The sequence below is a fragment of the Litorilituus lipolyticus genome (assembly GCF_006439335.1).
Lineage (GTDB): Bacteria > Pseudomonadota > Gammaproteobacteria > Enterobacterales > Alteromonadaceae > Colwellia > Colwellia lipolytica.
Genome location: NZ_SAWY01000010.1, coordinates 1 through 43,761, shown reverse-complemented (window position 1 = coordinate 43,761; position 43,761 = coordinate 1). Strand labels below are relative to the sequence as shown.

Here is a 43,761-nt window from a genome sequence, read left to right as displayed (position 1 = left end):
AGGCCTCATATGGCCTTAAAATACAAAACGCCTGATGAAATTCATCAGGCGTTTTAGAAAAAAGTGTCAACCTATATCAGGACAACACAGTCAAAACACTCTGAATTAATTAAGCAAACATGCTCTTCATTATCCAGAAGAAGATGATTGATAAGCCTGCACCAACAGGTAAAGTAATGACCCACGAAACCACAATGTTACGTACAACACCTAAGTTTATCGCCGCAATACCTCTTGCCATACCAACACCTAACACAGCACCTACAAGCGTTTGTGTTGTGGAAATTGGTAAACCAGCGCCTGAAGCTATAACAACGGTACAGGCAGCAGCCAGCTCAGCAGCAAAACCACGACTTGGCGTTAAATGAGTAATACCTTTACCTATGGTAGCAATAACTTTGTGACCGAAAATTGCAAGACCCGCGACAATACCAAAACCACCTAATGGCAATATCCACCAAGCTAACGAAGCTTTTGCTGCAATTTGACCTTCGTTACCCACGATACTTACCACAGCAGCTAGTGGACCGATAGCGTTAGCAACATCATTTGAGCCATGTGCGAAGGCCATACAACACGCGGTAACAACCATTAAAATAGCAAACACTTTCTCAACATTGACATAATGAGCTTCTTTAGCCACATTCTCATCAAACTTAAGCTTGGCAATAAATACCTTACCTATCGCAGCAACAACAATAGCTGTTAAAACTGCGTATACGTATGCTTCAGTGCCTTCGATATGTAAATCAAGATGTTTTAAACCTTTCTTAATGGTAACTAGCGCCAAGACAAAGCCAGCAAGGAACATATATAGCGGCACCCAGCGTTTAGCTTGCTGTAATGGTTTTTCGGTATCAAAGATTAATTTTTGCGCACTGTTAAATATGATAAATGCGATTACACCTGAAATAAGCGGTGTGATAATCCAACTACCAACAATACCACCTACTTTACTCCATGTAACAGCATCAACACTGACACCCATAGCAGCAAAACCAACAATAGCACCAACAATTGAGTGCGTTGTTGATACAGGCCAACCTAAAGCCGAAGCAATCAATAACCAAGTAGCAGCAGCGAATAAAGCTGAAATCATACCAAAAACAAGTAACTCAGGCGTATCAACAAAATAGCTTGCATCAATGATACCTTTACGAATTGTCGATGTTACCTCACCACCAGCTAAATATGCCCCTGCAAATTCAAATACCATTGCAATAATGATGGCTTGTTTAATAGTTAATGCTTTAGAGCCAACTGAAGTTCCCATTGCATTAGCAACATCGTTAGCACCAATGCCCCATGCCATAAAGAAGCCAACAACAGCAGCCATAATGACCAAGGTCGAACCATAGTTAAGTAAAATTTCCATCAGTTAAACCTTATTTTCGAGCTAAAAGAATTTCTAAACGTGCACCAACACGTTCAGCAAGGTCGGCTAAATCACCAACCCAATCAATTATTTGATATAAAAACATTACATCAACTGGATTTAAATCCTTTTCAATCGCTAATAAGTTTTTGCGTAAACTAATTTGTAATACATCCGTGTCATCTTCAATGGCGTCTAATTGGGCAATCATTTTCGCAACTAATTCCACTTCACGACCTTTAAAGCCTGTTTCTAACAAATCATCCAATTCATTAATCGCTTCAGCTGCCTTTTCAGTCGCATCAATACAACGTTTAAGGTAAGTTGAAAATTCTTCTTGTAATGCTGAAGGTACTTGTAACTTTCTTCCAAGAACGCGGCCAGCAATATCTTTTGCTTTATTAGCAATTTTGTCTTGCTGAGTTAGTAACTCTAACAAATCTGCTCTGTCCACAGGCATAAATAAGCCACCAGGTAACTCTAAACGTAATTGACGTTTGAGTGCATCAGCATCTTGCTCTAATTTTGATAGCTTACGACGGATTTTCGTCGCCTCACTCCAGTTTTCTTCAACACAGGCATCAAAGAAAGGGATTAATTGTTTAGAACACTTAACAACAATTTGTATGTGTTTTTCTAATGGTTTTATAGGGGATTTAGCAAAAACCCCTAAGATTGTATTTCTGGCCATAATTATGTTTCCAGGAGAAAAGAACTCTCGTTATTGTTATTCGACGCGGATAGTAACTCATTTAACTATCAAAGTTAAATGCTAATATTAGCTTAATTTTACTAGAATTCAGCTTAACGCGCGCGCTTAGAAAATATATTAATCAACACCTTGGTAAGCTGCTGATTAATAAGTTGAAATTTATCTGTTTTATTATGATGTTAACTTTTTAACCGCTTCTGCAGTTGTATGCCTGACCACTTTGCCTTTTACAAAGTAGATGATGTATTCACACATATTTTGACATCGATCACCAATTCGCTCTAATGCCCTTGCGGACCAAATAACGGTCATCACTTGAGGAATAGCTCGTGGATCTTCCATCATGTAAGTCATCAGTTGGCGCATTAGTGCTTCATATTCACGATTAATTTTATCATCCATCTGATGAATCTTTACTGCCGCATCTAAATCCATACGCGTAAAAGCATCTAAGGTTAAGTGTAAAAATTCAACAACACTACGACCTAAGTTTTCTAGGTTCACTAATAAATCTTGCTGTTGTGAAGAAAAACTTTCTAGCGCAACTTTTGCTATTTTTTCAGCTTCATCCCCAATTCTTTCAAGATCTGCAATGGTTTTAACAATTGCCATAATTAAGCGTAAATCACCTGCCGCGGGTTGTCGCTTAGCAATAATACGAGTACATTCATCATCAATACTTACTTCATAGGCATTGATTTGATAATCATTATTCAGAACTTCTTGCGCTAATACTTCATCAAAATCATGTACGGCCGTTAATGCATCAGTTAATTGTTTCTCAACCAATCCTCCCATATGCATTACATTATTAATAACACGCTCTAAATCTTCATTAAATTGGCCTGAAATATGACGACCAACCTGTAAATTATCCATGTAAAACCCCTTAAATAATTAGCCGTATCGACCAGTAATATAATCTTCTGTTTGCTTTTTCATTGGTGTAGTAAATAGTGTATTAGTATCACTATATTCTATTAAGTCACCCATATACATGAAAGCAGTTTGATCTGATACCCTAGCAGCCTGCTGCATATTGTGCGTTACAATTACAACAGTGAACTGTTTCTTTAAATCATTAATTAATTCTTCAATTGTTAACGTTGATATTGGGTCAAGCGCTGATGTAGGTTCATCTAACAATAATACTTCCGGTTCAATGGCTACGGCTCTTGCAATAACTAGACGCTGTTGTTGACCACCAGATAAACCTAGCGCGCTTTCATGTAATCTATCTTTAACTTCATTCCAAAGCGCTGCGCTACGTAATGATTTCTCAACGGCATCATCTAATACTCGACGATTATTTTCACCAGCAATTCGTAGCCCGTAAACAACATTTTCATATATAGACTTAGGAAATGGGTTAGGTCTCTGAAAAACCATACCGACTTTGCGTCTAAGTGATGCGACATCTACATGTTTACCGTAAATATTCTTGCCATGTAAATTGATCTCACCACTAATATGACAACCGTCTACTAAATCGTTCATTCGGTTGATACAGCGTAGTAAGGTTGATTTACCACAACCACTAGGACCAATAAAAGCAGTAACTTGGCCTTTAGGGATCGACATAGTGATATCTTGTAATGCCTGCTTTTTACCATAGTGAAGATTTAGCCCTTTGATATCTAAAGCAGTTTGTTCACTAGTTAACTTGGTTAAGTCTAGCTTGCTGGCATCCGCAGATAACGCCTTTGGGGTAACAGAAATCATATTTTACTCTTATAACTATTTACTAATTAATTATTTTCGATTGAAATGTTGTATAGAACTAATGTTCTAACATCTTATATCTTTCACGTAACTTGTTTCGAATTGATACAGCAGTCATATTCAAGGCAACGATAATCGTAACAAGTAGCAAGGCTGTTGCATAAACAAGTGGTCTTGCTGCTTCTACGTTCGGGCTTTGAAAACCTACATCATAAATATGGAAGCCTAAGTGCATAAACTTACGATCTAAATGTAAGAAAGGAAAATTACCATCAAGCGGTAAGTTCGGAGCCATTTTAACAACTCCAACTAACATTAATGGTGCGACTTCACCGGCAGCGCGTGCTATGGCTAATATAATCCCCGTCATTATAGCAGGACTAGCAATCGGTAAAATAATGCGCCATAAGGTTTCAGCTTTTGTTGCGCCAAGCGCTAAACTACCATGACGCATAGCTGACGGGATACGAGATAAACCTTCTTCTGTTGAAACGATAACAACTGGTAGCGTTAAAATAGCTAAGGTTATTGCTGACCATAATACACCTGGTGTACCAAATGTTGGGCTTGGTAAGGCTTCAGGATAAAACAACTGATCTAATGAGCCACCCACCATATAAACAAAAAAGCCAAGACCAAATACGCCGTAAACAATAGAGGGTACACCCGCTAAATTTATTACCGCTATTCGTAATAATCTAGTCAATGCATTTTTTCCGGCATATTCATGTAAATAAATTGCGGCAACTACACCAAATGGTGAAACGATTACAGTCATGAGTAATACCATCAGTACCGTACCAAAAATAGCGGGAAAAACACCGCCTTCAGTGTTCGCTTCTCTTGGGTCATCAATAATGAATGCAGCTATTTGACTTAAAAACAAAGTGAACTTATCAAAAAAGCCCAGTTGATTATTAAAATTAACTTGCAGGATATGCTCAAAATTAATAGTAACTAACTGACCATCCATTGCACGCATAATAAGGTGATCACGCGAAATTTTATCTCGCAATGCCATCAGTTGTTGCTCTAATGTTTGATATTCATCTTTTAAAGCTTGAGTCTCAGTATCAATCTCTTGCTGCTTATCTACAGTCAATTCACCTTTAAGCGTTAAACTTTTAGACTGCAAGCGTAGGCTCTCAAGCTGGTAATTAATCGCACCTATATCAACCTTTTGTAAATCTTCAATTTCTGCTTGAAATTGCTCAACTCGCTCAAGTAGTTCTGGCAGCTTAGCAATATCTACAGGTTGACCATCTAAAACTAAACTATCAATAAAGCCATAAAAATTACCATTCGTTCTTCGTTCTACAACAGCTAAATCTTTTGGTGTTGTGGTTTTGGTGATGTTCGTACTTAAAATCCAACGAAAATCTAAACTCACCAATTCACGGTTACCGGTTTTTACCAGTAAACGTTCAAGTACTTCTTGGTCTTTCGCTAACTTTAAATCTAAATGAGCAAGTTGGCTTACTGGTATTTGTTCTCTATCATAAATTTCACCTATAACCACTGAGTTATTACCTTGCTCATCTATCATATCGAACTGATATAACTCACTAGGCCAGAAATAAGATAACCCCTTAGACGCGATAAGCCATAAAAGACCTAACACTGAAATTAAGCTGATGCTAACACCACCCGCTGATAGCCATATCCAAGGAGATCCCGACTTAAACCATGTATTCATAACAAAACTCTTTAATTCTTTAATTTATTCGTGCAATAAACTATTGCTTCATTTATTAACTTAACGGGTTAAGCCTACATTGAGCTATATTTCTCACGTAAACGCTGTCTAACAAATTCAGCCATAGTGTTGAAAATAAACGTGAAAACAAATAATACAAAGGCTGCCAAAAATAGTATTCGATAGTGAGAGCTACCCACTTCTGATTCAGGCATTTCTACAGCAATATTTGCAGCAAGTGTTCTCATACCTTGGAAAATACTCCAATCTAAAATAGGTGTATTACCAGTTGCCATTAATACGATCATGGTTTCACCAACTGCACGACCTAACCCCATCATCACAGCAGAAAAAATACCTGGGCTTGCTGTCAATAACACCACCTTGACTAATGTTTGCCACTGCGTAGCACCTAGAGCTAAAGAGCCGCTGGTTAAATGACTTGGTACACTAAAAATTGCATCTTCAGCCATAGAGAAAATAGTAGGTATCACGGCAAATCCCATCGCTATACCCACAACTAAGGCATTACGTTGGTCAAAATTAATACCTAAATCATTGGTAATATATTGACGCATATCACCACCAAAAAAGGCTGTTTCAAATAATGGTGAGAAAGTGAAAGCTAAATATGCAGCAGCAATTAATACCGGAATTAAAATAACAGGCGCTAATGTTTCAGGAATTTTTTCTTTTAAATCTCGTGATAAGTTATGCCATACAAATGCCGTTAGAATTGTTGCTAACGGTAAAAATATAAATAATAAAAAGATAGCCGGTAAGTACTTTTCCATGATGGGCGCTAGCCATAGACCTGCTAAGAAGCCTAGAATAACGGTTGGTAATGCTTCCATTAGCTCAATAGTCGGTTTTACCTTCTTTCTCAGCACAGGTGTCATAAAGTAAGCGGTATAAATTGCTGCCGTAAGAGCAATAGGTACCGCGAAAAGCATTGCATATAATGCAGCTTTAATGGTGCCAAATGATATAGGAACTAGAGAAAATTTTGCTTCAAAGTCATCAGAGCCCGAAGTTGATTGCCAAATATAATCAGGCTCTGGGTAACCTTCGTACCACACTTCTTGCCAAAGTGCTTGCCAAGTCACCTCAGGGTGCTCATTGTGCACTTTAAATAACTCTAAAGAAGTCACAGATTTTTGTTCGTCATACATCGCGACTGCAATTGCATCAGAACGAGGAGAAATAGCAAAAGCTGTCGGATGCTGCTTTGCAATATTACCCTGCCAAAGCTCAGCTTCACTGGTGGTAAAGAAAACCCCCATATTGCCAGTAGCCGTTAACGTATAGAAACTCTTGCGAAATTGTTCAGTATTTATACTTGCAATAGCTTCATCGCCTGAATCAAATGTTCTAATTTGCTGAAATTGACGACCTTGCTCTGTGGCAACTTCAAACCATTGACTGATTTGTCCTTGGTTATCACCTAATAGTACAGAACTACCACCTGATAAAAGTGCCATCGCCGTTAATTTTGCATCAGGTCTATTTGAAAAATCTGCATTAATTTGAGCTTTTTCTTCTACAACGTCATCATCGTCTAATGAAAATACCGATACTTGTGATTCATTACGAACAAAGACCATGGTGAGATCTGGAGATATTTCAATATCATCAATATGATGTGCAAGATAATCAATTTCTTGATAGATAGTTTCAAACTCACCATCTTCTTCCCCAAACTCGTCATCACTAATTAAGCTGGTTTTAATTAATCGCTTATCTTGAGTAAAACCTACAAAAACTGCCTTCTCTTCATTCATGGCAAACGCTAACTGAATAAAGCTTTGCTCTTGCTCGTCTACTGAGATTGGAGAATCGACAATAGGGTAAGAGATACTTGGGATAATTTGGCGAGAATCATTATTATACTGAGCCGTAAATTGCGGTGAAACTACAAAAACCTGCCCGTGCTCCGTAACTAACAGCTTTTTATCATGACCGGCATCTTCAACCAGAACTAAACGATCATCATCAGCAATGAGTTGCTCAGATAGTATTAAATCACCTGCAGGTAAATTATTATTTTTTAATAATGAAAAAAACTCAATTTTACCTGATTCAGTAATTTGGAATGCAACTTCCTTAAGCTCATCAACTCCTGTACTAAGCACTTTACTATCAGCACTGAGCGCAATTGACATCTCAGGTTCTATACTGACTGATTCAAAAATAGGCTTTATCACGTACAGTAAGTACATGAAAATAAGTACTAATGTGAATAACACACTAATACCACCTAGCGTAATTAGCCATTTCGCTAATGAGTTTTTTATTTTTCTAGTATTTGAAGAAAGAGCAACACTTGCCACTGAGTCAACCTCGTTAATTTAAATAACGAGGCAATTATAAGACAGTAATATGACACTTTTGTGACATACCAGCATCATAGTTAAAATACTTAAGACATGCTAAATAATTTAAAGTATTTCATCAACTATTTGAGTAGGTTTTATAAGGCTTTACAGCATTATTCTGAATTAACTACATATAAATAATTTATTGCATAAAACTGGCAAAATCTCGCTAGCTTATTATTGAATATTTAATTTGTAGCATAATAAAATGAAGCTTTTATGACAGAAATATTTTATCCATCATCCTATGAATCCACTTTCCATAAGGAGGGTATGCCATTTTAGCAGTATTAAATTTACCTTTTTCAAACACTGGCTTAGCCTTAGAGAAAGTTAGGAAACCTTCATGACCATGATATTGCCCCATACCTGATGGACCAATACCACCAAAAGGTAAGTCATCTTGAGCCACATGTACGGCAGCATCATTAATACATACTCCTCCTGCATGAGTACCATCAAGAACTTGCTGTTTCTTACCTTCATCAAAGCTACATAAATAGAGCGCTAAGGGCCTAGGCCTATCATTTACATAACTGAGTGCCTGTTCAAATGTTTTATAGCTTACTATAGGTAATACTGGGCCAAAAATTTCTTCTTGCATCAGCAACATATCATCGTTGACTTGGGTAACTACAGTTAACGGCATCTTTCTAGTGCCAGAGAATGCGTCGGTGTCGGTTACTAGAGCAGTCACATCAGCCCCCTTATCTACCGCATCTATTACACCTTGCTGTAACCTGTCAAACTGCGCCTGATTTATGATCGAAGTATAATCATCATTTTCAGCAAAACTTGGGTACATGCTATTAAATTGTAACTTTAGTTCACTTAACAATTCTGTCACTTTACCCTCAGGACATAGTACATAATCAGGGGCAACACAGGTTTGCCCTGCATTAAGTGTTTTACCTAGCAGTATACGAGATACTGCCAATTTAATATCAATTTCATCATCGATGATAACAGGAGATTTCCCACCAAGTTCTAGTGTAACAGGGGTTAAATTCTTAGCCGCACTCGCCATGACTTTTTTACCGACTTGAGTTGAGCCAGTAAATAATAAATGATCAAAAGCTTGCTCAGAAAAGTAACTTGCACTCTCAACACCGCCAGTAATTACTGCAACCTTATTTTGTGAAAATACCGTTAATAACATTGATTTAATGACTTCATTGGTAGCAGGAGTAAACTCAGACATTTTTATCATAGCGCGATTACCGGCAGCCAAAGCTGTTGTTAACGGTCCAAGAGATAAAAACACCGGGTAATTCCATGGTGTGATAATACCAACAACTCCTAAAGGTTGATAAACAACAAAGGCTTTTGCTGGTTGAAATAACGCACTTACGTGACGCTTTTCTGGCTTCATCCATTTTTTTAAATGCTTGATAGTATAATCAATACCCATGATGGTTGGCATTATGTCAGCCATTTTACTATCACCAGCACTTCTACCTGAAAAATCCTGAGATAGAGCTGTAATTAATGGCTCTTTATGCTGCTTAATTGCTGATTTAAGTAGCTGAAGATCTTCAATTCGCTCTGACAAAGATAAATAACTCTGCTTTTTAAAAGCTAATCGCTGGCTAGCAAAAAAATCATTAATATTTGATATTTGTTGATTTTCATCAGCTGGTGTATAGCTATTATCTGCCATAATTTTCCTCATAGACTTTGATATTTTAGTGATTAAACACAGTAAGAATACAAGATAACATTAAGTAAAAGCTAAATCATCTGATCCGATGAGATAGAAAAAACAACACAATCACTCTTGTCGCTAACTGTTTTCGCACTATACTAACTATAAATTACCTAATAACTCCTTAATCGTTTGAAAAGTAGAGAAATTACTAAAATGAAAATTGAAACTTTGATGACTAAATCTCTAATAACATTGCAACTAGATGATGATTTGAACAAAGCAAAGGATATCTTCGCTACGCATAATATTCATCACATATTGATTAATGATGATGAAGGCGCCTTAGCCGGCGTTATAACCGACAGAGATTTATTTAAACAATTAAGCCCCACAATAGGTACTAGCAAAGAAACCCCAAGAGACATTACCTTTGCCCAACAAAAAGTACATCAAATCATGTCTAGAGACTTAATCAGTGCCCAAAAAGAACAGTCGATAAATGAAGCTGTTTTACTTTTTCATGATAACCATATTTCGTGCCTGCCCGTTATTGACGAAAAAAGCAGAGCCATTGGGATTATAACGTGGCGGGATATTTTAAAAGTGATTGCCTTGCAATACCGTAGAAAGTTAAGTAATCAAAATTAACTTACCGGCCTAATTTGCGGTAACTCATGATCTACACACATAAAAAAAGGCTAATTAATTAGCCTTTTATCACATAAAACTAAGTTGAATGATGATTTTCTACATCAGCTCATCTTTATCTTCAAGACCATCTAAGGTAACACCCGATAACCCGCCTGTACCGCCTTGTTCATTACTACGTAATTTTATCATTAGGCGTAAATCATTAGGTGAGTCTGCATGATGTAGTGCATCAGCATAGGTGATCAAACCTTGTTGGTAATGATTAAACAATGCCTGATCGAAAGTTTGCATACCAAGTTCATTTGATTTTTCCATGACCTCTTTTATACCACCGATCTCACCTTTTTTAATCAACTCACTTACATAAGGTGAGTTAAGCAAAATTTCAATCGCTGCAACTCGGCTATTGCCATCTTTAGTTGGTACAAGTTGCTGAGCAATAACCCCTCTAAGATTTAAAGCTAAATCAAATAATAACTTGCCATGCTGATCTGCTGGTACTAAATGCATAATCCGGTCAATGGCTTGGTTAGCATTATTCGCATGCAGTGTCGCGATACATAAATGGCCTGTTTCAGCAAAACTTAACGCGTGCTCCATAATTTCTTTACTTCGAATCTCACCAATTAGAATTACATCTGGTGCTTGACGTAATGAACTTTGTAAAGCCGCATCAAATGATTCAGTATCTAAACCAACTTCACGTTGCGTTATCATACTTTTACCATGCTCATGGACAAATTCCACCGGATCTTCAATTGTGAGAATATGACCTCGTGAATTTCTATTTCGATAGCCAATCAATGCAGCCATAGAGGTTGACTTACCAGTACCGGTACCACCAACAAACAGTACTAAGCCACGTTTAGTCATAACCACATCTTTCAAAACAGATGGCAAACCTAAATCATCAACATCAGGAATATCAGTAACAATTCGACGAATGACCATGCCAGCCATATCACGTTGCCAGAAAGCAGAAACACGAAAACGCCCTATACCTTCAATTTCAATAGCGAAGTTACATTCTTTTTCTTCATCAAACTGCTTCTTTTGTTTTTCGTTCATGGCATCGTGAACTAAAGATAAAGATTCTTCTGGTGTTAATGGTTCATCATCAATAGGTCGTAATTCACCATTGATTTTTGCGCTCACTTGCAACTTAGCCGTTACAAACATATCAGATGCGTCTTCTTGCACCATTTTCATTAATAATTGATGAAACTTCATTCGATTACCTTTTACATAGTGTCACGTTGTAAAACTCGTTAAATTAATAATCCTATACAACAAGACATTTTTAACACAACATTTTAAACAAGCGTACAAACTAGCTCGATTTTATCGAGCTAGTTATGGGTTCTAATAACCAGAAAATTGGTTCTTATCTACCGCTTTTTCCATCGCATCTTGTCGAGTAATCATGCCTCGATTAACTAAATTTTGTAAACATTGATCCATCGTTTGCATCCCGTGAGACATACCTGTTTGAATTGCTGAATACATTTGCGCTATTTTATCTTCACGTATTAAATTACGAATAGCGGGAACACCAATCATAATCTCATGAGCTGCAACTCGCCCGCCGCCTACTTTCTTGATTAATGTTTGAGAAATTACTGCACGAAGTGATTCTGATAACATAGAGCGTACCATTGACTTTTCTTCCCCTGGGAATACATCAATAATACGGTCAATAGTTTTTGGAGCAGATGTGGTATGTAATGTACCAAAAACCAAGTGACCTGTTTCTGCCGCGGTCATGGCTAATCGAATCGTCTCTAAATCACGCATCTCACCAACTAAGATAACATCAGGATCTTCACGCAATGCTGAACGTAATGCTGCCTCAAAACTTAAGGTATCGCGGTGTACTTCACGTTGGTTAAGTAAACATTTCTTATTTTCATGAACAAATTCAATTGGATCTTCAATGGTTAAAATGTGATCATGTTTATGGTCATTAATATAATCAACCATAGCTGCTAAGGTAGTCGATTTACCCGAGCCAGTAGGGCCCGTAACTAATACTAAGCCACGTGGCGTATCTGCAATATCTCGAAAAATGTCAGGACAACCTAAGTCTTCAAGGGTCAATATTTTACTTGGGATAGTACGAAATACTGCTGCTGGGCCTCTATTTTGGTTAAAAGCATTTACCCTGAAACGTGCAAGGTTTGGCACTTCAAAAGAGAAATCGACCTCTAAATTTTCTTCATACTCTTTGCGTTGTCTGTCATTCATAATATCATAGACCAACGCATTAACATCTTTTGCATCAAAAGCTGGGATATTGAGCTTACGTACATCACCATCTACACGAATAGATGGCGGGGTGCCAGTTGATAGATGTAAATCAGAAGCGTCATGCTGCACACTAAATGCAAGTAATTCGGTAATATCCATAAAAACCTCAGTAATTTTATAAGTGGAAAGGTTAACAACTAAACATGATAAACATTAAAGATAATCTTGATAAAATTAAAGCGCAAATTGCTCAAGCTTGCCAACAAAATAACCGATTAGTTGACTCTGTACTGCTTTTAGCTGTCTCAAAAACCAAACCCATCGAAGATATTGAACAAGCATATGTAGCTGGACAACATCATTTTGGTGAAAACTATCTACAAGAAGCACTACAAAAAATAGAACAGCTTTCCCATTTACCTGAAATATACTGGCACTATATTGGCCCGATTCAATCAAATAAAACCAAGCAAATCGCCAATAATTTCTCATGGGTACATAGTGTAGATAGAGAAAAAATTGCTTTACGTCTTAATGACCATCTCAAAGAATCTATCAATGAAAAGCAAAGTCACCTTACCCCGCTAAACATTTGTTTACAAGTGAATATTAGCGAAGAAAAAACAAAATCTGGTATATCACCCGAACAAATATTCGCCTTAGCAGATGTTGTAAACCAATGTGAAAATTTAACGCTACGAGGCTTGATGGCAATTCCAGAAAAAAATGCCAGACCAGAGATATATCAGAAAATGGCAAAGCTATTTATTGAATTAAGATCTCGATATGAAAGTATTGATACTTTATCTCTGGGCATGTCAAATGACCTATCACTCGCCGTTAAACATGGTTCCACTATGGTGAGAATTGGTACGGCGATATTTGGTCAACGTAACAACAAATAATTTAAAATATAGATCAAGTTAAATAGGTAATTAATTCATGGAAAAACAATCTTTAAATAAAATAGCCTTTATTGGTGCAGGCAATATGGCTAAATCAATTACCATAGGATTAGTCAATTCAGGTGTACCCGCTAAAAATATTATTGTGGCCAACCCTTCACCAGAAAAACGATTAGCCTTAGCTAAAGAGTTTGGTATTGAACAAACCGCTAATAATATTGATGCCGTTGAGTTTGCCGATATTATTGTATTATCAGTTAAGCCTCACTTTATAGAGCAGGTATGTCAAGACATCAGTGAAAAGATAAATATCAAAAATAAGCTTTTCTTATCGGTGGCTGCTGGCACAACAATAGCGCAAATCCAATCAGCCTTAAACGCTAAAGCAAGTGTTGTTCGCACTATGCCAAATACGCCTTCTCAATTAGGTTTAGGCATGAGTGGCCTTTTTGCTTCGAAAGAAGTCAATCAAGCAGAAAAAGCCGCCGCCAATAAACTAATGTCAGCTGTAGGTGAAGTAATTTGGGTTACTAGTGAAGATAAAATTAATGAAATAACCGCTGTTGCCGGTTCAGGCCCTGCTTATTTCTTTCTATTTATGGAAGCAATGCAAAAACAAGCGCAAGAATTTGGCTTTACCGAGCAAGAAAGCCGACTGCTAGTACAACAAACCGCACTTGGTGCTGCCCAAATGGTTGAACATAACCCTATCCCTATCAGCCAGCTTCGCGAAAATGTCACCTCAAAAGGCGGAACAACCTTTGCAGCTTTAGAAACGTTTAGACAGCAAGGATTAGAGCAAATTGTAGCTAATTCCATGCAAGCGGCTTTAACCAGAGCACAAGAAATGGCAAAAAGCACTAATTAACTGTTTTTTATTTAAATGTTACAAAGTTAGCCATGGTTATCTGTACGCTTTTTATTTATGCTTACAGTGAGAAATGAAAAAAATGTTTTATTCGGAGACTATATTCCTATGGAAGCAATAATTTATTTGCTTAGATTCGCTTTTGACGCCCTATTAATGATTTTAATTATTCGTGTGTGGTTGCAATGGGTGAAAGCTGATTTTTACAACCCATTAAGCCAATTTATTGTTAAAGTGAGTAACCCTCTTGTGGTACCACTACGCCGTATTATTCCTGGTTTTGGCGGCCTTGACCTTGCAACTCTATTACTTGCCTACGCCATTGCAACACTTAAGTTTGTAACGCTTGCAGCACTTGCTGGCGAAAGCCTAGGCCTATTAGCCTTTTACATTGGCTTACTGGTTTTAATTAAACAAGCAGGTTTCTTACTATTTGTTATCATGATTGTTATGGCGCTGATGAGTTGGGTAGTACAAGGTTACAATGCCACCTTAATGATTTTACACCAATTAACAGAACCTTTTTTAAGACCCATTCGTGCCATAGTGCCTAATATTGGTGGTTTAGATTTATCATTATTAGTCGCTTTTTTAGCGATGAATGTCATTAATATTTTATTATCAGGTTCACTTCCTTACTGGGCTTCTATTTAATTTCTGTCTAGATTAGTTCAGATTGAAAAGCACTAAATTAACCCGCTAAATTTTATAGGCTGTTCTATACTTAGGTTACGTATTTAACAGCCTGTAGGTAATTATTTCTGGAGCACATCATGAAAGTATTAATATCGGCAATATTACTCATCATTACATTTATAAGTTCCCCTGCCGTTCAAGCTGAAAACATGAAAAAGCTTGGCAGCATGAATGTCCATTATATGGCTATAGGTTCAACGTTTTTTACGCCTGAAATTGCTAAGGTTTATGGTATTACTCGAAGCCGATTTAATGGTTTAGTCAATATATCAGTGCTTGATAACACCAAAAAAGGTACGCCAGCAAAATCCGTAAGTATCTCTGGTAAGGCAAAAAACAATTTAGGCCAATTTAAAACCCTTGAGTTTACCGAAGTTAAAGAAGGCAGTGCTATCTATTATTTAGCACAGGTCAGTTATAACAATGAAGAAACTATTCATTTTGATTTAACCATTACTGACGGTAATGAAGAGCAACAATTAAAGTTCTCTCAAAAGTTTTACGCTGATTAATATTGGCGAAAAGAACAGAAAACATGTCACATGGGTGAATAAATAAGGGCTGATACAGCCCTTTTTTTTGTTCAATGTTTTAACCTACCAAAGAATTACGTTAAAATATTATATTCACTCTATTATCAAAGCAAAAGATCATGTCTAAAGTAGTACTCGCCACAGGTAATCAAGGCAAAGTCAAAGAACTCGCCGCATTATTATCAAAGCACAACATTACGGTTTTACCGCAAAGTGAATTTAACGTTCCTGATATAGCTGAAACGGGAACTACCTTCGTAGAAAATGCCATAATTAAAGCTCGTCATGCGGCTAAAATAACTGGGCTACCGGCCATTGCTGATGATTCTGGTTTAGAAGTAGATGCACTAAACGGAGCACCAGGTGTTTACTCTGCCCGCTATGCCAGCGATATATGTGGTGATGAGGTAACAGACAATGATAATACCAATAAGCTGCTCGCGGAACTTTTGAATATAAAAGAGCAAGATCGTACTGCACGCTTTCACTGTATCCTCGTTTATATGAAACATGAGCATGACCCAACGCCAATTATCTGCCATGGTGTATGGCAAGGTAGTATCGCAACAGAAAAGCACGGCGAGCAAGGCTTTGGATATGATCCTGTTTTTTGGCAAGAGTCATTAAATATGACCTCAGCACAGTTACCTCGTGAGGTAAAAAATAAACTGAGTCATCGTGGTCAAGCTCTTAAGCAACTGGTTGACCAACTTAGCTTTGCCAAAGTTAACAATTAATCAGGCACTTGCGACAAAATGACACTTATTGCTCCTAAACTCTCTCTTTACATACACATTCCATGGTGTGTGCAAAAATGTCCTTACTGTGATTTTAATTCGCATGCCTTGAAACATGATATTGATGAAACAGCTTATATAGAAGAGTTAATTAAAGATCTCGATAGTGATATTGAACGCTTTGACTTAACAGAGCGTGCACTGCACTCTATTTTCATTGGTGGCGGTACACCAAGTTTATTTTCACCACAAGCAATAGCATCTTTGCTAGAGCAAGTTTTAGCACGATTTAGTTATACGGATGATATAGAAGTTACCCTTGAAGCCAATCCAGGTACGGTTGAAAGCGAAAAGTTCGCAGGTTTTGTGAAAGCAGGCGTCACTCGACTATCAATTGGTGTACAATCTTTTGAGTCTGAAAAGCTAATTAAACTAGGCCGTATTCATGATTCGCAACAAGCACTTAACGCCGCTAAATATGCAAGAGAAGCTGGCATCACTAGCTTTAATCTTGATTTAATGCATGGATTACCGAATCAGTCACTTGAGAATGCATTAGATGATTTAAAAACCGCTATTAAGCTTAAACCTGATCATTTATCTTGGTACCAACTTACCATAGAGCCTAATACTGCTTTTCACTCTAAACCACCTAAACTACCGCAAGATGAAGTATTATGGGAAATCCAAGATCAAGGGTTTAAGTTACTGGCAGAAGCTGGCTACAAGCAATATGAAATTTCAGCGTTTAGCCAAAAAGATAAACAGTGTCAGCATAACTTAAATTACTGGCAGTTTGGTGATTACCTTGGCATAGGTTGTGGGGCTCATGGCAAAATTACTGACACTAAAAATCAGCAAATAATCCGTACCATTAAAATAAAGCACCCTAAAGGTTATATGGATAAAAGCAGAAACCATTTAGATCATTGCCACCTTGTTGAATCATCAGAATTACCATTTGAATACATGATGAATCGATTACGATTATTCTCTTCGTTTTCTCTAGATGATTATCAACAAAATACAGGGCTAACAAGTGACACAGTATTACCTCATCTGCACTTAGCTGAGCAAAAAGGCTTAATGGAGCACAACAATCAACAATGGCAAATTACTACATTAGGCCATCGTTACTTAAATGATTTATTAGAATTATTTCTATAAAGATAACTATTATTGTGAGCTCATTAATTTATATGAACATATCAACCTTAAATTCCCAAGACATTTCATCTGATGAAAAGTTTATGAAAAGAGCTTTTGAACTAGCGCAACAAGCAGAGCAGCACGATGAAATTCCTGTTGGTGCAGTTGTCGTTTATCAAGATGAAATTATTGGTGAAGGCTTTAATCAGTCAATTATGCTCAACGATCCCTCTGCTCACGCCGAAATGATGGCTATAAGAGCTGCGGGCAAAAGAATAAATAATTACCGATTACTTGATTGTACACTATACGTAACATTAGAGCCTTGCGCTATGTGCGCAGGATTATTAGTGCACAGTAGAATCAAGCGCGTTGTATTTGCAAGTCTAGATTTAAAAACGGGTGCCGCTGGGAGTGTTTTTAATTTGCTAAACACGCCTAAATTAAATCACCAAGTTGATGTCCATTCTGGTGTAATGGCGCAAGAATGTAGTCAGTTACTTTCAGCGTTTTTTAAGCGACGCCGACAAGAGAAAAAAACCGCTAAACAACAAGCTAAAAAGTTGAAAAATAACCTTTAATTATCGTTAATTGACCAACCAGCATTTCTTCATTAATTAGCGTAACCAATGAAAATTATTCAACTTAAACTTAATGAAAAGGCATGGTTAGTTATCAAGTATGTACACATTTTCAAGAAGCATTATGTTAATAAAAACATTTACATAACTTCGCTCAATTTAAACGAAAATATTACTAAATTGTAACCACTTAACTTTGAACTACTTGCACAAATAAGCTTTGGTTAAAGTAGCACTGACGACGATTAATCATCTTTTGTTGTTGTCTAATGAGTTGTTTTCTACGCTGGCTTGTTTGTAATTGTCTTTTTAGTCTCATGGTGAGCTCCGTAAATAGTCGTTCATGTAACTTTGACTATTATTTACCATGAAAATGACAGTTTTATGACAAGTACAAACTGTCATCTATTATTCACAATGTTTAACAAATAAGCGATTAAACTTGAGAAGTAAGGCTTATTGCTCGGCAGTTTTTTCTTGTTTGGAGTTTTCTAATTCGGGTGGTTCATTGGTTATTTCATTTGTCTGCTCAGTAACATTAGCGTCATCGTCAGCCAATATAGCTGCTTCAGTTTGCACAAGTTCAGCTTTAGCAAGCTCTGTTGCCTTATTATCTAACCATGTCAAGGTATCATAATAACGACGAATATTCTCAACATAGCGTACAGGCTCCTCGCCTCTAGCATAACCATACTTAGTTTTTTTATAAAATTTCTTTTGTTGAAGTAAAGGCAGGCGCTTTTTCACTTCAACCCAGCGATCAGGATCACCACCTTGTCGTTGAGTAATAATACGCGCATCATTTAAATGACCAAAGCCAACATTATATGAGGCGAGCGCAAACCAGATACGATCTGGTGCTGGAATACGATCAGGCATTTTATCTATCATACGTTTGAAATATTTTGCACCACCTTTAATGCTTTGCTCTGCATCCAGTCGACTTTTTATCCCCATTTGTTTAGCTGTAGCTAAAGTCAACATCATCATTCCCCTTACACCGGTATGAGAACGGGCATGGGGTCGCCAGTGCGACTCTTGATAACTTATTGCTGCAAGTAAGCGCCAATCAATATCTTGGGCATATTTTTCAAATAATGGCTGATACGTAGGTAGTTTCTTCTCTACGGCTTTGATATATGTTCTGGTATCGACATAGTCAAAGGTTTCAATGTGACCATAGTACTTATCATCTAGGGCTAATAAAGTACCGTCATGGTGTACCTTGCCAAAAAACTCAATTAAACTCGCTAAGATATCATCAGCACTATTTTTACTAACCATCCAAGCTAACTCTTCTGGCTTATTGATACTAAAACCAATACTGATTTCAGGGTAGTAGCGACGATTCACCGCTAAGCTGTTGCTATCAATAATGGTATAATCAATTTCTCCATTAAGTACTTTTTCCAGCAACTCTTCACTATCGTATTCAGCCGTTTCTTGCCAAGAAAGCTCACTGTATTCCAGCTTTAATTTATCAAGATTTTCAACATAACTTGAACCAGAGGTCACCATCAGGCTACCTGTTAAATCAGCGACTTTCCTCGGTCTAGTCTTTCCTTGTTTAAAAACAAGTTTTTGACTAACAGTTTCGTAAGTAGGGGCAAAACGAAAACGCTTTAAACGTTTATCAGTAATGGCAAGGCCTGCTGCAAGCAAATCTACTTCGCCAGTATTTAGCTTAATAAATAATTCATCTAAGCTATAACTTGGAATAATTCGAAGTTCTACCTGAAGTGTATCTGCATATTTCTTCGCCAACTCATATTCAAAACCTGCGAAGCCATCTGCCTTTACGTAATAATTTGTTGGCCCAAAAAGGGTGCCAACATTGATATATCCACGTTGTAAAATTCGAGAGAGGCTTGGGCTTTCAGTTTTATCTTTGCAGCTTACCAACGTAAGGCAAAGTAAAGGAATAAGTGCAGTAGCACGTGTTTTTCCTTTAACATTATTATCAGGATTCCCTGATAGAAATGTCGTAAAAAAACGTAAAATATTCCCAAATAATAAATAGCTAACAGATTTTTTCATAGTCTTAATTGTGTCGCGTATTTAGTTAATAGCCAAGTACTTTTTTACTTAGACCTTTGGCTAATTTTTCTCATTAACAAAACCGCATTTTTCAACTATAATACGCGCGAAATTTTCAGTTAGTACAAATAATAGTCTGTGCTAATTAAAACCCCACATAAAACTTGGTAAATATCCTATGACGATGTTGATTAAAAACCTTCGTGGTGCTCCGGCACTTTCAGAGTTTAGAGTAAAGAAATTGTTGGCTCAATGTGAAGCTCAGCAATTACCAGTAACGGACATTTATGCTGAATATGCTCACTTTGCTCAACTTAACGATGAGTTAACAACAGATGAAGATAATGTTCTAAAACAGTTATTAACCTATGGCCCAACAATTGAGGAACATCAACCTCAAGGACTTTTATTACTTGTAACACCTCGCCCTGGCACTATTTCACCTTGGTCTTCAAAATCTACTGACATCGCTCATAACTGTGGGTTAGATAAAATAGTTCGATTAGAAAGAGGTTTAGCGTATTACGTTGAAGTTACAGCAGGTACGCAATTATCTGCTGAGCAACAAGCACAATTAACAACATTGCTTCATGATCGCATGATGGAAAGTGTCTTTAATGATTTTTCACAAGCTAGCGACTTATTTGCTAGTAGCGAGCCAGGTGAATTTACTTCGATTGATATTCAACAAGGTGGTAAAGAAGCACTCGTTAAAGCCAACGTTGAGCTTGGTCTAGCACTTGCTGATGATGAAGTGAATTACTTATTTGAAAATTTCACCAAATTAGGCCGTAACCCACACGACATAGAACTTTATATGTTTGCTCAAGCAAACTCAGAGCATTGTCGTCATAAAATATTTAATGCTGATTGGACTATTGATGGCGTTAAACAAGAAAAATCATTATTTAAAATGATCCGTAATACTCACGAAGTTAATTCTGACTTTGTGTTAAGTGCTTATAAAGATAATGCGGCTGTAATGGTAGGTAATAAAGGCGGGCGTTTCTTCCCAAATCCTGAAACTAATGTCTATGATTACCACCATGAAGATATCCAAGTTTTAATGAAAGTTGAAACACATAACCACCCTACTGCAATTTCACCATACCCTGGGGCTGCAACAGGTAGTGGTGGTGAAATCCGTGATGAAGGGGCAACTGGTGTAGGTTCAAAACCTAAAGCAGGTCTTGTAGGTTTTAGCGTATCAAACTTACGCATTCCAGATTATGTACAACCATGGGAAAGTGACTTTGGCAAGCCAGATCGCATCGTATCAGCCTTTGATATTATGATGGAAGGCCCATTAGGCGGTGCAGCTTTTAATAACGAATTTGGTCGCCCAGCAATTTTAGGTTACTTCAGAACCTATGAAGAAGAAGTTAACTCATTCAATGGCAAAGAAGTACGTGGTTACCACAAACCCATTATGATTGCGGGTGGTTTAGGTAATATTCGTGATGAGCATGTGCAAAAAGGCGACATTGTTGTGGGAGCTAACCTCATTGCATTAGGTGGCCCAGCAATGAACATTGGTTTAGGTGGTGGTGCTGCATCAAGTATGGCCTCAGGTCAATCGGCAGAAAATTTAGATTTTGCCTCAGTTCAGCGTGAAAACCCTGAAATGGAACGTCGCTGTCAAGAAGTTATCGATAAGTGTTGGCAGTTAGGCGATAAAAACCCTATCTTATTTATTCACGATGTAGGCGCAGGCGGCTTATCAAATGCATTCCCTGAGCTTGTTTCAGATGGCGGCCGCGGAGGTGTATTTGAATTACGTAACGTGCCTAATGACGAACGTAGTATGACGCCTCATGAAATCTGGTGTAACGAATCTCAAGAGCGTTATGTTCTTGCCGTATCTGACGAGCAATTAGCCCTATTCACTGACATTTGTCAGCGTGAAAGAGCACCTTTTGCTGTTGTGGGTAGAGCAACTGAAGAAGAGCATTTAACTGTTACTGATTCACATTTTGCCGATGATGAAAAATTAAAGACTCCAATAGATTTACCGCTCGATGTACTTTTAGGTAAAACACCAAAAATAATTAAAAATGTTGAATCGACTACCGCTGCTGGTGATTCATTAGATTTAACTACTGCTTCTGTTAGCGATGCAGCTGATAGAATCTTAAGCTTACCTACTGTTGCCGAAAAAACTTTCTTAATTACCATTGGTGATCGCTCTGTTACCGGTATGGTTAATCGTGATCAAATGGTTGGTCCATGGCAAGTGCCTGTTGCCGACTGTGGTGTAACAGCTAATGCCCTTGATAGTTATCACGGTGAAGCTATGTCAATGGGTGAACGTACCCCAGTGGCATTATTAAACTATGGCGCATCAGCACGATTAGCTGTTGCTGAGTCAATAATGAATATCGCAGGTGCCGATATTGGCACATTGAATCGTATTAAGTTATCTGCAAACTGGATGTCTCCAGCAGGTCACCCTGGTGAAGATGCTGGTTTATACGAGGCCGTGAAAGCTATTGGTGAAGAGTTATGTCCTGAATTAGGTTTAACTATTCCCGTTGGTAAAGACTCAATGTCAATGAAAACCCAATGGCAAGAAAACGGTGAAGATAAGTGCGTAACCTCACCTCTTTCATTAGTTATCACAGCTTTTGGTGCTGTTGATGATATTCGTAAAACTGTAACGCCACAATTAAGAACAGATAAAGGTAACACTCGCCTTGTTGCTATAGATTTATCACAAGGTAAATATCGATTAGGTGGCTCTTGTTTAGCGCAAGTATATAAACAACTCGGTAGCGAAACTCCTGATGTTGATGATGCACAAGCATTAAAAGGCTTCTTCAATGCGATGCAAGAATTAGTTGATAAGAAGAAACTTATCGCTTATCACGATATTTCTGATGGCGGTTTATTCACCACTGTCGCTGAAATGGCATTCGCTGGCCATACTGGTGTCGATATTGATATTAGTAACTTCACGTCACATTTAGGTAATGATTTAGATGTTTTGTTTAGTGAAGAGTTAGGTGCTGTCATTCAAATCCATGAGGACGATGTTGATACTATTCATGAAATTCTCACTGAGCACGGCATATTAGGTTTATGTACTGATATTGGTCGCATCAATAATGAAGATGTTATTCGCTTTAGCCGAGATGGCAACGAAGTACTTGCTAACTCTCGTACTTACTACCGTACATTATGGGCACAAACAACGTTCAAAATGCAATCATTACGCGACAACCCAGAATGTGCACAGCAAGAACACGATGTTAAATTTGATACTGAAGATCCAGGATTAAATACTGAGCTAACATTTGATATCAGCGAAGATATTGTTGCAGACCTTATTGCCAAAGACGCAAAAAATAACAGTCACCCTAAAATTGCTATATTGCGTGAGCAAGGGGTTAACTCACATGTTGAAATGGCGGCAGCATTTGACCGAGCTGGTTTCATTGCAATTGACGTTCATATGTCTGATATCTTATCAGGCCGAGCTGATCTTGCAGATTTCAATGGTTTAGTCGCTTGTGGTGGTTTCTCATACGGTGACGTACTTGGTGCAGGTGAAGGTTGGGCAAAATCAATCTTATTTAATGCTAATGCTAGAGCCATGTTCAAAGCATTCTTTGAACGTAGCGATACCTTCAGCTTAGGTGTATGTAACGGTTGTCAAATGCTGTCAAACTTAAAAGAAATCATTCCTGGTTCTGACGCTTGGCCTCGCTTTGTTCAAAACAAATCAGAACGTTTTGAAGCTCGATTCTCATTAGTTGAAATTCAAGAAAGTCCTTCTGTATTATTTACTGATATGGCCGGTTCTCGTATGCCAATTGCCGTATCGCACGGTGAAGGTAGAACTGAATTCAGCTCTGAAGAAGCTATTGGCTCAGCAAATGATTCTGGTACCGTATCAATGCGCTACGTTGATAACTATGGTCAAGTAACTGAAACTTACCCTGCTAACCCGAATGGCTCACCAGATGGTATCACTGCGTTAACAACAACTGACGGTCGTGTCACCATCATGATGCCACATCCTGAACGTGTCTTTAGAACTGTTGCTAACTCTTGGCATCCAGATAGCTGGGGAGAAGATTCTCCGTGGGTACGCATGTTCCGTAACGCTCGTAAGTTTATCGGCTAAGTATCTTACCTTGAGTGTTAAGTAACCCGTAGAACGATTTAACGTGTTTGAAAAACCGACATTTTATATGTCGGTTTTTTTATGTCTCAAAACTTGTTAAGCTATTTTTCATTGAATAATAAGAGAAATAATAGGTTAACTATGCAAGATCATAACTGCTCTCCTTTAACGGATTATATCGAATACCCTGAAACTGAAATGCTTGAACGTTCTGAGAACTTCTATCAAGATATTAAACGACGCCACTCTATTCGAAAATTTAGTGATCGCCCTGTTGATAAAACCATTATTGAAAACTGTTTAAAAGCCGCTGGTACTGCACCAAGCGGCGCTAACCACCAACCATGGCATTTTGTCGCAGTAAATAGTGCTGACGTTAAAAAACAAATTAGAGAGCAAGCTGAGCACCATGAACGAGGTTTTTATGAAGGAAGAGCTGGTGAAGAGTGGTTAAATGCTTTGAAGGATTTAGGAACCGATGCCAATAAACCCTATTTAGAACATGCCCCTTGGTTGATCGCAATTTTTAGCCAAAAAAAAGGGGGAATTAAAGAAGAAGATAAAAACACTAATTATTATGTTCATGAGTCGGTTGGCATTGCCACGGGTATCTTAATAACGGCTTTACATAATGCAGGTTTGGTAACACTTACTCACACACCAAAACCCATGTCATTTTTAAGTAAGGTATGTAACCGAGGAGAAAATGAACGAGCTTATATGCTACTTATTGCAGGTTACCCTGCTGATGATGCAACAATACCTGCACATGCACAGGTAAAAAAATCATTAGAAGATATAGCGACTTTCTTATAAGCCCATAATAAGAAGCGCTTTTAAAAACAGCGCTTAACAAAAATCTAGAGCAACATCAGTACAGCCTTTATCACAACGTATACCTGAGTTTTCACTTTGCTCTGGGGTATATAAAGTTAAAGGTTGTTGACACTGAACACAGTACACTGTTTTGCCTGCCATTACTTGTTTAACTATTCTTTTCTGATCATTAAACGATGCTTTACTCTGTTTTTGTAATGTCGCAAACTGATTTAAATCAATCGTCATTAATTACTCACTTTTAAGGCTTAACAAAATAAACGCCGTCAAATTTTCCATGTAAAGGCGCAGAGCTTGTTTCTAACAATTCTTGATAGCCATTTATACTAAAATAGTTTGCAGGCATTTGAGGGTAAGCAGTGATTTCCCACGGGAAATCTGGATTTGCTTCAAAAGGGCAAAATGAAAGCTTTTGATTATTCTCTAATAATAACTGACCAAACTTTAACGCCAACTCTTGTGATGGAAATAACACTGAAAACTCTATTTCACGTTCACGTGATAAATCTTCACCAGCCTGCTGCATTTCCCATAGTACATTACCTATTTCATCCTCAGGAAAGAGGTTAAGATCACGAGACATAGTCTATTTACCTTTTTTTTAATCTATTGTTTATTTTAGCTTTGCTATCAAAATAAACCTAGTAAAATAGTAAAATCAGATCAATTAACTGTCATCAACTATGCATAAAGCAGACGCGTTACACACTGAAAATAAACTCTTGAGCCCATTTGAGTGCCATATTGATATTTTTGAAGATAATCCTGCGACTATCGTCGACTTACTTGTTGAGCAATGTAAATTGCAAGATAAACAGCTTTCAAAAACTGAGATTAAACAAGCAATTACAAAAGGGGCCTTGTGGTTAAGACGAGGAAAACATACTCAACGCCTTAGGCGCTTAAAAAAACAGTTAATTTCAGGCGATAAGCTTCACTTCTACCATAACGCTAAGGTTCTGGCTGCCACAGTTCCTAATGCAAAACTGATTGCCGATCTGAAAGACTACAGTGTATGGTACAAGCCCTATGGCATGCTGAGTCAAGGTTCTAAATGGAGTGATCATTGCACAATTACACGTTATGCTCAGCAGTATTTCTCTGAAGAAAGAGCTGTATTTATTGTCCATCGCTTAGACAGAGCCGCAACAGGTTTAATTTTAGTAGCGCACAGTAAAAAGGCAGCCAAATTATTAAGTGCTTTATTTGAAAAACATAATTTAGAAAAACATTACAATATCATTGTCCACGGAGATTTTAGCGCGCAAAAAAGCCCTATAGTAATTGAAACTCCCATTGACGGGAAAAGCGCTAAGAGTACTTTTTCACTCATTCAATACCATCAAGAATTACAGCAATCATTATTGCAAGTACTAATTGATACAGGTAGAAAACATCAAATTAGAAAACATGCAGCAAGCATAGGGTTTCCAGTAGTTGGTGATCGATTACACGGTGATAAACACTTAGATGAGAAACGCTTACAAGAAGGACGATTAGTTGACTTACAACTTTGCGCGGTAAGTCTATCTTTTACTTGCCCATTCTCAGGGCAAGTAAAAGTATTTAAGGTAGCTGATGAAGATAAACCTAGCTTTGCAAAGCCATAATATTTAATTACTTACAATGCTAGTTAACCTCAACTCGTGATAAGAAATTAGCTAGCTATTTGATATGTATGTAAGCTTAGACTTATCATTATTCTAGCTTGGCGATTTTTCTTAATACAAGGCAAGTTAGTGCGCCAATAGCTAGTGTATTGCAAACTAATTTAACGCTGTAGTAAGGAAAATAGACTACTAGAAAACAAGTTGTTATCCCGAGCTGAGGTTAGTTAAAGCTTAAGCGCAATAATTAAAGTCATTATCAGCCAATACAGTAACGGTATCACCAACCAAATCTTTTTGGTCTATTGCTTGTAAAAGCTTAGCACCCTCTTCCCTTTGCGCTTGTGTTAATGCTTTGTACGGTAAGCGGAAATTTTTAGCTACAGCACCAGTCATCATTAATGCAGTATTGATTGCAATAGGATTTGGTTCACAGAATAACCATTTCATTAATGATTGTAAGCGATCATTCACTTCAGGAACATTACTATCCATTAATTGACGCATTAAGCCTGGCACAATGTTAGAGGTTACAGAGATAACACCGTGCGAGCCAAATTTATGTTTGCCATCAAAGCACTCGTCATCATTACCAGACCAGCATGGGATCCCTTGCTGCTCATAGTAAGCAATGCGATCATTACCTGCACATTCCTTTACACCAATAAAGTTTTTATGTTTAGCTAATGGCTCAATAATTTCAGGAGTTAAATCTTGCCCTGTTCTGCCAGGAACATTATAGATAAAAGCTGGTCCAATGGTTAAAACACGTTGAAAGTGTTCAGCAACACCGGCAAATGAAGTTCTACCATAATAAGGATTGATTTGTAGTGAAGCATCCATACCAACAGCAAAACCATTCTCGGTTGCTTTAATCGCTTCTCTAGTATTATTACTACCGGTATTACCTACAATAATTAATCTGTCAGAAAAGCGATGAACACAATGAGCAATAAGTATTATATGTTCTTCCCAGCTTAACAGCTGCCCTTCTCCGGTAGTGCCACCAACAATAATTCCATCAACGCCCGCAGCGATCTGCTGTTCAATTAAGGCATCATAAGTAGTTAAACAAATATCACCATTGGCATCATAAGGAGTTTTAATTGCGGTGATTAAACTTGCGGCTTGTAATCGTTTCATTACGTTCTCTAACTTTTTTATTAATTCAGACCTAGCGGTCAAATAGCTAAATATTTATGACTAACAGTGACCAATGTTATCAGTCACCCGATGCATAGTAAAAATATCATTCGTAACTATATGTTGGTACTGGAATGTTTGATGTGAAAGTTGCAGTACTTTATATGCATGGTAGTTATCAGCATTATTCAGGTCGGTTGCATACACTTCTTGATCAATCACTTCATTCTTTGTTGTTGTGAAATGGATGTCTCCAACAAGGCCCCAGTCACCAAGCTCAATAACTTGACTAGTAATTTCTCCCTGCTCGTTGAAGAAAACAAAGGTAAATTCGAAACTACCATCAGCAGCGAGTTCGGCGTATTCAACTAACTGAGTACCTTGCTCATCTTTATCCTTTCTATACCAACGACCAATAAGTAATTCTCTTGAATAATTCATCATAAAATTCCTATATAGCAGTAGTACAACAAGTCATAGTTTTCTTAGAAACAAAAATGCGACTTTGTTTCTACAAAGTCGCATTATTTTATAGGCTATTGGCTATAAAGCCAATGTATAACCTTAAAGTATCTTATAAAACTAAAGAAAATTAATTTGAAAGCACTTTAATACTACCATTAACACTTTCAAGACTTATTTTTGCGCCACCTTGACCAATGTTTCCTTTTAAATTTTTACCAACAAAAGAATTCTTTTCTGCACGTAAACCAAAGTCTGTTTTGATACTGCCATGCATGGTATCAATATCTAATTTAGCATTTGCATTATCAGGTAAATAAAGTTTAATACTGCCATTAACCGTTTCAATTTCTACATCATCAACCATAGATGAGTCAAACGTTTGATAATACGCTTTAATACTGCCATTCACTGAGCTTAATTCGCTATCTTTTTGTAGCCCTGTCGCTTTAATTGAGCCATTTACTAATTGAGCTTCTACTTCACCATGAACATCTTCAATAGTTAAGCTACCATTAACTAACTCAATATCTTCAAGGTTTGTTTTAGCAGGCACCCAAACTTTATAACTTACTTCACCTGAGCTGTGACGATTGCTTCGATGACTTTTTTCATATTCCGTTATCACACTAACTCTTTTGCCGTTTTGGTTCATATTGACTTTAATGCGATCTCTATCTTCTTGATTATCTGCTTCAATTGTTGCAACCACTTTAATATTATTTTCACTCCAACTAACAATATCTACAGAACCGTTGATGTTAGAAAGGCTAAAAGTACTATTATCTTCAACACTAAATGAATTCTCGATTGTTTCATTAATGTCTGCAAATGCTGATAAGCTAACCGAGCTCACTAATACGACTGCTGCAACACTTTTTTTAATTGAATAGTTCATGTAATTTCCTTTTGTTTTATAGTGACTACGAAGAGTCTTTCGCTTTATTTTAATTATTAGATGTAAGGCTGTTTAAAAAGGTTTAAATTAACTTAATAAATTTTTTAACTTTCTAATATGATGAATAAAACATTGAACATTCAATTATTACTCACTGGCGACGAATTAATGTCAGGTGATATTCTTGATAGCAATTCAGCGATGATAGCTCAAGAGCTGAAAAACTTAGGATTAGAGCTGACAAAAAAAACTACCGTTGGTGACAACCTTGAATTACTTACAGCTGAAATTAATGCTATTTCACAACAAGCTGATATTCTTATTATCAATGGCGGTCTAGGTCCAACCATTGACGATTTAACCGCCCTTGCCTTAGGTAAAGCAACATCACAAGCATTAGAACAGCATCCTCAGGCTGTTGAACAAATAAAAGCATGGTGTGAAAAGCGAAATAGCCCACTTAATGAACCAAACTTAAAGCAAGCATACTTACCTAAGGGATGCACTATCATACCGAATAAAAACGGCAGTGCACCTGGCTTTATTGTGTCACACCAGCAATGTGATATTTATTGCACTCCAGGAGTCCCTCATGAATTAAAATCTATGTTACTTGAACATATGATTCCTGCCATCGCAAAATTAGTTCCAAGTAACACAGTTTCTGACACAATTCGTTTACAAGTATTTGGTTTAGGTGAATCATCTTTACAAAAAACTATTAATGAGCAACTCCCTGACTGGCCTGATGATATTGAAATTGGTTTTCGTGCTGGAATTCCGCTACTTGAGGTAAAATTAACATGTCGCAGTAAACAAGCATTGCAGCAAAAAGAGCTGTGGCTAGTGAAATTAAAAAGTTTATTAGGTGATCATTATATTGAAACGGTGCAAGGCTCTCCAAAAGCATTGGCTGAACACACACTATTTTTACTGCAACAAAGCAACTACCAAATAAGCTGTGCTGAATCTTGCACGGGTGGCTTGATTGCAAGCTTGCTAACTAATATAAGCGGCTCTTCGAAAAGCTTTGAAGCGGGTTATGTTACTTATAGCAACGCAATGAAAATAGATATGCTTTCAGTCAAACCTGAGCTAATTGAACAACACGGTGCAGTTAGCCAACAAGTCGTACTTGCAATGGCAAAAGGCGCACTAGTTAGGTCAAAGTCTGATTTGGCCATTGCTGTATCAGGTATAGCTGGGCCTGATGGTGGCAGCGAAGAAAAGCCTGTTGGAACAGTTTGGATAGCATGGGGATCTAAAGAGCACTTACAAAGTCAGTGCTTGCTTTTACCCTTATCTAGAAAATACTTTCAACAGTATGTAGCACATATAGCGCTAGATCTCATACGACGTCGATTACTAAATTCAACAGAGACTCCAAATTATGTAATAGAGCGAGGAGTTTAGTTATTGAACTAAGCCCTTTATTAGACATGATTATCAGTTTAAAACATCACATTTAGCACTAAAAAGATGATAAATACTAAGAGTCACACTTTAGCCTATGATATATATTGCGTAGTCCGTAAAAAATTTATATATTGAAACTAAATAAACAAAGGTGTTCATCAAGTTAGGGGCATATTTTGATAGAGAAAAATTTTATTACCAGTGGCCGGAATACGATTATTCATAAAATTAAGAAATTCGACTTAATTATTATTAATGGTGACAAGCCTGTGGTCATAGTAAGTCACCGAGGTATTGGGATTTACAAAGGAGAAATTCCAAGTAAACGTTCAATAGCTAAAAAAGCCTACCAAGATATTGTCGATGTGACGGCCGTCGAAGTTTTTGGAGAAGAAAAAACCTTACTGTTTGTTCAAGCACTAGACGGTGTTGAATACAAAATTGATTATAGTAAGGAAGGCACAGGTAACTTTATAAAGATTCATCAAACACATTATATTTAATGAATAAATGCAGTTAAAATCTTTAAAGATTTTATAATATTTATTAATACCTAACACTAGATTAAAAATTTACCTACTGTTAGGTGGAGCATATCCTTCATGACTAAAGCTAGTTTAATAAACAACGATAAAAATAATGTTGACTTGCTATTAGAGCCGATTAAAGACGGAGAAACAATTTCTGCTTTAACAATTAAAGAACTAATCGGCGCATCAGATTTTAAAGATTTATATGTCAATGAGAACAATATTAAAAATGCGATAGCTGAGCTCAATGACGTTTTAAAGCCCCTTCAAGAAAAACAAGTAGGCCGAGAGATTCGTTATCAAGTACTTGAACGAATTGATGCGACTATAAATATCTCCATTGAAAGCGATGAAATGGAAGCTTCAGCTGAAATTACCACAGCACAGGGTGGTCAACACTTAACAGCGAAAGCCATATTAACCGCTGCACAAGAGGCAGGAGTTAAAAAGGGCTTTAGTAAAGAGCATTTAGTCAAACTTGCCCAGTTGGCCGCTAAAGAAGCGCCAAATAACCAAGTTGTGATGCAAATAGCCTCAGGCAAAGTAGCAATAAATGGTAAAGATGCGGTTATCAAGCCACTTGTTGAAAGCGCTCAAACACGCATTTTAAAGCCTAAAAAAAGAGAAGATGGCAGTGTTGACATGCGTGATTTGGGTGACATTATTTGCGTAAAAGTTGGTGATCCTCTTGCTAAAAAAATCCCGTTAACCCAAGGAAAACAAGGCTATACGGTTACGGCAACACCACTTGAACCTGAGCCAGGAAATGATATAGAGCTTATTTCAGGCGAAGGTACATGTATTAGTGCTAAAAATGAAAACATTCTCGTTTCAGAAAAAGTTGGTTTACCAAAATTGATTGATAATGGAATGGAAGTAGATGAAATCTACAAAATAAAAGATGTTACCGTTGCTACAGGCAACATCAACTTTACTGGTAGTGTCATGATTGAAGGGGATGTTACCGAAGGTATGACTGTTATTGCCAGTGGTGATATCACTGTGGGTGGATTTGTTGAGTCAGCAACACTTGAAGCTGGTGGCGATATAACTATTTCAGGTGGCATAATCGGTCGAAAATATGATGTTGAAAAAACAGAAGTTACTGATGTCGCGATGAGCGTCAACATTAGCGCAAAAGGCAGTATTTTTGCCAAGTATGGCCAATATGCTCAAATAAATTGTGGGCAGGATGTCCGTATTGAAAATCAATTACTCCATAGTATATTAAATATTAACGGCCGCCTTTGGTTAGGTAAAGAAGAGACTGCTGACGGTAAATTAATTGGTGGCTATATTAAAGCAGGTACATCAGTACAAGCAGGTATGGTAGGTGCAACCGCAGGCAGTAACACCATTATTAATTTTGAGCATAAAATTTTAAAATTTAAAGAGCAGATACATGATGTTGAGGAAAAATTAAAAGCTACCTCAGAGAGTACGACTGAATTAAAGAATGCTGTTAACAAATTAAAAAAACTCCCAAAAGATAAAGCAAAACCTGAACTATTAACCAAAGTTGTTGCTAGTTATCAAGTACACGCTAAAGAAATGGGCATCATTTTAGAAGAGAAAGCTTCACTAGAAACAAACCTTCAAGATTATATGTGTAGTGTTTATATCCTCGCTAACGAAAAACTATATCATGGTGTTGAGATGATAGTTGGTGATTTTCATGATAGATCTCGTCGTGAGTACGGACCGAGTAAAATGCGATATTATGAACGAAAAATACACATTGAAGCACTTGTGCATAGTGAATAATTTAAATTTATGAAAAAATCATCCAGTTTCTTGTTAGGTATTGTCTTTATAGTGACTTCATTGACTTCACCTATGTCATTAGCTTTTAGCCAGCAATGTTCAATCAACCTTAACTATGGTGTGATCATTAACCCTACTCATATTAGGATTGTTGAACGTGGTCAAACTCAAGTGCAAATCAATAATGATGACCAATTATTTATACAAGGACGAGAACATCAACTCAATGACGAGCAAAAGTTATTGTTTAAACAATTTTCAACCGGTATCCGAGAACAATTCCCCGAAATCATCGCTATAGCAATTGAAGGGGTAGACATCGGTCTAAAAGCTGTCAATGAAGTTATTGGGGGATTAACAGGTGAAAACAGTGCGTCCCAGCAAAATGTTCAGGCTAAGTTCGAAGAACTTAAATGGCGTATACGAACTCGCTTTAACCAAAGTGCAAATAATTATTATATTGCGCCGCAAGATTTAAATGATTTTGAGGAGTTATTTGCTGGAGAGTTTGAACAAGAAATTGAAGAAGTAATCCAAGAATCTATTGGCACTATTTTGAAAGCCGTAGGTCAATCACTCATTAAAGATGATAATCGCTATGAAGGTGGAAATGGAGAAGAACGCATTACCACATTTGACGAACGTATGGCTGGCATGAGTAAAGGGCTAGAATTAGCTGTCAGTGAGCGAGCGAAGGCATTAGAAGATAAAGCAAAAGAGTATTGTGAACAACTTACGGAGTTAGATAATATTGAATCTAAACTGCAACAAACAATTCCTGCTTTGCAGCCATTTAACCTTATTGAAACTAACTTATAATAGCCAACACTCCTTTATAAATTAATCTTTAATAAATGCTCATAAAAAAACGCTACATTTGCATGTAGCGTTTTTAAGTTATATATCATGAATGTGCACTTAACTTAGCACTTTCAGAAAATAACAATTACATATTTGGATAGTTTGGCCCACCAGTTCCCTCTGGAGCAACCCAAGTAATATTCTGTGTTGGATCTTTAATATCACAGGTCTTACAGTGAATACAGTTCTGCGCATTTATTACTAATTCATCACCAGACTCTGCTATTTCGTATACACCTGCAGGGCAGTATCGTTGAGCTGGCTCATCGTATTTCGCTAAATTAACTGTAATTGGTATGTTGCTATCTTTTAATTTTAAGTGACAGGGTTGCTCTTCTTCATGGTTAGTATTTGATAAAAATACCGATGAAAGCTTATCGAACGACAGTGTATTATCTGGCTTAGGGTAATTTATTACCGGTGCTTCACTCGCTAACTTTAATTGCTCATGATCTAATGAATCATCTTTAAAGTTGAACGGTAACTTTCCACCAAAGAAATTTTGATCGATGGTGTTATAAGCACCACCTAAGAAGGTACCAAACTTATGCATAGCCGGACCAAAATTGCGAGTGTTGTATAATTCATCGTATAACCAAGAGTTCTGATATTTCTCTGTGAATAGAGTTATATCTTGCTTGCCTTCTTCTGCAATACCGTCTGCAGTAAGTAGTGTTTCTGCAATGGCTTCTGCGGCTAACATACCCGATTTCATTGCAGTGTGATTACCTTTAATTTTCGCAAAGTTAATCGTTCCTGCATCACAACCTACAAGCAAAGCCCCTGGCATAGTCATTTTTGGCAGTGAGTTAAACCCGCCTTTTGCCATCGCTCTTGCGCCATAAGAAACACGCTTACCACCTTTTAGGTATTGGCTAATCTTAGGATGATGTTTATAACGCTGAAACTCATCAAAAGGACTTAAGTGTGGATTGCTGTAATTTAAGTCAACGATTAAGCCAACAAATACTTGGTTATTTTCTGCGTGGTATAAATAACCACCACCATTGGTATCACTGTCTAATGGCCAACCTGCAGTATGTACCACCAATCCTTCTTGATGATTTTCTGGATCGATATCCCAAATCTCTTTAAAACCTATGCCATAGTGTTGCGGTGAAGAATTTTCATCTAGGCTAAACTTCGAGATTAATTCTTTACCTAGGTGACCGCGACAACCTTCGGCAAAAACCGTATATTTCGCTCGAAGTTCCATACCTGGCATAAAAGAATCTTTCTGATTTCCTTCTGTATCTAATCCCATATCTCCAGTAATAATGCCGCCGACACTGCCATCTTCATTATAAATGACTTCTTGAGCAGGAAAACCTGGAAATATTTCGACACCTAATTGCTCTGCTTGTTCTGCTAACCAACGACAAACGTTACCCATGCTCACAATATAGTTATTATCATTATGCATAGTCTTTGGTACTGCAAAACCTGGTAACTTTGTTCCTTTACTTTCATTATTCAGTAAATAAATATCATCGCCAGTCACTTTTGTTGAAAGCGGCGCATTCTTTTCTTGCCAGTCAGGAAATAATTCATTTAATGATCTTGGTTCAAACACCGCACCTGAAAGAATATGAGCGCCAACTTCAGAGCCTTTCTCAACAACACAAACCATTAACTCTTGCTCTTTCTCTTGAGCTAATTGCATAAGACGACAGGCTGTAGATAGACCAGCAGGACCTGCACCAACAATTACTACGTCAAAATCCATCGATTCGCGTTCCATAAAATCTCCCACTAATATTCTATTTATCAAGTTTAATTCTTTAAAATTCAAACAGGCGTTTGATATTCAAACAGGTGTTTGATAGTATCTTATTACAGATAGCCAAGCAAGCGGTTAATAAGCTGCCTTAATAAGCTTTTCTCTTGATTGTATCTTAGTTTAAAAGTTTTCACCAAGATTACGTTGACGTTTACGTAAACCAAGAGTATCTTTTATCTATAATTTATAGCAAAACGTATTTACTTATTTACAAACCTGATCAGAGGCAATAATGAAAGTATTAGTTCCGATAAAGCGTGTGATTGACTATAACGTCAAAGTACGTGTGAAGCCCGACAATTCAAATGTTGATCTTGCCAATGTAAAAATGGCAATCAACCCGTTCTGTGAAATCGCTGTAGAAGAAGCAGTTCGATTAAAAGAAGCAGGTAATGCAACAGAAGTTATCGCTGTTTCGATTGGTGATAAATCATGCCAAGAACAGTTGCGTACAGCCCTAGCTTTAGGTGCAGATCGCGCGATTCAAATTGAAGCTGAAGGTGAACTTGATTCACTTAATATTGCTAAGTTATTACAAAAAGTTGTTGAAGAAGAGCAACCTCAGTTGGTTATTCTCGGTAAGCAATCTATTGATAGTGACAACAACCAAACTGGCCAAATGCTTGCTGCCTTAACAGGATTAGCTCAAGGTACATTCGCTTCTGAAGTTAAAATTGATGGTGATAAAGTGAATGTTACTCGTGAAGTTGATGGGGGACTTCAAACTGTCGCTCTTAACCTACCTGCAATTGTTACTACTGATTTACGTCTTAATGAACCACGTTATGCTTCATTACCTAATATTATGAAAGCCAAGCGTAAACCTTTAGACGTTAAGTCAGCAGCTGATTTTGGCATAGACTTATCACTGCGAACAAAAGTATTAAAAGTTACCCCTCCTGCAGAGCGTGAAGCTGGTATTGTAGTGGAAACTGTTGATGAATTAGTAGAAAAATTAAAGAACGAAGCTAAGGTGATCTCATGAGTATTTTAGTTATTGCTGAACACGATAACAGCACATTAAAAGCTGAAACATTAAAAACTGTTGCAGCAGCCCAAGCCATGGGTGGTGATATCACATTATTAGTGGCTGGTTCAAACTGCCAAGCAGTTGCCGATGCAGCAAGTAAAGTTAACGGTGTATCTAAGGTACTCCTGTGTGACAACGCTGCTTATGAACATCAACTTGCAGAGAACATGAGTTTATTAGTTACTGAACTTGCTGCTGACTATGATCACATTGTCGCAACAGCGCTAACAACAGGTAAAAACTTTATGCCTCGCGTTGCCGCTTTATTAGATGTTGCACAGGTTTCAGACATTATTGCTGTAGAAAGTGCTGACACTTTCGTTAGACCTATTTACGCTGGTAATGCAATAGCTACGGTTCAAAGCTTAGATGCTAAAAAAGTTATTACGGTGCGAGCCACAGGTTTTGATGCTGTTGCCACCGACGACAATGCAAGTATAGAAACTATTGATACGGTTTGCGATGCAGGTACTTCAAGTCATGTTAGTGATGAACTAACAGAATCAGAGCGTCCAGATCTTGGTGCAGCGAGTATCGTTATCTCTGGTGGTCGAGGTATGCAAAACGGTGAGAATTTCAGTTTACTTGAAGGTATCGCAGATAAACTTGGTGCCGCAATTGGTGCATCACGTGCTGCAGTAGATGCTGGCTTTGTACCAAACGATATGCAAGTGGGTCAAACTGGTAAAATTGTAGCACCTGATTTATATATCGCTGTTGGTATTAGTGGTGCGATTCAACACCTTGCAGGCATGAAAGATTCTAAAGTGATCGTTGCAATCAATAAAGATCCAGAAGCTCCTATCTTCCAAGTAGCTGATTACGGTATTGTTGCAGATCTATTTGATGCATTACCAGAATTAGAAAGTAAGTTATAAATTTTAACCGCTTTAATCAGTTAAAATTTTGATATAATAAAACCACTCTAGTAGTGGTTTTATTTTGTCTAAAATAAAGCTAACCATGTTAAAGCGACATATACAATGAAAGAAAAATTAACGAGTTTAAGTGATTTAGCCTCAGCTTTTGGTAAAGACACACCTTCATCACCGGAAAAACAAAATGATAGCTCTAATAAAGACAACCTAGTCTATTCAACAAGCAGTGGTCGAATTAAGCCTAATACAACTAATGAAACGATTTCAGAAAGTGATGGCTATGCCAAAGTAAGACGAGAAACAAAAGGTAGAAAAGGTAAAGGTGTAGTGACTATCACGGGTTTAGGTTTAGATAATAATGCACTTAAAGCTTTAGCTAAAAAATTAAAGAAAACTTGCGGCACAGGCGGCACTGTAATTGATGAAGTTATTGAAATTCAAGGAGATAAACGAGAAGCTATTAAGGCTGTTCTTGAAAAGGAAGGCTTTAAAGTCAAATTTATTGGTGGCTAGGTTAAACTGACCGTTGTCAAAAGAGAGCGGCTAAAGCTCTTCTCTGAGGTAATACAACTAGTTAATCTGTAGTTAACAACCTAAAAAAACCAGCAGTTCTATAATGAATATTGTTTACGTCCAGATAAAGCATGAGATAAAGTATTACCATCAACATACTCTAACTCTCCACCAACAGGCACACCATGAGCAATACGCGACATACTTATACTATATTCATTAGCTAGCTCGGCAATATAGTGAGCAGTCGCTTCCCCTTCTACGGTGGGGTTAGTTGCTAATATGACTTCTTCAAACTGACCGCTAGCAAATTGCTTTGCTAATATATCCAAACCTAAATCATTAGGGCCAATACCATCAATTGGAGATAAATGCCCCATCAAGACAAAATATTTACCAGTAAACTCTCCTGTTTGTTCAATAGCGATAACATCTCCAGGACTTTCAACAATACATAAATTCGTTGATAATTTTCGCTTAGGGCTTTGGCATATTTCACATAAATCAAACTCTGTAAAATTTCTACATTCTTGGCAATGTCCGATTTCTGTCATCGCCTTTTCTAACGAGTGAGCTAATTTAGCTCCACCTTTCCTATTTCGCTCTAAAAGATGAAAAGCCATACGTTGAGCTGATTTAGCCCCTACCCCTGGCAAGCATTTAAGTGCGTCTATTAATTCTTGAACTACAGGGCTGAACTTCATGGCAATCTCGCAATCGATATATTTAATTAGCAATAAGTGTTTTGTGTTTTTAACTTAAAAAAAACAGGTATGAGAAAACTCCAATACCTGTTTATACATAAATAATGTGGTGTTTTTAAAACGGCATTTTCATACCTGGCGGTAATTGCATACCACCAGTAAGTGCACCCATTTTTTCTTTATTTTGCTCTTCTACACGACGTACTGCATCATTAACAGCTGCGGCTAATAAATCTTCAATCATATCCTTATCATCTTCCATCAAGCTTTCATCAAGCTCAACACGGCGAACGCTATGACTACCCGTCATAGTAACTTTAACCATTCCTGCACCCGCTTCACCAATAACTTCCATATTAGCTAATTCTTCTTGAGCTTTAGCCATTTTTGCTTGCATTTGTTGGGCTTGCTTCATCAAATTGCCCATACCGCCTTTCATCATTTATCTCTCCAAAATCTTAAAACTAAATTCTATAAATTTATTATAACCTGATGCCGTGTTTACAGCATCAATTAATCAATTAACTTTTCGATAACATGTATTACCATATTCTACCATTAATGAGCTTGAATAGTTTCTTCATCAAGCTCAGCCTGAAAAACTTGCTGAAGCGCTTTTATTGTTACATCCTCAAAAAGTAACGCTTTAGCGTAATCATATCGCTTATCATTAATATGAGATTGTATTTGATATGGATCGGCAACCGTTTTATCAACTAACTCTATTGTTACTGTAATTGATTTTGCCAAAAATTGGCAGATGTAATCTTGCAATTGTTGTTGAGCTAACTCAGTGTTTAAGTGTTTTGTCGCCTGATCTAACTGTAGGATTAAATGCTCATCAGTTGAGTTTTCACCGATCGTCGCATGTATAGCCAATTGTCTTATTCTGGCAGTGAGTTCCATAGCGTCAATCATATGAGCCCATTTATCAACTTGATTGGCTTTTTTAATGACTGCTGGATCAATATGCTCTTCACTATATGGAACAGTCGGCTCTGGCAGTATGTTTTTTATTACTTCCTGCTCTTGAGCTTCTTCTGGTGTACCTTGCGCCTCAGAGTCTACTGGTTCATGATTATGACGCTGACTAGCGCCATCAGACTTTTTTGTTTGCTGCTCCAATTGCTTTTTACGACTTCGAAGCATATTTCGAGTGGCTAAAACTGCGCTTACCGGACTGACAATTTCTACATGGTCACTTTCTTTGACAACTTGTTCGGCATCAATTGCCTGTTCAGAACTTTGTTGCTCACTTTTAACCAAATGGACTTCATCAAAGCTCTTTTCATCAACAATATTTTGAGTTGTTGACATTGAAAGTGCTTGAGCATTTTCCTCTATAGCGACCATCTGTTCATTAAGTGAAGATGTTTCTTCTGCTGTAGAGGCATTATTAACAGGTATATGGCTCGCAATTAGCTCTGCATCACCATCTGCTTCAATTAATTCCTTATGCTCAACATTTTGAACATTTTCTTTTTGCTTCTCACTTGGCAAACTAAAGTGATTATCATTGCTCGTCTCGCTAGATACATTCACAACACCAGCTTCACTTTCAAAGGCTTTAGGCTTAACCAAATTTGTTTCAGGCAGAGATTCAACACATAGGTCGACTGATACTGATTGCTCTGTAACAGCTTTTGCGCTACCTCTTTTCATTGGCTTAAAGGCATACAAACGTAACAACGTCATATCAAAAGCGGCTTGTTCATCCGCAGCATAAGGCAAATCTTTACGGCCATTTAACGCTATTTGATAATACAATTGAACATCTTCAGCAGACATAGCGTTGGCAAAGTTTTTCAACAAACTCACTTGCTCTGCTGGTAGATCGAAATGCTGTTCCACAATTTGCATCAATGCCACTTGGTGAAAAAGCTGAATTAATTCTGCAAATAAACGATTATAACTTGGGGCGTAAGAAGCGATTTCTTGAGATAGTGACATTAACCCTTCACCATCTTGCTTTAATAATACAATAAGGATTTTATAAACCCAATTATGGTCAATCCCTCCAAGCATTTGCTGAATATTATCGAGGGTTATGTTTCCTTGTCCTTGAGCTATGGCTTGATCAGTTAAACTTAACGAATCTCGCATACTGCCACGTGCAGCTTTAGCAATTAAAGTGAGACAACCTGACTGATGAGCAACCGCCTCTTGGGTTAGTATTTCTTCTAACTTAGCTTCTATTTGTTTTACCGTTAAGGCTTTTAAATGAAATTGCAAACAGCGTGATAAAACAGTAACTGGCAGTTTTTGCGGATCAGTCGTCGCTAAAATAAATTTCACATGAGTTGGTGGCTCTTCAAGCGTTTTCAATAAAGCATTAAAACTATGCCTAGATAGCATGTGCACTTCATCAATAAGGTAGACCTTATAGCGACCTCTCGTAGGAGCATATTGCACGTTATCAAGGATTTCCCTGGTATCATCAACTTTGGTTTTGGAAGCAGCATCAACTTCTAACAAGTCAATAAAATGACCGCTATCAATATCTAAACAAGTCTGACATTGACCACATGGTGTATCCGTTATCCCTTGCTCACAATTTAAGCTTTTAGCAAAAATTCTTGCAATCGTTGTTTTACCTACACCTCGAGTGCCAGTAAATAGATAAGCATGGTGAATACGCTGCTGAGATAAAGCATTAGCTAGAACACTAACAACATGTTCTTGCCCCATAAGCTGTTGAAAGTTTTTAGGACGCCACTTTCTTGCTAAGACTTGGTAACTCATAAAACATTTTACTCAACTTACAATTGGATACAGAAAATAAAGAGCCTAATACCGTAATATAATAACTAAGCGTATATGACATAGCACTTTTACGGTATTAACCGTGTTAATAATCATAATGTCAATCGAAAAGGTTAATCAATAACTCTGATCAATTCACATACAAGCTATAGTACTTTATCGTTACATAGAAAGGAATTCTATTAAGGAGGATTTACCACGAAACGTGTCAATTAAAATGCTAGTAAACTATGCTTCTGAATGCATAGAAAATTTCTCTTGAGGGCTATAAAACCCCATACTTACTAATTTTTCAATAAGCATTTCGGCATTTACAGGCTTACATAGCACATCAGAAAAGAGAGCAAACTCTTCTAACTGGCTAACAACATCAAGCCCTTGCGTTGTCATAAATAGGATAGGTACTTCTGCACACGACTCAGTTTGTTTTAAATTTTTACTAAGCTGAACACCATTCATTAATGGCATTAAATGATCAATTATATAGAGTTCAAAATCAGCACTCTGTGCTTTTTCAAAAGCATCAAGCCCATTTGAAGCCGTTTCAACATGGTAACCTAGTTGAGACAGGATTAACTCCAAACTATCTTTAACGGCTTGCTTATCATCTACTAAAAGTATGTTCATTTAAAATTATGCGCTCTAAAACTAATAAGTTTCAACATTAGTAAGGCTGCGCATATTACCCTATTAGCTCATAAGGGAACAGAAATTACTTAAATAAAAACAAACTTTATTAGAGCATTTACACTGACTTATATGCTAACGCATTAATAAAACAAAGCTTTAGCACTGAGAGTTATTTTTGCTTCTTTAACGTCAATTTACTACGGCTACTTTTGCTTGATGATTCCGAGTTTGGTGAATTGGCATATGGGTTCATGTAGATACTACTGGCATTAGGTCGAGCACCTTGAACGGAATCAGCTTTTTGTTTCTTATAAGTAGATTTAGATTTATCAGCTACTTTATTTGGAGCCTTGACTTTCTCTTTCCTTGGGACAAAAAACTGCTTATCAATCGCCTTTAGAAAGTTCCTAAGCACTTGGTTTTTACATTCTCGATAATGTTTATGCTCTACTTTTCGAGAAAAAGCACTTAGCTCAGGTTTGCTCAATTTGAAGTTGACTGTAGCCAACATTGTAATAATATCATCGGCTTTTAAATTTAATGCAATTTTTAGCTTAGTTAGAATAATATTGTTGGTTAACTTTGTTTCAATTTCTGCAGGCTGCCCGTCTTTTTTACCGCGCATTTTGTCAATGAAGCCATTTAAAAAAGCAGCAAAAAAATAGTCAGAGCATGATTCAAAGTTTTCATCTTCTTCTTTTTTCAACCAACCATTAACTTGTGCATTAGTCGTTTTTACTCCCACCAAAGAGAGTAAAGCAACCATTTCATTATCATTCCAATTAAAGGTATAACGTAAACGGCGTAAAATATCATTGTTAGTCAAATTGAATTCCTGATGCTTTATTAGGACCCATATTATACCTTATGAGACGCACACAGCAAAAGCCATAAAATCGATTCATCTAGCTTTAAAAGTAAATAAACGCTAACGATTTACTTCTATGTATTTGTATAAAAATAATATGAATATGTTAAACATTGGTGCTGTCTACTATGAATGATTAATGATATTTTGTAATATAGAGCGTATTAACCATTCCCTATGGCTGGAAGCCAATTAAGCTGACTATGACAAATTCAACGAAATTTTTAATATCTGTTATACCGACATTTATTTTATTAGCAGGTTGTGCAAATCAGCATAAAATCGCGCAACAAAATTTAGAACCTGTTTCCAACTCTTGTCAAAAACTAGAGTACTTAGTCAATGCCTATAATGACGGATTTGAGCAGTTAAAAGCAGGAGAGATAAAAGCTCGAGCTACTAAGATATGGCATGCTAAATATCATCTAATTGGTGATAATTGTACTATTTGGACTTTGGGTGGTGATAAGACAACATATTCCTGTAACACTATTCAAGTTGAGCAACAGGTAGCCCAAGACTATTACACTAAAGCCATTAAAACTGTTAAGCAGTGCTTAGGAAGTGACTGGCATATTGAGCAGAGTAAAAGATTAAATGATGATGGCGTTAAGGCACAATTTTCAACCAAAGAAAGTGACGTAACTATATCGACTCACTTAGTACCTTCTACGGGTATATTTAACAATACATGGTCAGTATATTATTACATTGGAAAAAACCAATAGGTTGAATTAAAAACTCTCTACTATAAAAAAACGGGCATATGCCCGTTTTTTTTATACAACTTTAACAGTGATTATTTTTTCTTACCTTCGCCACATTTACCTTCACCGCACTTGCCTTTGGCTTTCTTTTTACCTTCGCCACATTTGCCTTCGCCGCACTTGCCTTTGGCTTTCTTTTTACCTTCGCCACATTTGCCTTCACCGCACTTGCCTTTGGCTTTCTTTTTACCTTCGCCACATTTGCCTTCGCCGCACTTGCCTTTGGCTTTCTTTTTACCTTCGCCACATTTG

The 43,761-nt window shown here is 37.2% G+C and carries 42 protein-coding genes; 19 read left to right on the top strand and 23 right to left on the bottom strand.

The annotated features are described in order from the left end of the window. Positions 1–109: 109 nt before the first annotated feature. The 7 genes from EPA86_RS06120 to EPA86_RS06090 form a co-directional block, all read right to left on the bottom strand. The gene (locus tag EPA86_RS06120; protein ID WP_140602541.1) at positions 110–1,375 is read right to left on the bottom strand and encodes an inorganic phosphate transporter; all 1,266 of its coding nucleotides are present in this window, start codon (positions 1,373–1,375) and stop codon (positions 110–112) included. A gap of 10 nt (positions 1,376–1,385) precedes the next feature. Further along, a complete protein-coding gene (locus EPA86_RS06115) occupies positions 1,386–2,066 on the bottom strand; it encodes a TIGR00153 family protein (RefSeq protein WP_140602540.1) in 681 nt (226 codons plus the stop codon). Between the two features lie 192 nt (positions 2,067–2,258). After that, positions 2,259–2,966 carry a phosphate signaling complex protein PhoU gene (gene phoU, locus EPA86_RS06110; protein WP_140602539.1) on the bottom strand — a complete coding sequence of 236 codons (708 nt, stop codon included), beginning with the start codon at positions 2,964–2,966 and terminating at the stop codon, positions 2,259–2,261. Between the two features lie 18 nt (positions 2,967–2,984). Then, positions 2,985–3,809: a phosphate ABC transporter ATP-binding protein PstB gene (gene pstB, locus EPA86_RS06105; RefSeq protein WP_140602538.1), complete on the bottom strand. Its 825-nt coding sequence runs from the start codon at positions 3,807–3,809 to the stop codon at positions 2,985–2,987. Between the two features lie 58 nt (positions 3,810–3,867). After that, positions 3,868–5,505 (bottom strand): phosphate ABC transporter permease PstA, encoded by a 1,638-nt coding sequence (gene pstA, locus EPA86_RS06100; protein WP_140602537.1) that lies wholly within the window; start codon positions 5,503–5,505, stop codon positions 3,868–3,870. Positions 5,506–5,579: 74 nt separating this feature from the next. Continuing rightward, positions 5,580–7,724 carry an ABC transporter permease subunit gene (locus tag EPA86_RS06095; protein WP_140602545.1) on the bottom strand — a complete coding sequence of 715 codons (2,145 nt, stop codon included), beginning with the start codon at positions 7,722–7,724 and terminating at the stop codon, positions 5,580–5,582. A gap of 373 nt (positions 7,725–8,097) precedes the next feature. Then, positions 8,098–9,540 (bottom strand): coniferyl aldehyde dehydrogenase, encoded by a 1,443-nt coding sequence (locus tag EPA86_RS06090; RefSeq protein WP_211664912.1) that lies wholly within the window; start codon positions 9,538–9,540, stop codon positions 8,098–8,100. Between the two features lie 219 nt (positions 9,541–9,759). Here EPA86_RS06090 and EPA86_RS06085 point away from each other — a divergent pair, with 219 nt between their 5' ends. Continuing rightward, on the top strand, positions 9,760–10,176 hold the full coding sequence (locus tag EPA86_RS06085) for a CBS domain-containing protein (RefSeq protein WP_170309580.1): 417 nt from the start codon (positions 9,760–9,762) through the stop codon (positions 10,174–10,176). Positions 10,177–10,275: 99 nt separating this feature from the next. Here EPA86_RS06085 and EPA86_RS06080 read toward each other — a convergent pair whose 3' ends face one another. Then, complete coding sequence (locus EPA86_RS06080; protein ID WP_140602535.1) at positions 10,276–11,409, bottom strand: PilT/PilU family type 4a pilus ATPase; 1,134 nt, start codon at positions 11,407–11,409, stop codon at positions 10,276–10,278. A gap of 132 nt (positions 11,410–11,541) precedes the next feature. Continuing rightward, complete coding sequence (locus EPA86_RS06075; RefSeq protein ID WP_140602534.1) at positions 11,542–12,585, bottom strand: type IV pilus twitching motility protein PilT; 1,044 nt, start codon at positions 12,583–12,585, stop codon at positions 11,542–11,544. A 44-nt stretch (positions 12,586–12,629) separates the two neighbouring features. Here EPA86_RS06075 and EPA86_RS06070 point away from each other — a divergent pair, with 44 nt between their 5' ends. From EPA86_RS06070 to tadA, 7 genes are all read left to right on the top strand, one after another. Continuing rightward, positions 12,630–13,331 carry a YggS family pyridoxal phosphate-dependent enzyme gene (locus EPA86_RS06070; protein WP_140602533.1) on the top strand — a complete coding sequence of 234 codons (702 nt, stop codon included), beginning with the start codon at positions 12,630–12,632 and terminating at the stop codon, positions 13,329–13,331. 37 nt (positions 13,332–13,368) lie between these two features. Continuing rightward, entirely contained in the window at positions 13,369–14,199 is an 831-nt protein-coding gene (gene proC, locus EPA86_RS06065; RefSeq protein ID WP_140602532.1) for a pyrroline-5-carboxylate reductase, read from the top strand. A 108-nt stretch (positions 14,200–14,307) separates the two neighbouring features. Beyond that, positions 14,308–14,853 (top strand): YggT family protein, encoded by a 546-nt coding sequence (locus tag EPA86_RS06060; protein ID WP_140602531.1) that lies wholly within the window; start codon positions 14,308–14,310, stop codon positions 14,851–14,853. 119 nt (positions 14,854–14,972) lie between these two features. After that, positions 14,973–15,407, top strand: a complete 435-nt coding sequence (locus EPA86_RS06055) for a DUF4426 domain-containing protein (protein ID WP_140602530.1) — start codon at positions 14,973–14,975, stop codon at positions 15,405–15,407. A 137-nt stretch (positions 15,408–15,544) separates the two neighbouring features. Further along, on the top strand, positions 15,545–16,165 hold the full coding sequence (gene rdgB, locus EPA86_RS06050) for an RdgB/HAM1 family non-canonical purine NTP pyrophosphatase (protein WP_211664913.1): 621 nt from the start codon (positions 15,545–15,547) through the stop codon (positions 16,163–16,165). Between the two features lie 18 nt (positions 16,166–16,183). Then, on the top strand, positions 16,184–17,332 hold the full coding sequence (gene hemW, locus EPA86_RS06045; RefSeq protein ID WP_140602528.1) for a radical SAM family heme chaperone HemW: 1,149 nt from the start codon (positions 16,184–16,186) through the stop codon (positions 17,330–17,332). A gap of 32 nt (positions 17,333–17,364) precedes the next feature. Then, positions 17,365–17,895, top strand: a complete 531-nt coding sequence (gene tadA / locus EPA86_RS06040) for a tRNA adenosine(34) deaminase TadA (protein ID WP_140602527.1) — start codon at positions 17,365–17,367, stop codon at positions 17,893–17,895. Positions 17,896–18,085: 190 nt separating this feature from the next. Here tadA and EPA86_RS18445 read toward each other — a convergent pair whose 3' ends face one another. Continuing rightward, positions 18,086–18,214: a hypothetical protein gene (locus tag EPA86_RS18445; RefSeq protein WP_281284861.1), complete on the bottom strand. Its 129-nt coding sequence runs from the start codon at positions 18,212–18,214 to the stop codon at positions 18,086–18,088. A gap of 137 nt (positions 18,215–18,351) precedes the next feature. Next, entirely contained in the window at positions 18,352–19,932 is a 1,581-nt protein-coding gene (mltF, locus tag EPA86_RS06035; protein WP_140602526.1) for a membrane-bound lytic murein transglycosylase MltF, read from the bottom strand. A gap of 178 nt (positions 19,933–20,110) precedes the next feature. Between mltF and purL the strand changes: the two genes are divergently transcribed. Further along, a complete protein-coding gene (gene purL, locus EPA86_RS06030) occupies positions 20,111–24,058 on the top strand; it encodes a phosphoribosylformylglycinamidine synthase (RefSeq protein ID WP_425462565.1) in 3,948 nt (1,315 codons plus the stop codon). A 141-nt stretch (positions 24,059–24,199) separates the two neighbouring features. Next, positions 24,200–24,874, top strand: coding sequence for a nitroreductase family protein (locus EPA86_RS06025; protein WP_140602525.1), 675 nt, complete (start codon positions 24,200–24,202; stop codon positions 24,872–24,874). A 33-nt stretch (positions 24,875–24,907) separates the two neighbouring features. Here EPA86_RS06025 and EPA86_RS06020 read toward each other — a convergent pair whose 3' ends face one another. Together EPA86_RS06020 and EPA86_RS06015 are read right to left on the bottom strand one after the other, a co-directional pair. Then, positions 24,908–25,123 carry a hypothetical protein gene (locus EPA86_RS06020; RefSeq protein WP_140602524.1) on the bottom strand — a complete coding sequence of 72 codons (216 nt, stop codon included), beginning with the start codon at positions 25,121–25,123 and terminating at the stop codon, positions 24,908–24,910. 13 nt (positions 25,124–25,136) lie between these two features. Further along, positions 25,137–25,478: a ribonuclease E inhibitor RraB gene (locus EPA86_RS06015; RefSeq protein WP_140602523.1), complete on the bottom strand. Its 342-nt coding sequence runs from the start codon at positions 25,476–25,478 to the stop codon at positions 25,137–25,139. A 100-nt stretch (positions 25,479–25,578) separates the two neighbouring features. Between EPA86_RS06015 and EPA86_RS06010 the strand changes: the two genes are divergently transcribed. After that, on the top strand, positions 25,579–26,505 hold the full coding sequence (locus tag EPA86_RS06010; RefSeq protein WP_140602522.1) for an RluA family pseudouridine synthase: 927 nt from the start codon (positions 25,579–25,581) through the stop codon (positions 26,503–26,505). Positions 26,506–26,736: 231 nt separating this feature from the next. Here EPA86_RS06010 and dapA read toward each other — a convergent pair whose 3' ends face one another. The 3 genes from dapA to EPA86_RS05995 form a co-directional block, all read right to left on the bottom strand. Beyond that, on the bottom strand, positions 26,737–27,645 hold the full coding sequence (gene dapA / locus EPA86_RS06005; RefSeq protein ID WP_140602521.1) for a 4-hydroxy-tetrahydrodipicolinate synthase: 909 nt from the start codon (positions 27,643–27,645) through the stop codon (positions 26,737–26,739). Positions 27,646–27,705: 60 nt separating this feature from the next. Then, on the bottom strand, positions 27,706–28,089 hold the full coding sequence (locus EPA86_RS06000) for a hypothetical protein (RefSeq protein ID WP_140602520.1): 384 nt from the start codon (positions 28,087–28,089) through the stop codon (positions 27,706–27,708). 148 nt (positions 28,090–28,237) lie between these two features. Beyond that, on the bottom strand, positions 28,238–29,005 hold the full coding sequence (locus EPA86_RS05995) for a DUF4097 family beta strand repeat-containing protein (protein ID WP_140602519.1): 768 nt from the start codon (positions 29,003–29,005) through the stop codon (positions 28,238–28,240). A 117-nt stretch (positions 29,006–29,122) separates the two neighbouring features. Here EPA86_RS05995 and EPA86_RS05990 point away from each other — a divergent pair, with 117 nt between their 5' ends. The 4 genes from EPA86_RS05990 to EPA86_RS05975 all read left to right on the top strand — a co-directional run bounded on the left by EPA86_RS05990 (position 29,123) and on the right by EPA86_RS05975 (position 33,534). After that, the gene (locus tag EPA86_RS05990) at positions 29,123–30,418 is read left to right on the top strand and encodes a CinA family nicotinamide mononucleotide deamidase-related protein (RefSeq protein ID WP_246058284.1); all 1,296 of its coding nucleotides are present in this window, start codon (positions 29,123–29,125) and stop codon (positions 30,416–30,418) included. A gap of 179 nt (positions 30,419–30,597) precedes the next feature. Then, on the top strand, positions 30,598–30,924 hold the full coding sequence (locus EPA86_RS05985; protein ID WP_140602518.1) for a hypothetical protein: 327 nt from the start codon (positions 30,598–30,600) through the stop codon (positions 30,922–30,924). Positions 30,925–31,023: 99 nt separating this feature from the next. Continuing rightward, positions 31,024–32,715, top strand: coding sequence for a FapA family protein (locus tag EPA86_RS05980; RefSeq protein WP_140602517.1), 1,692 nt, complete (start codon positions 31,024–31,026; stop codon positions 32,713–32,715). A 9-nt stretch (positions 32,716–32,724) separates the two neighbouring features. Then, entirely contained in the window at positions 32,725–33,534 is an 810-nt protein-coding gene (locus EPA86_RS05975) for a DUF2884 family protein (protein ID WP_140602516.1), read from the top strand. Positions 33,535–33,661: 127 nt separating this feature from the next. Here EPA86_RS05975 and EPA86_RS05970 read toward each other — a convergent pair whose 3' ends face one another. After that, the gene (locus EPA86_RS05970; RefSeq protein WP_140602515.1) at positions 33,662–35,317 is read right to left on the bottom strand and encodes an electron transfer flavoprotein-ubiquinone oxidoreductase; all 1,656 of its coding nucleotides are present in this window, start codon (positions 35,315–35,317) and stop codon (positions 33,662–33,664) included. 271 nt (positions 35,318–35,588) lie between these two features. Here EPA86_RS05970 and EPA86_RS05965 point away from each other — a divergent pair, with 271 nt between their 5' ends. From EPA86_RS05965 to EPA86_RS05955, 3 genes are all read left to right on the top strand, one after another. After that, positions 35,589–36,341, top strand: coding sequence for an electron transfer flavoprotein subunit beta/FixA family protein (locus EPA86_RS05965; RefSeq protein ID WP_140602514.1), 753 nt, complete (start codon positions 35,589–35,591; stop codon positions 36,339–36,341). Beyond that, entirely contained in the window at positions 36,338–37,264 is a 927-nt protein-coding gene (locus EPA86_RS05960; protein WP_140602513.1) for an electron transfer flavoprotein subunit alpha/FixB family protein, read from the top strand. The genes EPA86_RS05965 and EPA86_RS05960 overlap by 4 nt, the downstream gene beginning before the upstream one ends. Before the next feature lie 234 nt (positions 37,265–37,498). Continuing rightward, the gene (locus tag EPA86_RS05955) at positions 37,499–37,777 is read left to right on the top strand and encodes a translation initiation factor (protein WP_342777392.1); all 279 of its coding nucleotides are present in this window, start codon (positions 37,499–37,501) and stop codon (positions 37,775–37,777) included. 98 nt (positions 37,778–37,875) lie between these two features. Here EPA86_RS05955 and recR read toward each other — a convergent pair whose 3' ends face one another. From recR to EPA86_RS05930, 5 genes are all read right to left on the bottom strand, one after another. Next, positions 37,876–38,481 (bottom strand): recombination mediator RecR, encoded by a 606-nt coding sequence (gene recR, locus EPA86_RS05950; protein ID WP_140602511.1) that lies wholly within the window; start codon positions 38,479–38,481, stop codon positions 37,876–37,878. 115 nt (positions 38,482–38,596) lie between these two features. Beyond that, positions 38,597–38,923: a YbaB/EbfC family nucleoid-associated protein gene (locus tag EPA86_RS05945; RefSeq protein WP_140602510.1), complete on the bottom strand. Its 327-nt coding sequence runs from the start codon at positions 38,921–38,923 to the stop codon at positions 38,597–38,599. Between the two features lie 116 nt (positions 38,924–39,039). Further along, positions 39,040–41,223 carry a DNA polymerase III subunit gamma/tau gene (gene dnaX, locus EPA86_RS05940; RefSeq protein ID WP_140602509.1) on the bottom strand — a complete coding sequence of 728 codons (2,184 nt, stop codon included), beginning with the start codon at positions 41,221–41,223 and terminating at the stop codon, positions 39,040–39,042. A gap of 249 nt (positions 41,224–41,472) precedes the next feature. Then, positions 41,473–41,871, bottom strand: a complete 399-nt coding sequence (locus EPA86_RS05935) for a response regulator (RefSeq protein ID WP_140602508.1) — start codon at positions 41,869–41,871, stop codon at positions 41,473–41,475. A 172-nt stretch (positions 41,872–42,043) separates the two neighbouring features. After that, positions 42,044–42,700 (bottom strand): YehS family protein, encoded by a 657-nt coding sequence (locus tag EPA86_RS05930; protein ID WP_140602507.1) that lies wholly within the window; start codon positions 42,698–42,700, stop codon positions 42,044–42,046. A gap of 245 nt (positions 42,701–42,945) precedes the next feature. Between EPA86_RS05930 and EPA86_RS05925 the strand changes: the two genes are divergently transcribed. Next, a complete protein-coding gene (locus EPA86_RS05925; protein ID WP_140602506.1) occupies positions 42,946–43,470 on the top strand; it encodes a hypothetical protein in 525 nt (174 codons plus the stop codon). 71 nt (positions 43,471–43,541) lie between these two features. On the opposite strand, the gene EPA86_RS05920 is transcribed toward EPA86_RS05925, so the two are convergent. Beyond that, on the bottom strand, positions 43,542–43,761 hold a 220-nt coding region (locus EPA86_RS05920; protein WP_211664911.1), incomplete at its 5' end, for an HvfA family oxazolone/thioamide-modified RiPP metallophore.

Coding starts and splice junctions, on each gene's coding strand:
- EPA86_RS06120 (WP_140602541.1), bottom strand. CDS start 1,375: ATGGAAATTTTACTTAACTATGGTTCGACCTTGGTCATTATGGCTGCT.
- EPA86_RS06115 (WP_140602540.1), bottom strand. CDS start 2,066: ATGGCCAGAAATACAATCTTAGGGGTTTTTGCTAAATCCCCTATAAAA.
- phoU (WP_140602539.1), bottom strand. CDS start 2,966: ATGGATAATTTACAGGTTGGTCGTCATATTTCAGGCCAATTTAATGAA.
- pstB (WP_140602538.1), bottom strand. CDS start 3,809: ATGATTTCTGTTACCCCAAAGGCGTTATCTGCGGATGCCAGCAAGCTA.
- pstA (WP_140602537.1), bottom strand. CDS start 5,505: ATGAATACATGGTTTAAGTCGGGATCTCCTTGGATATGGCTATCAGCG.
- EPA86_RS06095 (WP_140602545.1), bottom strand. CDS start 7,724: ATGTACTTACTGTACGTGATAAAGCCTATTTTTGAATCAGTCAGTATA.
- EPA86_RS06090 (WP_211664912.1), bottom strand. CDS start 9,540: ATGGCAGATAATAGCTATACACCAGCTGATGAAAATCAACAAATATCA.
- EPA86_RS06085 (WP_170309580.1), top strand. CDS start 9,760: ATGACTAAATCTCTAATAACATTGCAACTAGATGATGATTTGAACAAA.
- EPA86_RS06080 (WP_140602535.1), bottom strand. CDS start 11,409: ATGAAGTTTCATCAATTATTAATGAAAATGGTGCAAGAAGACGCATCT.
- EPA86_RS06075 (WP_140602534.1), bottom strand. CDS start 12,585: ATGGATATTACCGAATTACTTGCATTTAGTGTGCAGCATGACGCTTCT.
- EPA86_RS06070 (WP_140602533.1), top strand. CDS start 12,630: ATGATAAACATTAAAGATAATCTTGATAAAATTAAAGCGCAAATTGCT.
- proC (WP_140602532.1), top strand. CDS start 13,369: ATGGAAAAACAATCTTTAAATAAAATAGCCTTTATTGGTGCAGGCAAT.
- EPA86_RS06060 (WP_140602531.1), top strand. CDS start 14,308: ATGGAAGCAATAATTTATTTGCTTAGATTCGCTTTTGACGCCCTATTA.
- EPA86_RS06055 (WP_140602530.1), top strand. CDS start 14,973: ATGAAAGTATTAATATCGGCAATATTACTCATCATTACATTTATAAGT.
- hemW (WP_140602528.1), top strand. CDS start 16,184: ATGACACTTATTGCTCCTAAACTCTCTCTTTACATACACATTCCATGG.
- tadA (WP_140602527.1), top strand. CDS start 17,365: ATGAACATATCAACCTTAAATTCCCAAGACATTTCATCTGATGAAAAG.
- EPA86_RS18445 (WP_281284861.1), bottom strand. CDS start 18,214: ATGAGACTAAAAAGACAATTACAAACAAGCCAGCGTAGAAAACAACTC.
- mltF (WP_140602526.1), bottom strand. CDS start 19,932: ATGAAAAAATCTGTTAGCTATTTATTATTTGGGAATATTTTACGTTTT.
- purL (WP_425462565.1), top strand. CDS start 20,111: ATGACGATGTTGATTAAAAACCTTCGTGGTGCTCCGGCACTTTCAGAG.
- EPA86_RS06025 (WP_140602525.1), top strand. CDS start 24,200: ATGCAAGATCATAACTGCTCTCCTTTAACGGATTATATCGAATACCCT.
- EPA86_RS06020 (WP_140602524.1), bottom strand. CDS start 25,123: ATGACGATTGATTTAAATCAGTTTGCGACATTACAAAAACAGAGTAAA.
- EPA86_RS06015 (WP_140602523.1), bottom strand. CDS start 25,478: ATGTCTCGTGATCTTAACCTCTTTCCTGAGGATGAAATAGGTAATGTA.
- EPA86_RS06010 (WP_140602522.1), top strand. CDS start 25,579: ATGCATAAAGCAGACGCGTTACACACTGAAAATAAACTCTTGAGCCCA.
- dapA (WP_140602521.1), bottom strand. CDS start 27,645: ATGAAACGATTACAAGCCGCAAGTTTAATCACCGCAATTAAAACTCCT.
- EPA86_RS06000 (WP_140602520.1), bottom strand. CDS start 28,089: ATGATGAATTATTCAAGAGAATTACTTATTGGTCGTTGGTATAGAAAG.
- EPA86_RS05995 (WP_140602519.1), bottom strand. CDS start 29,005: ATGAACTATTCAATTAAAAAAAGTGTTGCAGCAGTCGTATTAGTGAGC.
- EPA86_RS05990 (WP_246058284.1), top strand. CDS start 29,123: ATGATGAATAAAACATTGAACATTCAATTATTACTCACTGGCGACGAA.
- EPA86_RS05980 (WP_140602517.1), top strand. CDS start 31,024: ATGACTAAAGCTAGTTTAATAAACAACGATAAAAATAATGTTGACTTG.
- EPA86_RS05975 (WP_140602516.1), top strand. CDS start 32,725: ATGAAAAAATCATCCAGTTTCTTGTTAGGTATTGTCTTTATAGTGACT.
- EPA86_RS05970 (WP_140602515.1), bottom strand. CDS start 35,317: ATGGAACGCGAATCGATGGATTTTGACGTAGTAATTGTTGGTGCAGGT.
- EPA86_RS05965 (WP_140602514.1), top strand. CDS start 35,589: ATGAAAGTATTAGTTCCGATAAAGCGTGTGATTGACTATAACGTCAAA.
- EPA86_RS05960 (WP_140602513.1), top strand. CDS start 36,338: ATGAGTATTTTAGTTATTGCTGAACACGATAACAGCACATTAAAAGCT.
- recR (WP_140602511.1), bottom strand. CDS start 38,481: ATGAAGTTCAGCCCTGTAGTTCAAGAATTAATAGACGCACTTAAATGC.
- EPA86_RS05945 (WP_140602510.1), bottom strand. CDS start 38,923: ATGATGAAAGGCGGTATGGGCAATTTGATGAAGCAAGCCCAACAAATG.
- dnaX (WP_140602509.1), bottom strand. CDS start 41,223: ATGAGTTACCAAGTCTTAGCAAGAAAGTGGCGTCCTAAAAACTTTCAA.
- EPA86_RS05935 (WP_140602508.1), bottom strand. CDS start 41,871: ATGAACATACTTTTAGTAGATGATAAGCAAGCCGTTAAAGATAGTTTG.
- EPA86_RS05925 (WP_140602506.1), top strand. CDS start 42,946: ATGACAAATTCAACGAAATTTTTAATATCTGTTATACCGACATTTATT.